The 57,671-nt window shown below is 38.5% G+C and carries 54 protein-coding genes and 1 pseudogene (2 of these 55 cut by a window edge); 12 read left to right on the top strand and 43 right to left on the bottom strand.

Translation table 11 applies throughout. The features are described 5' to 3' along the window. From Q5760_RS11910 to Q5760_RS11890, 5 genes are all read right to left on the bottom strand, one after another. Window positions 1-467: the beginning of an ABC transporter substrate-binding protein gene (locus Q5760_RS11910; RefSeq protein ID WP_428912559.1), read on the bottom strand. Its footprint begins 574 nt before the window's first position; 467 of the gene's 1,041 nt are visible here — the first part of the coding sequence; the start codon lies at window positions 465-467; its stop codon lies off the left edge, out of view. Between the two features lie 704 nt (window positions 468-1,171). Further along, window positions 1,172-1,462: a hypothetical protein gene (locus Q5760_RS11905; RefSeq protein ID WP_428912370.1), complete on the bottom strand. Its 291-nt coding sequence runs from the start codon at window positions 1,460-1,462 to the stop codon at window positions 1,172-1,174. 295 nt (window positions 1,463-1,757) lie between these two features. Then, window positions 1,758-2,849: a ribosome small subunit-dependent GTPase A gene (rsgA, locus tag Q5760_RS11900; RefSeq protein WP_428912369.1), complete on the bottom strand. Its 1,092-nt coding sequence runs from the start codon at window positions 2,847-2,849 to the stop codon at window positions 1,758-1,760. Between the two features lie 201 nt (window positions 2,850-3,050). Beyond that, complete coding sequence (locus Q5760_RS11895; RefSeq protein WP_428912368.1) at window positions 3,051-3,725, bottom strand: metal-dependent hydrolase; 675 nt, start codon at window positions 3,723-3,725, stop codon at window positions 3,051-3,053. A gap of 190 nt (window positions 3,726-3,915) precedes the next feature. Continuing rightward, window positions 3,916-4,428: an acyl-CoA thioesterase gene (locus Q5760_RS11890; RefSeq protein ID WP_428912367.1), complete on the bottom strand. Its 513-nt coding sequence runs from the start codon at window positions 4,426-4,428 to the stop codon at window positions 3,916-3,918. A gap of 660 nt (window positions 4,429-5,088) precedes the next feature. On the opposite strand from Q5760_RS11890, the gene Q5760_RS11885 reads away from it, so the two are divergent. After that, window positions 5,089-6,804, top strand: coding sequence for a multicopper oxidase family protein (locus Q5760_RS11885; RefSeq protein ID WP_428912366.1), 1,716 nt, complete (start codon window positions 5,089-5,091; stop codon window positions 6,802-6,804). Between the two features lie 266 nt (window positions 6,805-7,070). Here the strand turns inward: Q5760_RS11885 and Q5760_RS11880 are convergent, their stop codons facing one another. The 7 genes and pseudogenes from Q5760_RS11880 to Q5760_RS11850 form a co-directional block, all read right to left on the bottom strand. Beyond that, on the bottom strand, window positions 7,071-8,048 hold the full coding sequence (locus Q5760_RS11880; protein WP_428912365.1) for an endonuclease I family protein: 978 nt from the start codon (window positions 8,046-8,048) through the stop codon (window positions 7,071-7,073). A gap of 403 nt (window positions 8,049-8,451) precedes the next feature. After that, window positions 8,452-9,525 carry an LLM class flavin-dependent oxidoreductase gene (locus tag Q5760_RS11875; RefSeq protein WP_428912364.1) on the bottom strand — a complete coding sequence of 358 codons (1,074 nt, stop codon included), beginning with the start codon at window positions 9,523-9,525 and terminating at the stop codon, window positions 8,452-8,454. 175 nt (window positions 9,526-9,700) lie between these two features. Then, a pseudogene (locus tag Q5760_RS11870) lies at window positions 9,701-9,886 on the bottom strand (energy-coupled thiamine transporter ThiT); the annotation flags it as partial. 344 nt (window positions 9,887-10,230) lie between these two features. Beyond that, complete coding sequence (locus Q5760_RS11865) at window positions 10,231-11,307, bottom strand: toxic anion resistance protein (RefSeq protein ID WP_428912363.1); 1,077 nt, start codon at window positions 11,305-11,307, stop codon at window positions 10,231-10,233. A gap of 21 nt (window positions 11,308-11,328) precedes the next feature. Next, on the bottom strand, window positions 11,329-12,402 hold the full coding sequence (locus Q5760_RS11860; RefSeq protein WP_428912362.1) for a hypothetical protein: 1,074 nt from the start codon (window positions 12,400-12,402) through the stop codon (window positions 11,329-11,331). Beyond that, window positions 12,399-13,007, bottom strand: coding sequence for a 5-bromo-4-chloroindolyl phosphate hydrolysis family protein (locus tag Q5760_RS11855; protein ID WP_428912361.1), 609 nt, complete (start codon window positions 13,005-13,007; stop codon window positions 12,399-12,401). The genes Q5760_RS11860 and Q5760_RS11855 overlap by 4 nt, the downstream gene beginning before the upstream one ends. A gap of 12 nt (window positions 13,008-13,019) precedes the next feature. Next, entirely contained in the window at window positions 13,020-14,573 is a 1,554-nt protein-coding gene (locus tag Q5760_RS11850) for a VWA domain-containing protein (RefSeq protein WP_428912360.1), read from the bottom strand. Between the two features lie 251 nt (window positions 14,574-14,824). Here Q5760_RS11850 and Q5760_RS11845 point away from each other — a divergent pair, with 251 nt between their 5' ends. Beyond that, window positions 14,825-15,502: a lysozyme inhibitor LprI family protein gene (locus Q5760_RS11845; RefSeq protein ID WP_428912359.1), complete on the top strand. Its 678-nt coding sequence runs from the start codon at window positions 14,825-14,827 to the stop codon at window positions 15,500-15,502. A 67-nt stretch (window positions 15,503-15,569) separates the two neighbouring features. On the opposite strand, the gene Q5760_RS11840 is transcribed toward Q5760_RS11845, so the two are convergent. The 4 genes from Q5760_RS11840 to Q5760_RS11825 form a co-directional block, all read right to left on the bottom strand. After that, window positions 15,570-16,049 (bottom strand): hypothetical protein, encoded by a 480-nt coding sequence (locus Q5760_RS11840; RefSeq protein WP_428912358.1) that lies wholly within the window; start codon window positions 16,047-16,049, stop codon window positions 15,570-15,572. Between the two features lie 125 nt (window positions 16,050-16,174). Then, entirely contained in the window at window positions 16,175-16,540 is a 366-nt protein-coding gene (locus Q5760_RS11835; RefSeq protein WP_428912357.1) for a DUF2294 domain-containing protein, read from the bottom strand. 55 nt (window positions 16,541-16,595) lie between these two features. After that, window positions 16,596-19,229 carry a DUF2309 domain-containing protein gene (locus Q5760_RS11830; protein ID WP_428912356.1) on the bottom strand — a complete coding sequence of 878 codons (2,634 nt, stop codon included), beginning with the start codon at window positions 19,227-19,229 and terminating at the stop codon, window positions 16,596-16,598. Beyond that, window positions 19,226-20,746 (bottom strand): NADH dehydrogenase subunit 5, encoded by a 1,521-nt coding sequence (locus Q5760_RS11825; protein ID WP_428912355.1) that lies wholly within the window; start codon window positions 20,744-20,746, stop codon window positions 19,226-19,228. Before Q5760_RS11825 ends, Q5760_RS11830 begins: the two co-directional genes overlap by 4 nt. A gap of 682 nt (window positions 20,747-21,428) precedes the next feature. Here Q5760_RS11825 and Q5760_RS11820 point away from each other — a divergent pair. Beyond that, entirely contained in the window at window positions 21,429-22,079 is a 651-nt protein-coding gene (locus Q5760_RS11820; RefSeq protein WP_428912354.1) for a hypothetical protein, read from the top strand. A gap of 112 nt (window positions 22,080-22,191) precedes the next feature. Here Q5760_RS11820 and Q5760_RS11815 read toward each other — a convergent pair whose 3' ends face one another. The 3 genes from Q5760_RS11815 to Q5760_RS11805 all read right to left on the bottom strand — a co-directional run bounded on the left by Q5760_RS11815 (window position 22,192) and on the right by Q5760_RS11805 (window position 25,789). Next, complete coding sequence (locus tag Q5760_RS11815) at window positions 22,192-22,680, bottom strand: hypothetical protein (RefSeq protein WP_428912353.1); 489 nt, start codon at window positions 22,678-22,680, stop codon at window positions 22,192-22,194. A gap of 133 nt (window positions 22,681-22,813) precedes the next feature. Next, window positions 22,814-24,010, bottom strand: coding sequence for an MFS transporter (locus Q5760_RS11810; RefSeq protein WP_428912352.1), 1,197 nt, complete (start codon window positions 24,008-24,010; stop codon window positions 22,814-22,816). Between the two features lie 786 nt (window positions 24,011-24,796). Beyond that, window positions 24,797-25,789, bottom strand: a complete 993-nt coding sequence (locus tag Q5760_RS11805) for a hypothetical protein (protein WP_428912351.1) — start codon at window positions 25,787-25,789, stop codon at window positions 24,797-24,799. Between the two features lie 421 nt (window positions 25,790-26,210). Here Q5760_RS11805 and Q5760_RS11800 point away from each other — a divergent pair, with 421 nt between their 5' ends. Both Q5760_RS11800 and Q5760_RS11795 read left to right on the top strand, forming a co-directional pair. Further along, window positions 26,211-26,786, top strand: coding sequence for a hypothetical protein (locus Q5760_RS11800; RefSeq protein ID WP_428912350.1), 576 nt, complete (start codon window positions 26,211-26,213; stop codon window positions 26,784-26,786). 224 nt (window positions 26,787-27,010) lie between these two features. Continuing rightward, complete coding sequence (locus tag Q5760_RS11795) at window positions 27,011-27,421, top strand: four-helix bundle copper-binding protein (RefSeq protein ID WP_428912349.1); 411 nt, start codon at window positions 27,011-27,013, stop codon at window positions 27,419-27,421. Window positions 27,422-27,723: 302 nt separating this feature from the next. Here the strand turns inward: Q5760_RS11795 and Q5760_RS11790 are convergent, their stop codons facing one another. Continuing rightward, a complete protein-coding gene (locus Q5760_RS11790) occupies window positions 27,724-28,965 on the bottom strand; it encodes an MFS transporter (protein WP_428912348.1) in 1,242 nt (413 codons plus the stop codon). A 295-nt stretch (window positions 28,966-29,260) separates the two neighbouring features. On the opposite strand from Q5760_RS11790, the gene Q5760_RS11785 reads away from it, so the two are divergent. The 3 genes from Q5760_RS11785 to Q5760_RS11775 all read left to right on the top strand — a co-directional run bounded on the left by Q5760_RS11785 (window position 29,261) and on the right by Q5760_RS11775 (window position 31,080). After that, a complete protein-coding gene (locus Q5760_RS11785; RefSeq protein ID WP_428912347.1) occupies window positions 29,261-29,701 on the top strand; it encodes a YtoQ family protein in 441 nt (146 codons plus the stop codon). Between the two features lie 162 nt (window positions 29,702-29,863). Continuing rightward, the gene (locus Q5760_RS11780) at window positions 29,864-30,151 is read left to right on the top strand and encodes a spore germination protein (RefSeq protein WP_428912346.1); all 288 of its coding nucleotides are present in this window, start codon (window positions 29,864-29,866) and stop codon (window positions 30,149-30,151) included. Window positions 30,152-30,396: 245 nt separating this feature from the next. Continuing rightward, window positions 30,397-31,080 (top strand): SurA N-terminal domain-containing protein, encoded by a 684-nt coding sequence (locus Q5760_RS11775; RefSeq protein ID WP_428912345.1) that lies wholly within the window; start codon window positions 30,397-30,399, stop codon window positions 31,078-31,080. A gap of 118 nt (window positions 31,081-31,198) precedes the next feature. Here the strand turns inward: Q5760_RS11775 and purF are convergent, their stop codons facing one another. Then, window positions 31,199-32,590: an amidophosphoribosyltransferase gene (purF, locus tag Q5760_RS11770; protein ID WP_428912558.1), complete on the bottom strand. Its 1,392-nt coding sequence runs from the start codon at window positions 32,588-32,590 to the stop codon at window positions 31,199-31,201. A 786-nt stretch (window positions 32,591-33,376) separates the two neighbouring features. On the opposite strand from purF, the gene Q5760_RS11765 reads away from it, so the two are divergent. After that, window positions 33,377-33,658 (top strand): hypothetical protein, encoded by a 282-nt coding sequence (locus tag Q5760_RS11765; RefSeq protein WP_428912344.1) that lies wholly within the window; start codon window positions 33,377-33,379, stop codon window positions 33,656-33,658. A 334-nt stretch (window positions 33,659-33,992) separates the two neighbouring features. After that, window positions 33,993-34,328 (top strand): L,D-transpeptidase, encoded by a 336-nt coding sequence (locus Q5760_RS11760; protein ID WP_428912343.1) that lies wholly within the window; start codon window positions 33,993-33,995, stop codon window positions 34,326-34,328. A gap of 161 nt (window positions 34,329-34,489) precedes the next feature. On the opposite strand, the gene Q5760_RS11755 is transcribed toward Q5760_RS11760, so the two are convergent. The 13 genes from Q5760_RS11755 to nikR form a co-directional block, all read right to left on the bottom strand. Further along, window positions 34,490-36,073 carry a SagB family peptide dehydrogenase gene (locus Q5760_RS11755; protein ID WP_428912342.1) on the bottom strand — a complete coding sequence of 528 codons (1,584 nt, stop codon included), beginning with the start codon at window positions 36,071-36,073 and terminating at the stop codon, window positions 34,490-34,492. 24 nt (window positions 36,074-36,097) lie between these two features. Then, on the bottom strand, window positions 36,098-38,038 hold the full coding sequence (locus Q5760_RS11750; RefSeq protein ID WP_428912341.1) for a TOMM precursor leader peptide-binding protein: 1,941 nt from the start codon (window positions 38,036-38,038) through the stop codon (window positions 36,098-36,100). Further along, entirely contained in the window at window positions 38,038-39,996 is a 1,959-nt protein-coding gene (locus tag Q5760_RS11745) for a putative thiazole-containing bacteriocin maturation protein (protein ID WP_428912340.1), read from the bottom strand. The genes Q5760_RS11750 and Q5760_RS11745 overlap by 1 nt, the downstream gene beginning before the upstream one ends. A gap of 154 nt (window positions 39,997-40,150) precedes the next feature. Further along, complete coding sequence (locus Q5760_RS11740) at window positions 40,151-40,411, bottom strand: hypothetical protein (RefSeq protein ID WP_428912557.1); 261 nt, start codon at window positions 40,409-40,411, stop codon at window positions 40,151-40,153. Between the two features lie 437 nt (window positions 40,412-40,848). Then, entirely contained in the window at window positions 40,849-42,063 is a 1,215-nt protein-coding gene (locus tag Q5760_RS11735; protein ID WP_428912339.1) for an MFS transporter, read from the bottom strand. A gap of 4 nt (window positions 42,064-42,067) precedes the next feature. Beyond that, on the bottom strand, window positions 42,068-42,487 hold the full coding sequence (locus tag Q5760_RS11730) for a MarR family winged helix-turn-helix transcriptional regulator (RefSeq protein WP_428912338.1): 420 nt from the start codon (window positions 42,485-42,487) through the stop codon (window positions 42,068-42,070). 235 nt (window positions 42,488-42,722) lie between these two features. Further along, window positions 42,723-43,991, bottom strand: a complete 1,269-nt coding sequence (locus Q5760_RS11725) for a mechanosensitive ion channel family protein (protein WP_428912337.1) — start codon at window positions 43,989-43,991, stop codon at window positions 42,723-42,725. 132 nt (window positions 43,992-44,123) lie between these two features. Further along, window positions 44,124-44,720, bottom strand: a complete 597-nt coding sequence (locus tag Q5760_RS11720; RefSeq protein WP_428912336.1) for an ABC transporter ATP-binding protein — start codon at window positions 44,718-44,720, stop codon at window positions 44,124-44,126. Next, on the bottom strand, window positions 44,710-45,633 hold the full coding sequence (locus Q5760_RS11715) for an ABC transporter ATP-binding protein (RefSeq protein WP_428912335.1): 924 nt from the start codon (window positions 45,631-45,633) through the stop codon (window positions 44,710-44,712). Before Q5760_RS11715 ends, Q5760_RS11720 begins: the two co-directional genes overlap by 11 nt. 47 nt (window positions 45,634-45,680) lie before the next feature. Further along, the gene (locus tag Q5760_RS11710; RefSeq protein WP_428912334.1) at window positions 45,681-46,523 is read right to left on the bottom strand and encodes an ABC transporter permease; all 843 of its coding nucleotides are present in this window, start codon (window positions 46,521-46,523) and stop codon (window positions 45,681-45,683) included. 1 nt (window position 46,524) lies between these two features. Next, window positions 46,525-47,520: an ABC transporter permease gene (locus Q5760_RS11705; protein ID WP_428912333.1), complete on the bottom strand. Its 996-nt coding sequence runs from the start codon at window positions 47,518-47,520 to the stop codon at window positions 46,525-46,527. A gap of 1 nt (window position 47,521) precedes the next feature. Further along, entirely contained in the window at window positions 47,522-49,105 is a 1,584-nt protein-coding gene (locus Q5760_RS11700) for an ABC transporter substrate-binding protein (protein ID WP_428912556.1), read from the bottom strand. A 176-nt stretch (window positions 49,106-49,281) separates the two neighbouring features. Beyond that, on the bottom strand, window positions 49,282-49,701 hold the full coding sequence (nikR, locus tag Q5760_RS11695; protein WP_428912332.1) for a nickel-responsive transcriptional regulator NikR: 420 nt from the start codon (window positions 49,699-49,701) through the stop codon (window positions 49,282-49,284). A gap of 299 nt (window positions 49,702-50,000) precedes the next feature. On the opposite strand from nikR, the gene Q5760_RS11690 reads away from it, so the two are divergent. Continuing rightward, window positions 50,001-50,222: a DUF5342 family protein gene (locus tag Q5760_RS11690; protein ID WP_428912331.1), complete on the top strand. Its 222-nt coding sequence runs from the start codon at window positions 50,001-50,003 to the stop codon at window positions 50,220-50,222. A 327-nt stretch (window positions 50,223-50,549) separates the two neighbouring features. Here Q5760_RS11690 and Q5760_RS11685 read toward each other — a convergent pair whose 3' ends face one another. Genes Q5760_RS11685 through Q5760_RS11655 form a run of 7 tightly spaced genes read right to left on the bottom strand, consistent with a single transcriptional unit; the run spans window position 50,550 to window position 55,506 of the window. Next, on the bottom strand, window positions 50,550-51,374 hold the full coding sequence (locus tag Q5760_RS11685; RefSeq protein WP_428912330.1) for an urease accessory protein UreD: 825 nt from the start codon (window positions 51,372-51,374) through the stop codon (window positions 50,550-50,552). 1 nt (window position 51,375) lies between these two features. Beyond that, on the bottom strand, window positions 51,376-51,987 hold the full coding sequence (gene ureG / locus Q5760_RS11680) for an urease accessory protein UreG (RefSeq protein WP_428912329.1): 612 nt from the start codon (window positions 51,985-51,987) through the stop codon (window positions 51,376-51,378). A gap of 17 nt (window positions 51,988-52,004) precedes the next feature. After that, on the bottom strand, window positions 52,005-52,691 hold the full coding sequence (locus tag Q5760_RS11675) for an urease accessory protein UreF (protein ID WP_428912328.1): 687 nt from the start codon (window positions 52,689-52,691) through the stop codon (window positions 52,005-52,007). After that, window positions 52,684-53,139 carry an urease accessory protein UreE gene (gene ureE, locus Q5760_RS11670; protein WP_428912555.1) on the bottom strand — a complete coding sequence of 152 codons (456 nt, stop codon included), beginning with the start codon at window positions 53,137-53,139 and terminating at the stop codon, window positions 52,684-52,686. Before ureE ends, Q5760_RS11675 begins: the two co-directional genes overlap by 8 nt. Window positions 53,140-53,149: 10 nt before the next feature. After that, window positions 53,150-54,862, bottom strand: a complete 1,713-nt coding sequence (ureC, locus tag Q5760_RS11665; protein ID WP_428912327.1) for an urease subunit alpha — start codon at window positions 54,860-54,862, stop codon at window positions 53,150-53,152. Then, window positions 54,859-55,182, bottom strand: coding sequence for an urease subunit beta (locus Q5760_RS11660; RefSeq protein WP_428912326.1), 324 nt, complete (start codon window positions 55,180-55,182; stop codon window positions 54,859-54,861). Before Q5760_RS11660 ends, ureC begins: the two co-directional genes overlap by 4 nt. A gap of 21 nt (window positions 55,183-55,203) precedes the next feature. Beyond that, window positions 55,204-55,506, bottom strand: coding sequence for an urease subunit gamma (locus Q5760_RS11655; protein ID WP_428912325.1), 303 nt, complete (start codon window positions 55,504-55,506; stop codon window positions 55,204-55,206). Window positions 55,507-55,784: 278 nt separating this feature from the next. On the opposite strand from Q5760_RS11655, the gene Q5760_RS11650 reads away from it, so the two are divergent. Next, window positions 55,785-56,729, top strand: coding sequence for an urea transporter (locus Q5760_RS11650; protein WP_428912324.1), 945 nt, complete (start codon window positions 55,785-55,787; stop codon window positions 56,727-56,729). 105 nt (window positions 56,730-56,834) lie between these two features. On the opposite strand, the gene Q5760_RS11645 is transcribed toward Q5760_RS11650, so the two are convergent. Both Q5760_RS11645 and Q5760_RS11640 read right to left on the bottom strand, forming a co-directional pair. After that, the gene (locus Q5760_RS11645) at window positions 56,835-57,053 is read right to left on the bottom strand and encodes a hypothetical protein (protein WP_428912323.1); all 219 of its coding nucleotides are present in this window, start codon (window positions 57,051-57,053) and stop codon (window positions 56,835-56,837) included. A 194-nt stretch (window positions 57,054-57,247) separates the two neighbouring features. Continuing rightward, window positions 57,248-57,671: the 3' portion of a hypothetical protein gene (locus Q5760_RS11640; RefSeq protein ID WP_428912322.1), read on the bottom strand. The gene runs 272 nt beyond the window's last position; the window shows 424 of its 696 coding nt (coding positions 273-696); the start codon falls outside the window, past its right edge; it ends in the stop codon at window positions 57,248-57,250.

Raw genomic sequence — 57,671 nt, 5'->3', positions numbered from 1 at the left:
TTTTCTGTATTTACAGCAATTCCAGTCGTCATGACTTTTGTTCCATAATACATGCCGTCTGGATCCACGAATTCATCAGGAATGCCCTCAGCCTCCTTGGATTCATAGGCTGCAAGCATGTCCTCTTCTTTCAGGCTTTCAAATGTAACGGCATCAGCAACAAGTAGCACATCAGCTTGGACATCCCCCGCTAATTTTTCAGCTTGAATCTTCGAAATCACTTCTTCAGTACCAGAACGGAAGATTTCAACTTCTACATCTGGATATTTCTCATTAAATCCTTCTACTAATTTAGCTGCATCCGCGTCAGGCTGTGATGTATAGAAATTCAAGGTTCCTTCTACCTTGGCATCGGTATTTTCCGATTCTCCTTGGTTCGTAGATTCTGTGGAACCCTCTTCTGTAGACGTTGCGGTATTCCCACACGCAGCCATAAACATCATGAATAAACTAATGAATAAGACCATTGTCCATTTTTGTTTCACGTTACTTCCCCCTCTGTTGCAAATAGATTTCTCGTTAACTGATGTATTCTAGAACAAAAAATACAATACTATTTAAATATATAAAACCTATGTAAATGCAGTTTAATCATTAAGTAAATATTTGCAAATTTTAAGTTAAGAAGAAACAAGGGGACGGTTCTCATTGTTTCAGAAAGAGTTATGAAATACTAGAATTAGTCCCTGCCTATAAAATGAATTAATCTACAATCACTTTAATCCATTGTTGGAATGCTTGACGTACTTATCATTTGCTTTTAATTTTTGGAAGACAGCATGTTTATTTTCATATCACTATTTCAAAAAGATTAATGGAATGAATGTGGAAAAAATTTTGGAGAATAATGAAAACGTAGTGGTTTCCGTTGTATGAATTTACAAGTATTGAAGGGATTTCCTTAAGCTTTATTATAGGGTGTGAGAATATAAAATCTCGATTAAAAATGAAAAAGATAGCTCTGATCGGAAAATTGCTTGGACCACACAAAAATTGATGTATGCCCAATGGGGATAGCTCTTGTTTCTAAGACGATGAAGATGCCTGCCAACTTGTTATAGGCGACTTCTATTTTTCAGAACATCGAACCATCCCTGAGCGTTTTTTTGTATTAACATGCAGAATCGCAATCAGAAAAATTGTGGAAACCGGTTTTGACCCGACCCATGTTTCAACCTAGTGGTATGACTTTTTTTCCTGTATCGTCTCCATCTTCTACTGGTTCCATTCGTTGTTGTTCTAAGTTATAATTATCATCTTTCAACAAGTTTTCTTGTTCATTAACATTTGGTTCCTGATTATTATTTTGATCGGTTTGACCATTGTTCTCATTTATACCTTCGTTTTCGTTTACACCATTGTTATTTTCCGGTGGCGGATCCTGATCATTTTGGTTACAACCTGCAATAAACAGAACAGATAAAACCATACTGGCAACCATAAGTAATCCTTTTTTGTTCATATTGTATCTCCTTTCGTGATTTTCGCTGATGGAGAACCTTCTACATCAGCAAATTTAGACTTATTTCTTTACGATGATGCCGTACTTAAAAATTCTCTGAACTAGCAAATACAAAGTTATTTTTTACTTCCTGTTGAAAATTATGTATGTATTTAGAAACAAGGGGACGGTTCTCATTGTTTCAAATGAAAAATGAAACGCGCAGAACCGTCCCCATGTTTCATCTTCTATCCAAAATAAGGGTAACAGCTCAATATTGAGCCGTTACCCTAATCTAACAAGCAACTTTGCGTTACTATCTGCCTTTTTTTCTGTTTTGTTGTTTGATGTATTTCCTAGCGTTTTTCATGCCGCCCATACCATTAAACATTTCGCTAATTTTTTCTTTTTCGATCATTTTGGAATTCAAGCCATCATACTTCGCTTCTTTTTTTAGTTTCCAATAGCTTTCTAGCCTATCCACTGTCAAAATGCCCTCTTTAATGGCTTTTTGCACTGCACAGTTTGGCTCTTTCCTATGAGAACAATCGTTAAATCTACATTGGAATGCCAGTTTATCAATATCAGCAAAAGATTTCGTTAAATCCGCACGAATAATTCCAAGCTCTCTCATTCCTGGAGTGTCTATTACAACGCCTAAATTCGGCAACAACATTAGTTCACGTTTTGTCGTCGTATGTCTGCCTTTATCGTCATTTCTTATCCCATTTGTATCTAAAAGGTCTTGACCAAGCAAACAATTGATTAAGGTCGATTTTCCAACTCCAGATGAGCCGATAAACGCAACGGTCTGACCACTATAGAGATACTTCTTTAAGGATTGATACCCTTCATCGGAAGTACTTGATGTAACGAGTATCTCTACACCTATAGCAACAGAAGATATTTCGTTAATCTTCGCCTCTATTTCCTTACATAAATCTGATTTTGTAAGGACTATAACTGGTGTCGCCCCACTGTCCCAGGCAATGGATAGATAACGCTCTAGTCTACGAAGATTAAAATCATTGTTCATTGACATACAAATAAAAATTGTATCAATATTTGTGGCGACAATCTGAATATCTTCTGTTGAACCTGCTACTTTACGAGCAAAAACACTTTTCCGTGTTAGTACGTGGTGAATAATGCCGTTACCCTGTGAATCATCGATACTGTCGACCATAACAAAATCTCCAACAGCAGGATATTCAGAAAGTCCTTTTACTTCGTAGTGAAATTTTCCTGAGATTTCAGCAGCAATCTCACCATTTCCGGTAATTACCTTATATACATTTTTATATTGCGTTGCCACTCGACCAATAAAAAGATCTTTATATATTTTAGACTCCTGTATAATATCCTTAGTAAGTCCTAGATTTTTCAAATTAATAGTATTCAACTTCATTTCCTCCTAAAGTTTAGATCGTAACCTTTGGGAGGTTCTATGCATGAATTATTTTGCACATACCTCCCCGATTGTTACAATCTCCAAGCTTTGGTTGCTATTCATAAATACAACATCTCCTTTCCATTATTAAATGCAACAGGGGGACGGTTCTCATTGTTTCAAATGTAAAAATGAAACGCGCAGAACCGTCCCCATGTTTCAAATGCGGATTCGGAATACTTTATTGGTGAGTGGGGATAGAAATTTGACTCCTTTTTTTGTTAGCATATCTCCTACAAGATGCGATAGATAGGCAATGGTGGAAATCAGAGCGATGCCGTCCACTGCGGTGCTCACTTCTAACAAATGGGACATATACCACCAGTAAATTAATGCCCAAATGGTATGTGTTGGACCTCGATGAGCAAACCAACCGACTCCCCCTATGTATACTGCAAACATTACCAACCACCATAACTCATTTGTGGCGGCATAGCATACAAGGAATAAGCCAATGATGACCATCAGAATATTTTTCAACGTTTCCTGGCTTCTTAGGGAAAAGCCTAAGATAACGGCTCCCAATCCTAAAAGAAGAAGCTTATTTTGTTGCTCCAACAACCTGTCATCTAAGAAAGAAAGATAATGTGCATCTAAAAAGATGGTCACTAATGCCAGTGCGATCAGTGCCCCACCTGCAAATGCCCCACGTTTTTTGATTAGTTTCGCTGTTTTCGTTACCCGTTTATTTAATAGATTATTACCATCCAAATCAGGAGCAAGGGAAGCCACGCCTGATGCTGCTAAAATAATCGGCATCATTTCAAGTGGTTGGGTAAAAGCCCCTACTGCCCCGATCCCTAACCCGATTGTTAAATGAGTTCGTCCTTTCATGTTGCCACCTCTTTGTTGCTGTATCTATTATTCTATCAGAGTATATCACAAACGATGCTTGTAAAACATGGGTCAACATGGGAAGCTATCTCGTGTGCACATACTTGAAAACAGGGGCTGCCCCCAATCGAACATACGATGTACTCTCTAGGATAGGCTAAGAGAATGAAATTCCAGAACCATATCTTTTTTAATTCCAAGGATGATTGGTCGTGATAAACTCAGCTAACTCTTCACTTCTATGTTTTCTATTTTTTCGAATTTTTGCTCTTTCAGGTGCTGTTTCATGTAACTTTTTTTCTTCCACTGTTTGCGGGATGACTTTAGGAACTCTTACTGGCTTTTTATTGTCGTCAAGAGCAACAAATGTTAATAAGGCTGTAGCAGCGATTTTGCGCTCTCCGCTTTTTAAATCTTCGGCAATAATTTTCACAAAAACCTCCATGGACGATGTGCCCGTCCAGGTTACATATGATTCAAAACAAACCGAATCGGTTGTACGAACTGGATGCAAAAAGTCCACTGAATCGGTTGAGGCCGTGACACACTCCCTGCGACTATGACGCGCTGCAGAAATAGAGGCCACTTGGTCCAAATCACTCATTAATCTCCCACCAAATAACGTATTGTGATTATTTACATCATTTGGGAATACACGACTCGTTCTCACAACTCGTGATTCCTTACAATATTTTGTTTCCATTTAAATATCCTCCTAATTCATTAAAAACAAGAGTACGATTCTGATAAAATTTAATTTTTCTAAAATCTTCCATTTCAACTGTACACCTAACATAAACAGTGGCGAATCCTCGCATTCATATGTAGGGACTAAAAAAATCTATGAAACTTCAGAACCGTCCTATTGTATTGTTTTGAACTTATTATATATGACCTTTAGACAAATTACTTCAAGTTTACCTATAAATATAAAAAATAAGGACGATTTTCGCGTTTATATATAAGTTTTCTCAATGGTAGGTCGGGACGAACCTTTATATATAGGAAAGTTTATTAAAATATATTTTTATAAAAGACTTTACTTTTTTAATTCGGTCATATGAGGTTGTAAACATAAACTTTTACAGGTCATCCAATGAAAAACAATTTAATGATATAAAAAGAGCTCATCCCAGTGACTTTTTGGAGACCCTCGTTTTTTAAGGCACAATCACCGAAAAATCTTTGGCTCCCCCCTCATTTCAAAAGTTAGAATGCAGTGAAACGCCAGAACCGTCCCAATGTTGCACTAGCTTGTCTACGGTACAAAGGTACATTTTTTTATATTTCCGCACTTGTCATATCTACCCCTTAATAGATTGAATATGATGAGGTAGATCACCTATAGGAGGACTAAAATACTATGGATAAATCTACAATGATGAGTAAGGAAAGAACGGTCAACCCAGCTAATCCAGAAACCATTCCTAAATTTGTCGATCGTTTGAGGAAGCCGAAAGTGGCCCAACCCAAACAAAATCCCGATTATCCAGACCATTCCTATTTTGAGCTAGAAATGAAAGAAGCCAAACACCGTTTCCACAGAGATTTCCCCTACACAAGGATTTGGGGATATAACGGTCTGATTCCAGGACCTACGATTGAGGCACGAAAAGATAAGAGTACTTTTATCAAATATATGAACAAACTGCCCAAAAAACACTTTCTCCCAGTTGACCGCACTCTTCACACTGCCAATGATTCACCGGAGGTTCGGACGGTCACCCATGTACATGGCGCAAATGTCTTCTGGGAAAGTGACGGTCACCCAGAATCCTGGTATACACAGGATTATAAATATGTGGGACCTAAATTCAGAAGAAAAGTACATGAATATACCAATCACCAACCCGCAGCAACGCTATGGTACCACGACCATGCGATGGCACTTACACGTTTGAATGTTTATGCAGGACTTGTCGGTTTCTATCTACTTCGGGATAATTTAGAAAAAAGATTGCAATTACCAGCAGGTAAATATGAAATGCCGATGATCATCCAGGATAAATCATTTAATGAAGACGGCTCTCTTTTCTATCCACTTGGACCTGAGCCTCCGTTCCCTCCTGCTCCTGTAACGCCTTCTATTACCGTTGGCCATCTTGGAAATACGATTACGGTAAATGGAAAAGTATGGCCGTATATGCAAGTAGAGCCAAGAAAATACCGTTTCCGCATTCTCAATGGTTCCAACCGTAGAGGCTATATTTTACGACTTTCGAATAACCAGACATTCATTCAGATTGGAACAGACGGCGGATTTTTGACCAACCCGAATCCCGTTCAAACGATTGAATTATTCCCTGCTGAACGAACAGACTTGATTATCGATTTTGCCGACATAAAAGGGCAAACGATTACGCTTATGAATGACGATACCGAAACCGCTGACCCGAATGAGCATACAAGCGTGATCATGCAATTCCAAGTAAGCCTCCCATTGGATGGAAAAGATAATAGCGTCATTCCTGAAGAATTGGCACCGCGTGGAATGGAACTTCATGAACATCATGCCCATGTTAAGCGGGACTTACCATTAACCGCTACAAACGATGAATACGGAAGACTCATGCTGATGCAAAATAACCGAATGTATCATGATCCATGTACAGAAAAACCAGCCTTGGACAGCATCGAAATTTGGAATTTTATCAATACGACCCCCGTCTCGCACCCCATGCATATTCACTTGATTCAGGGGAAAATTTTGGGACGAAGACCGTTTGACGTTGATAAATATCTAAATGAAGGCATACTCGAAATGGGGCCTATGGAATTACCTCGTGATTATGAAACAGGGTTTAAAGACGTTTTTAAAGCAGATATCGGCTATGTCACATCCGTCATCATGCACTGGAAAGACTTTACCGGTCATTATATTTGGCACTGTCACTTACTCGAACATGAAGACCACGACATGATGAGACCCATTACCGTCATTAAAGACTCCCACCCGATTCAGCTCCCACATTCAGACGAGACTATTGATGAGGTCATTGATGAAGAGGAATCTCACAAAACAGAACCGGCAACGGGAGAAATTAAATACTTCGGTAATTTCTGGCGCCCCATGGATTGAAACATGGGGTTCTCTTGTTTCTAAGATTTCATTTCTAGTAGTGTTGATCCGACTAAATGAAATTTCTTCATATGATGTTCGGCTGCGTACAGATTTCTCCTTTTTCTAAAGGTTTAACATTGTCATTTATCAAGATGCTGTCGTAAATCTTAATGTTGAGGATCCGACTGTGCTCTGCGGTATATTTCCCATTTTCTCGGAGTAAAACATAATTAATACAAGCGATGATATCGGCTTTTTGATAAAATGAGAAAAAAATTAGTTCATCATCCAGCACCTAGTTCTGTCATCTTTTTAGATGTACCTAATTGAAAATTCACTTTTTGGGCTAATTCAGGAAAATCAATAAAAGGATTGCGATTTCCTTGTATTTGATAAATGGCTTGATTTCGATGTTTCTCGTATATCGTAACATTAAATTGTTCATGCCAATGCAGTAGTAGATGTACATTAATCTGTTTCACAAAGGATTTTTTGATGGTATGTGGGTAACGGATGAGAAAATACAACATATCTCTGGCGATGGTCCCTTTTCCGTATTCCGGTTCAAATTTTCCATCCAACGACACTCCGCAGTGATTTTTAATTTTTTCTTCTAATGATTCTGGGTGATAAAAACTGAAATCTCCATAAGGGGAATTCGATCGTTTTATATTACATTCCGGATCACAAGCAAACAAATGATGTAAATCACCCTTCATGGGTTCTGCTGTCCCATACCAAGACTGAGGAACCATATGCTCCGTATTAAATTTAAAATCATGATCTATTTTTCTGATCTGTATATCCTTTATATTTTTAGATTGATTCTGTTTTTCAATAGCCATTTGAAATTCTGCATACTTCTTTTTAATCGTTACTAAATCCTCTTTCATCAGTGTTTTTGGATCTCGTTTAATTCCTGAATAGATACTCTTAATCGTTCCATCCGGTTGCAAATCTACCCATGAATATAAATATTGATCCTTACTTAAAAAATAGGGAATCGGTTGGTGAGTTTTCTTAAGTAATGAATGATATTCATAAAATAAATGTTGGCCATCATCAACAGAACGAACAGAATGATAGTAATCTTGTACATCTTGATCATCTTTACTTTTAGAATAATAGAATTGAAGATTAGAGAGAATTTGTTTCCTAATTGTATCGAGTTCTACTAAGGATAGAGAAAAATCATGACCTAACGAAGCCTCTATTTCACCTATCCTATCAAGTAATAATGTATTTATACTCTCGCTATTCATAACATCCACCTACTATCATTAATCGGGTAGGACACTTTTGATCCTCCAAACTGATACTATTTATATTATTATATTCTATCAACACTCATACATCGAAAGGTTTTTTATAGCACTGTTAAAAGTGGTTGTTGATTTCCGTTCTAAGCACTTCGCTTTTCATAGCTACGCCTGAGCCATTATGATGACATTATGGAGTCTTTTCTGCTTGCTTCTCTGGCAGAAGTATGCACGTCTTCCACTTCAATCAGAAAATAACATTGGCCTTAAACACAGCCTTATTATAAAGGAAAGCCTCCTACATAATACGATTAAAATAAAAGGTTCAGTTAAAGCAGAATGTTGAAATTTGAAACATTTACAGATATTCTTTCTTCAACTAACCCCTAGTAAAGGTAATCGTTTGCTATAAAAAATAAGGCCGATGATTCCTAAACCTAGGAACAATCGACCTTTTTCTATTACGTATGTTTTCAGCAGATAATCCAAATGCTTCTGCTAATAATTTTATTCCTTTCATTCGATTGTTCGCATCATAAAATTGAGGAATAATGGTTATTTCGTCAGCTTGATACAGATCAACGACTCTTTCTATCTCTGTTTTAACTAGTTTCGGATCACCTATAATGACACGTGTTCGATTTTGAGTGATTTTTTCCTCATCAACAATAGTTAATTTACGATCCTTGGCTGTTCTAATAGAAGGATAGTATGGAGGCTGGTTGGTAGATTCAATAGAAAGCAACCATAAATCAAATGCAGTGGCAATGTCCGCTGCTTCCTCCCTCGTTTCGGCGATTATCACGAAAACGGCGACCATGACTCTTGGATTTTCGAGTAAAGAACTGGGTTTAAATTCACTGCGGTAATTCATGACGATTTCCTGACCGTTCAATTTGGAGGGAGGCGCAAAATGAGCAAATGCATAGGCGGATCCATTTGCTGCAGCAATGCTTACCCCTTCTGTTCCTCTTCCAAGCAGCCATATTTGCGGAATCGTATCGATAACAGGTGTTGCAATTAGCTTTTTAAAGCGATGCTCTTCATCCGTGTTATCTGTTAAGTATTTATAAAGATCTTTCACCTGCTGATCGTATGAAACCCGTATATCTTTTGCTTCATTCAACGCTCGATTAACCATTGGATAGCCCGGAGATCTGCCTATCCCTAAATCAATTCGGTTTGGATAAAAAGCCTCCAGCATCCGGAAATTTTCGGCAACTTTATAAGGACTATAATGTCGCAGCATGATCCCGCCTGAACCGATTCGTATTCGATTTGTAGAAGCAGCCAATTGCATCATCAGCAGTTCCGGGGTACTTCCTGCAACAGAAAACACGTGATGATGTTCAGCCACCCAGTACCGATGATATCCAAGGCTGTCTGCAAGCTGTGCTAAATCCCTTGTGTGCAGTAAGGCTTCCCGAGCATTCCATCCTTCAAAAATTGGTGAGTAATCAAGTATATTGAATAAAACCAACCCTCATCCCTCCTTTACAGGGATAAATGCTATTTTCTCAAAACCTTAAGCGTTGATTTTTAAAAAAATGTAACTTTTAGCGTTTCTGTTGAAATCAGCGCAAGACATATCTTTTCTTTTCATAAGTGAGAATTTTTTTTCGTTATATCAAAGGTTATTGGTATGTTATGTTAAACCACAAAAATCCAGAAAACAAACTTACTTTAAAGCCCCATCGGAAAGCAATGATAAAAATAGGCACCATGGCAATTGAGATAGAGATCCATGGTGATAGGTTAATAGACGGTAAAAGATCAAGGGTAAAGGCAAATGCTGCAAAAAAAGCTGCCTCAATCATAGCGACTAATGATAATTTTTTCATAATAAAATCTCCCCTTTTTAGTAAAACCTAAAGGGAAGAACCTTTTGCACATAGATACAGAAAAAAATCATTCTTGTATTTCACATCCCTGCGCTAGCATTATCTAACAGGTTCAAAGGGTCTGAACAAACGAGTTTGTTCACTCTCAGCAAAAAGCTCCCCAGTGGGTTTCGTTATTTATTTACTATTATTATAGCAGTCTCACATTAAATTTAAAGATTTTTTCTACTTTTGCGACATTTCCTCTGTTAGCTTTGCTCAAAATAATCACTGAATTGAAACAGAGGGACGGTTCTGTCTGTTTCAAAAGTTTGTTTTGAAACGCGCAGAACCGTCCCCATGTTTCACTTTACCATCTCTTCCATTTTCGCCTTCAATTCGTTTTCCATTTTTTGTAGTGCGACTAGGGCTTCTTCTCTTTTGTGTTTTCCTTCGGTTTGGATGGTTATCGTTTCTTCTAAGATCGCAATTAGATTGGACTGTGTGGTTTTTAAGGTTTCGATTTCGACGATGCCTTTTTCATTTTCACGAGCGATGTCGATCGACCCTTGTTTAACTAGTTCTGAGTTTTTTAGCAACAATTCATTCGTTGTTTCAGTCACTTCTTTTTGTAGTTTCAAGGCGTTTTGTTGACGTGCAAGTGTAAGGGCAATGACCAATTGCTGTTTCCACAAGGGAATCGTCTGTAAAATCGAGCTTTGAATTTTGTCAGCTAGCACATGATTGTTGTTTTGAATCATGCGAATTTGAGGGGCTGTTTGGATTGTAATTGCCCGGCTTAATTGTAGATTATGGATCTTCTTTTCAAATCGATCTACAAATTGCGTTAGTTCGTTTAATTCTTGCAGAACTTTAGCATCATTCGTTCCTTTCGCTTTTTCCTGTAAGGAAGGAATGATGACGTCTCTAATTTCTTCAACTTTGATCTGGCCTGCCTCAATATAGAGGTTTAACTCTTGGAAGTACTTTTTATTTCTCTCATACAATCCGTCTAGCATCGTAATATCTTTGATTAATTGGATCTGTGCCTTATCTAATTGACCCGTGATTTTTTCAATTTGAATGCTTATCTTCTCGTATTGGGAAATGAATTTTTTCGCTTTGTTAAACAAGGCACCAATCACAGGAATGGAGGCAAGACCCCCTTTTTGAACTAAATAATCCCCATCAACTTCTTTGATTTTGAGCATGAGTTCAGTAACGATCGAGCCTACTTCCCCACTATCTTTGGCGGTAACATGACTTAATATTTTATCCGAAAACTGCGATATCTCCTTTAAAATATGGGTTCCATAGCCAATGACAAAGGTGGAATCTTTAATATTCATTTCCTTCAGCAATTGAACTACTCTTTGTTGTTGCTCTGTCCCGATACCCATTTCTATTTCAAAAATATCTAATAGTTGAACTTCATTTTCCATCATAATCCCCCAAGAGATCTATTATTTTAAGGCATTAACAATTCTGTCCATCACTTCTGGAGTCGGCATCGGAATAATCGACCGAATTGTTTTTGGCAATCCTTCCATTTCTAAATCGTCCGGATTATTCTCCACGCCACTTAATCCCGTGCGAAAGCCATGTTCTTTCCAAGCCAACTCTTGAACTTCAGGATCGGATAAAATTTGGATCAGTCTTTCGCCATTTTCATTTAAAGCAATCACTGGATGCTCACTCCATACCGTTGGAGTTGGATACACAATGCGAATCTCATCTTTGACCTGATCCCACTCGTCCGCATGCATTTGGGCAAACTCGACTAATTGATTTTCATAGCCAACGATAATCGGTTTTGCACCCATCCCTGTTTTTAAAAATTGTTCAAATAAGTCGCCTGATGAACTTTCTAAGTAACCGAGTTTCGAGTAGAATTCTGTTACGTTTGGCAGGACAGTTTGCAAGGTTTGGTTATCCACCACTTTTCCATCGTTCACCATATTGGCTAAAAGACCTGCAAACATATTTCCAGAATTGGATTTAGAAGGATGAGTCGAAACGATCGAAATATTTCCATATAAATCTGGGAGTCCCACACTAGACCAGTCTTTTCCTTCTAAAATTAAACTGATAAAGGTGGGGGTATCGACTGTATACGTATTGTCATCTTTTTGAAAGATGCCTTCTTTTTCAAGGGCATCGACCACTTCTCCCCATGAAATAAAAACGATGGGCGAATTCAAGACTGTCTCGCTTTTTGTAATGAACTCTCCCTTTTTCTTCTTGATTAACTCTTCTGCCATTTGACTGGAAGGAAATAAATAATCCAGATCGCTGACATCGCGATCCGCCATTTCGATGCTACCTGATTTTGAATAAGTAATCGTCGTATGATATTTTTCTTCCGCGATTTTCTTGAAAGTTTCATTCTCAAATAATTCCACTTTTTCACCACCAACAAGTCCATTAATTACAACTTCCGGCGTTTTCTGTTGATTGATATAAATCAAAATCCCTGCAACGATGACGGCTATTAAGATGAAGGCTCCTAGAGAAGCGCCAAGTAGTTTTTGGTTCATGATCGAATCCCCTCCATTTCCATCATCTTATTTAAGGTTTGAATTTCGGTATCCAAGTCCATAAAATGATCCTCTAGCAATTTCTTAAGTTGGGAGTGAAACAGCTCTTTTACCCTAACTAAGTTTTGAGTCATTCTTTCATCTATTTCGACTCTTTTGTCACCCTTCAAACTACTATTAGCAATTTTGTTGTATTTTTGAAAAATCGTCAGTAAGGCGTCTAAATAGTACGTAAAAAACTGCCGAATGACTTTCACATCTTTCGGATCTTCTTCTAAATTTGTAAAAATACTTTTGCAAATCTCTAAGATTTCATTTCCATCTTTCTGGATGTTCGGATTTTTGATGTTCTTGACTTGGGATTGGATCAACTTTATTTTTTCATATCCTTCATTTAAAATATTTTGATAATATTCTTCATGAACGGATTCGACTTCTATTTCAATCCTTTTAGAAAAGAGAGAATGAAAGATTAATAATGTGGCCGCAAATGAAATAATTCCAGCCATAACCGAAACCAGTAACCCAATATCGAGCAGAAATAAAAAGATGAGAAAGATAATGGCACCTATTCCGCCTGAAACCATACCTTTGATAAAACTCATCCTGTTGCCCCCTTAGTTATATCCCTTTGCATTTTTAAACGCCTCTACTAAATTTTCTTTTCCATCAAATGTTCGCGCTCTTGTTAAGTCACTAATTTCATTCAACTGTTCGTCAGACGCTTCGCCAAACATAATACTAAAAACAGGGATATCTTTGTTTATATTTTGATAATACCTTTCCAACTGGGAGATATCTCCGGATGAATTTCCATCTGTCATTAAAATGACTGCAGGGTTATATTCGTTGATATCGATTGAACTTAATAACTCTAGCCCTTCGATGACTGGTTTATAAATATCGGTTCCACCGTCTGATTGATAGTTTTCTACTTTTTCTAGTAAACGGCTGTATTCGGAAACCTGGTTCGCTTCCCATTTGGCCAACACCGTGTGATTAAAAGGAATGACGACCACTTGATCTTCGTCTGAAGATTGTAAAAGGTATTCTTTGGCTTTATTTTGATCTAACAGTGTACTTATGGCTTCTTTCAATTCTTCCTCCCCTTCTCCTGCCATACTACCTGAAAAGTCAAGAGCGAAGACGGTGAAAGAAGGTTTCTTGAAGCTTGTTTGATACAAAGTCAAGGCTTCTTGTATGACATCCTCTGACGGGAACTTAATTGGAACAAGCGGATTTTCAGTTTGTATTCCCCATTCCGGATTAAATACGTTCCCATCCGGATTTTTGACGACTCCGCCAAATCCGGTTCTTCTTCCTAATTGGGCGATTTCATTCTGCGTGTCTTCTGATAATAAAAAGTCCTGCATGGTAGTGAAGAATTCTTCCTTTTCAGCGTTTCCGTTATCAATATAGCCGAATGTATTATCAGAAATGGTGAGTCCATTTTTAGGATAGACGACATATAATGGCTCTTTACCCTGTTGGATCAATTCTTGATTTGTTTCAATGATGACCGCTTCATAATTGACCATGGCATCATAATCCCCTTTCAGATACAAATCCTTTAACCATCCAGAACTGCCTGATGATCGGTTAATGCCGGAGAATAACTTTTTGATATCTTCTTTTAATTGGGAATTTTGTAAGTCTTCTTTTGTCATCGATTCGGGGTTGCCAAGCAATGCATACAAAAACCCGATGTAGGCACTGGCACCTGAATTGGATTGCGTGGCACTGGTCATCATGAAGGTTAGCTTTTGTTGTTGGACAGCTTGCAAAATATCATCTACCATGACATCATTCTTTGTAAATCCCAATTCCTCGGCTTTGGATTGTTCTATACCAAAAACAACCGGAGAGGTAAAAATAGATTTGTCATGCTTTACCACATTATGGGTATCTCCCATATGAATCCACATGCTGTTTGGCAGCCAGATCCCATCGTAGTTTTCCGGATTGTTCTGCAACTCTAGCATGCTATCAACCGAACCTTTATAGACCATTTCGATTTGGTAGCCCTGTTTTTTGCCATACTCGACGAGGATCGGCTCAATGGATTCATTTTCTGAACCAGATAATATCGTGAACGTTTTTCCTTCTGAACAGCCTGTTAAAAATAAGGCGAAAAATAAAGCCACGATGGACAAATAATGAGTTTTTTTCATATTCTTCTCCTTTGACGTTTACTACTATTAGTATACCGTAAAAATATTCATACTTTTGTAAACGTTTAGTAAACTCATTCTTAACACTGTTACTTAAGAAAGTTGATCAGATTGCTGTGACATCAACATGGATAACCTACTTTTTTGATAAAAACAGCAACATGGAAAAATAAAGACAATCCGATAGACGACATTTTAACTTGGAGGAACCTTGAAAGATTGGTATGATTTTCAAAAAGGGAGGTTGTAAAGTGGGACAGAATCGTTCATACATAATGGTCATATTTGCGTTCTTCTTAATTATTTTGGCGGGTTGTGGAAACCCATCTGATGAAACGAGTACACAGTCGGAAAATATATCATCCAATAACAACGCAACACAGATTGAAGAGGAAGAATTGAAAAACGACGTAAATGATCGCGAAAAAGATTCAACAGGTAACCCGTCAGAAGATGCTATCAAAAATCCGGATGACACCATCGAAACAAACAAGCAACATGAAAATCAAAAAGAGTATCAAGCAACTAAAGTACCTGAAAAAGAAAAAGAACCAGCTTCTACACATACTGAAGAAAGTCTAAAGGAAGATTATCTCACAAAATTAAACAACGCGAAAAAAGAAGTGGAAGACTTGGAAGCAACCGATTCATCTACATTCGCTTTGAAAAAAGTGGAAAACGATCGATGGGAGATTTGGGATGGATGGTTGAACGACATTTATGGAGTGTTACAGAAGCAATTGCCGCCAGATGAGATGGAAGCATTACGAAATGAACAACGAAATTGGATAAAAAATAGAGATGACCGTGCATTGGAAGCATCGTTGAAATTTAAAGGTGGTACACAGGAACATCTAGAATATGTATCTGTACTAGCAAACCTAACAGAAGAAAGATGCTATGAATTAGTTGAGAAGTATATGAAGTAATGAAACGCGGGGACGGTTCTCCTGTTTCAAACGAGGATTATGAAACGCGCAGAACCGTCCCCCTGTTTCACATTAATACACACGATTCATCACCGCAGTTAACGTTAATTGAAGCCGGTATTAATGGATGTGATCGGAGGATTTCAATTGGATTTGGTTTTTCTTCGATTGACTCCTCCGTTCCTAACAGCCATTCTTGTAGGGTTCTGTTTGGAAATTCCGGTTGACAATGATCAAACAGATAATTAACTGTGGTTATGTTATTTCTCTGATCGATGGTTTGCTCCATTCCCGAGGAAATCGTAATATTTCGACTATTTTCCTCTTGATTTTTAACAATAAAAATTTCATCAATATTTTTGTCATATACCTGGATCAGAATATCCCTCATCAAGTCACCAAAAGGTTGGATTCTTTCGACTTCATCACTTTCGATGACGATAATCTCCTCTGGTTGTAAGTCATATCTTTGCAAAATATAATCATAATTTAATTCCTGTTCCATTCCCACGATGAATAATCCCTTTTTATTTTCTTCTAAAGACATAAATCTTCCCCCTTTGCTTGGAATTGAAACAGAGGGACGGTTCTCCCGTTTCCCCATAAATTCACAATCTATGAATAGTCCTCAAAGCGAAGCGATTTTGAAACAAAGAGAACCGTCCCCCTGTTTCAAGCTAATTCTTGCTGCAGATTTCCTGAGAGCTTGAAGACCATCATGCGTTCTCCGGTTTGCGTGCTTAGGTCGGTGTAAAAGCTTAGGACCTCAAAACCTGTTTGGGTGTGAATAATTTCTTTTAATTCATCTACACCGGATTCGACTAGACTGTTCCGATTTTCTTTAACGGATAAAAGCCCCTCTTTATCTTTACAGAGTGAGTATTCAGCGGGCGTTAAAATTCCACGCAAGCTGACAATGATCATATCTCGTAAAATGTCCGATTTAACAGACACCGAACCTCTTCCTAGATAATTTTTCTCCCAATGTGTTAAAGCCTGACTAATTTCCGCTTCTGTTGCTCCTTTTGTTTTTACCATACACATTCCCATTCCTTATTCTTTATATTATATTTTGAAAATACTGAGTCATTGGTTAGGACCAATGAACCCAGTTTCCCCACTCATCAATCGATGAGAGTCGGATCCAACCGTTTCGAACTTTTTGTTGAAAGGCAGGATCTTGTTTTAAAAGTTTTTCGATGAATCGTTTAGGTGCCTGAATGACCACGAGCAATCGTAATGGACGGTGATAAAAATCATGATCCGAGCTCATGACCGATTGCCATGGAAGACCAGATAATAAATCACTAGAGTTCCCTTGCATTACGCCAACCCCCGAAGTTACGGTTTGTGTGGTTTTATTTCCACTTCCATAATAATGCGGGGCAACCGTCGAAGCATAGTATTGCAAGTTAATCCATTGAGTAACCGTGGCTGGACCTTTAATAATGTCGGCTAGGATACGACCACCTTCATCTTTTTCCCAGTCGTAATTATGAAGAAACGCTCTTCCTTCTAAATGACAACTCTTAGTAAGCTCGCGTTTTCCTATAATAAAGGAAGCATTACGAGCAAGCCCCCATTCCGGTCGAATCTCGCTCCAATCTTCAGAAAATCTTACAGTCTCCTTCGTTGCATGTTGACCATTATAACCAATCGTTGGCAGTTGTTCTATGCGCTCTGTACTCACTTCCTCTCGTACTTTAGGCAATATGTTGCGAACTTGATTATACGCTTTCTTTGCCTTGACTGAAAGTTCTGGTACATAAATGGGACGTAATTCATCTGTACTTGTTATATGTTCAGCCGCTACAAAAATCGTGTCTTCTGGAATATGGATCCCTTCTAACTTAAGGGCTTGCCTCACTTCCTGAAGATTACACAAAGAAGCCAAAACTCGAGCATTAAATTCACTCGATGCCCCTCCACAAGCACCACAATCAAGAGAGGAAGAATAGGGATTATTCGTTGAGTGACTACCATGTCCGCAAATCACCACTAATGGAGAAAATCTTTCGGTTAATCCCATCATTCTTAAAGCTTGACTTACATATGATACTTTCTCCTGATCAGAAAAACCAAGTGGTAATTCGGTATCATCATGCCCAGTGCTGCTTAATGTGAGCTCTGTCGATGGTTTATCCAACCAATTTTCACGGGCTTTTCGAATAAGTGAGCCTGTTTTTCGTGGGACAAAGCTTCGCGCCAAGGTTTGTAATGCCAGCAACGGACCGCTGACCTCCGGAAGCATCAAGCTCGCAAGCGCATGATGCTTCATCCCTTTAAACGTCTTGCTTGTTGCTGATAGCGCTCCTTTCCGCTGCTGAAAAGATACAGATTCGGAATCTCTTGTCATTTCTTTTATAGCTATTTGTGGTTGAAACATGACTGGCAATGACGGATGACGGTGCTCACTTCCTAGCTTGCATGTTTCAATCGGCAATCCGAAAAATCCCGCCGTACCAAACGTTTCAAAAGGACCTGAATCTTCAAGCTTGCGGCGAAAAGGCTCTGACCGAACATCAATACAAAAGACAAACTGAGCGTTTGGTACAGAATCCTCCATCTGCCTTTTTTCTTCATGATGAAAATGAGCAGTTATCATTTTTTTCAAATGGTCTTCGTATGTTTTTTCCCACGCTTCCAGCCAAAGTCGTTGGCGAACGATCTCATCAAAGCGAAATGACAGTATTAATCTAGCTTCTATTTCAATTGATGATAGTTCAAACCATGTATCAAAAGTCATATTTCCCCAATGAAACCAGTTTGTCACTAGTTGATCAAGCGTGTGTTTATTTTCCGCTTTGGGTTGTGTGACGGGCAAATAGGGTTGAACCAAAGCCCATTCCAGTGAAAGACGAACCGCCAAATAATCGGTTAACAAGTTTTTATCTTCACTAAAGTTCTGGGAACGCCATAACATCATCCCAGCCCAGCCTGGTAGCGCAAGTAAATGGGATTCTAGATATTGAATCATGTTAGTATAAGGCATTTCTAATGAAAGTAAACCTTCTTTCAGCGCTTGTTCCGCCTCATCAGGCATATCTTTTAATCTCTTGCGGATCGCAGGCTTAAGAGCAGGGTCATGTTGAACGAGGTTTTTCCATGATTGATAGAAACCACCTTTGCGTTTTGGCATCGACCAAACGGCCTGAGATTGATCTAAATATAATTTGCACCACTTGATCATTTGTGAATTAAGAACTGTTGCTGATTTGGTTTTCCCTTCATTTTCTAAAAGCTGACTGTATGTACGGACAACCGCTTTTTCAGTCATTTTAGGAGTATATCGAGTTAATTTTTTCTTCAAGTGTATCCATTCTGGTTTTGAGCTCCAGTCCTGTGAAGGCTCATCTACCTGGAGTGCCGCCATGCAGTATTGCCCTGCAACATCTTTTGGTAATGGAAGATTCTGTTCTTCAAGCCAGTGTTGAAGCTCTATTTCTAAAAATTCCATATTGATTTCATGACAATCAACGGCTTTTTTTATCATAGATTCGTTTGGTAAAAGGTCTACATCGCCCATTGTCTTAAAAAAGCGTGCGACTTTTTCAAACGATTGATGCTCCATATGGACCCATGGATGTCTGGCTGCAAATGCAGTAATTGGTCCTAGTGGTACAATGACTCTGCTTGCTGTCCCTACCATCTTTTTCACATGAAAATCAAGATGTTTTTCTTGTTTTTCCTGTTGGAATGGCTGGGTTGGTGATAATACTGAATTCATCCTTTTTTACCTCCTTGGAACAATACATGCCTTAAATAGTTTGGATGGCTTTCCACTACATTCGTATGGGGTTCTCCTACCTGTAAAAGCCATAGATAAACCATTGAAGCAGCTTTTGAAGATGGATTTCGCAATAGCCAGAAACCCACCCCACTACCGAACACGAGAATAAACAACACAACCATGACTGAAAGCAACGACGGCTGTATGTTGTTTGAAATATATTCATGTAACAGACTGTGAAAACCTGAGTGAACGAGGCCATAAAGGACCGATCCTCCTATAAAAATGGTAAATCCAGTGAGACGACCAATACGTCCGTACCCTGAAGCCACTAGTTGTTTCCAAGCATAGGTGACAGAGCAACCTAAAATGATGGCACTGATCCAGCGATACCCCTCATCAGGAGAAGTGAGTCCATAGCCGATTCCCGCCATAATTCCTAAACCAACAGCGGACCATGTCCCCGCAAAAGAAATGGTTGAATCGGAATGTTTGATAGTATCATCCCGGTGAATCGCAGAGCCTGCTTGCAAAAATAAAGTTGATTTAAATAGACCATGTAAGACTGCATGAATAATAGCCGCTACATAAGCCCCTAACGCACACTGAATCAGCATAAATCCCATCTGCGCAATGGTTGAACCGACGAGCTGGCGTTTATAGTCAACTTGAACCAGCATAATACCTGTTCCCATTAAGACGGAAATCCCTGACAAGATCAGTAGAATAATCTGTGCTACACCTCCGTTAAATAAGGGAGCAAAAAAGGTTAACAGGATACCACCCGCATTCACAATTCCTGCATGCATAATCGCTGAAATGGGGGTTGGAGCCACAACTGAATCTAATAGCCAACGCTGAAATGGCCATTGTGCTGCCGGAATTACGACAGATAAGATGATTAGAAGATTAATAGATGTCATTTCCCACGACTCCAAACCCGCTAAACCATTTGTTGTCATCATCTGTGACAACTGCCAATGCCCTGTCGCCTCAGACATCCAAAGAATCGCGACTAATAATAGAAGCCAACTCAACATAAACAAACGGCCCATGTAAGAAGCAGCACGTCTTGCTACTGCCCATTCTTTTTTTAATAACATTAACAAGGTCAAACCGAGAAGCGTGATTCCCCAACAAATGATTAGCAAGCGAAGATCGTCACTGAGCCAGGCTAGAGAGCCAGCAATTGTAGTGAATGACAAGAGAAAGAAATATTTTCGATAAGAGCGGTCGCCCAGCAAATAATGCACTGAGAACCGCTGGACAATGAGCCCCATGGTTAGGACAAACACGGCTAACAGTAAGGTTAATGATGAAAAACGCCAAGGTCCCAACATTAGCTGGCTAGGCTGAAAAATAAGTACGAGCAGTGCAAGAATCGGAGGAATCGAAACGATTCCTATGTGAATTCGAATATATTCTAGGGAAACCTTGGGATGTAATAATATAAAAGAGCTAATCAATGAAACCATGATAGCGATCAAAAATAAGATCGGCAGGGAAAAACTCATCTGACTTCCCCCCATTTCGTTATCCGCTGGTTGTATCGGTAATGATTTATGATGTTCATGTTTCAACTTCCTTTCTCGTATAAAACAAAAAAACCGACAACTTCAATGATCAAATTGACCTCATCAGTCAATTCAATCTTGAACATTGTCGGTTTACTTATCTACTAGCCCCTTAAGGCTTTTATCAGTCTACCTAACTATTTAATTAAAAAAACAAAACATTTCCATTTCGTACCCTTTTAGCGGATAAGCGGCTCTATTCGATCCAATTACTTTTTCAACCAGCCAACGACACCCATTAACTACTTGCTAAAATAACCGTAAATCAATAGAAAACCTCTATCTCTTTATTTGTTAAAAAATTTTACTACTAATTTAAAATTCTGTCAAGGAAAAATTTTGAAACATGGGGACGGTTCTTTTTGTTTCATTTTGAAACACCGGGACGGTTCTTCTGTTTCAACGTTCGTGATCCGATTTTCACTAACCATTGTCATTATTGACTTTTGGTCCTCCCTCTTCTTTCTTTAAGTTTCAAACTCTATCCTAAGATTCGTCATTGCAATCTAATACTACTGATAACCTATTTTGATATAAGGAAAAACAATTAGATATATGGTTGGTAAATAGTATAATTGCATTATATCGATAAAGACTAAATAAAATTTAGTGGAGGTCTATTATGAGAAAAAAGTTTACATTTATTTTATTTGTACTATTAATTGCCTTTCTTACTGCTTGTTCAACGAATGAATCCCAAAATCAGGCGAACAAAAACGAAAGCGATACCAAAGAGGAACAATCAATACAAGAAACAGAAGAACAATCACTTAATGTCGATAAAGGACTTCTAAATGTAGAAGTAACACTACCAGCTTCTTTTTTTGAGGGACAGGACATAGACACCGTTATTGCTGAAATGGAAAAAGAAGACATCAAAATCACTAAGAATGACGATGGTTCTCTTACTTATAAAATGTCTAAACGGAAACACAAAGAGATGATGAAGGATATAGGAACATCGATTGATGAAGGAATCGAAGAAATGAAAAGCAGCGAAGAATATCCTTCGATCAAGGATATTACCCATAATAAAGACTTTACGGAATTTACTTTAGTCGTTGATAAAGCTGCATTTGAGAACAGCTTTGATGGATTTGCTGTATTAGGCTTAGGATTACAAGGTTCTATGTATCAGCTTTTTAATGGAGCGGATCCTGAAAATTATAGAGTAACCATATCCACAAAAGATGAAGCAACCCAAGAAGTATTTAGTGAAGTCATTTATCCAGATGCTTTGGAAGATTTAGAAGAAGAACAACCAACTGAATAATAACACCTTTTTTAAAGTAAAAAACAGCGGAGGGGCGTATTCCGCTGTTTTTTTGATCTATTTTTTAAAAAATAAGCTTATTCTTTCGTATAGTGTTCACATTTGCATATTATTATACGAGATTATAGTATCTTTGATTGCCTGAAAATATCATTTCTACATATTTTGGTGTAGAATACTGACCTGTAGAGCCATTCGCAATGGGTCTAGATCCATACTTTTGTAAGTGTAAAGTTGATAAAATATGTTCCATATCTTCTCGTTTTTCACCTGTATCTAATTCATAAATTTTCAAATTTAGTTTATAACCTAAGTTATAGTATTGGGTAATCGTATAATTCCCAACATAGTTGTTGGATGTAGAATCATCCGGAAAAATATGTTGAAATCTTTTCCCTGTAGCCTCTTTATTCCTCAACGCTTCCCCAATATAAATAATTTTACCTTTTTGCTTAGGATAATTGATTTCATCCTCCATCAACGAATAAATATAAACGATTTCTTTCCCTATTCCTAAATTAGGTTCCCTTTGCAAATTTAGTAGAATTTGTCTATTGTTTGGTGCTTTATTTTGAATGACCATATCCTTAATTAATTTCATGTGTAAACTCCTTTAAATTTATATTCTTACTTGCTATAAATTTCCAAAATAGACTACTACAACTACTGATTATCTACTTGTCTATGATAGTCTGCTTCCTAACTCTAAACCCTGATAAAAATAGGGCAAATTCTCACATTCGAATAGATGAATTGATATCTTCTATGAAACGCGAGAACCGTCCCCCTGTTTCATTTTTTTGTTTAAAGAATAGAAGTGGGATAAAAACCAACAAAAGAACAAGACTGATTGTATAGAAGAGTCCGCCTTTTAAATACTCCAATACTAGACCTCCAACAAAAGGTCCACCAATACTACCAATGCTATATAAAATACTACACATGATATTTCCGGCAGGAAGAAGTTCTCTTGGAATTAAATCAGCCATATAAGAGATTCCTAAAGAGTACGTAGAACCGACAAGCATCCCTGCTACAAAGAAGCAAATAAATAAACCCACTACAGATTCACGAAGAATACCTGCCGTAATAAACGAGCCAATTCCTATCAATAAAGCAAACAATAAAATCTTTCTCCGACCATAGTGATCACTTAAAATACCTAAAGGTAATTGAAAAACAATGCTTCCTAATGCAAATGCTGGAAGGATGATGGATACAGCATGTATCTCGATGCCGATTCTTAACGCATATACCGGAAAATTTCCGTTTAGTGATGCTTCTAAAAAGCCATAAGTAAAAGGAAATAAAAAGGCAATCCAACCATATTTCCATACTTGTTTGAATCGACGAAACGTACCAAAAAATGAATTTTTCTCCATTGTCTTCACTGGTAATTCATTTTTCAGAAAAAAGACTATTAGCCATATTAATAAACTAATTGCGGAAGAAATCATAAATGGAAGAAATTCATGATACACGACAAGACGTGTCATTAAAGGTCCCACTGCAAAACCAAGGCCAAAAAATAAACCGTAAATGGAGATATTCCGTCCTCTTTTGTGAATAGGAGAAAAATCCGTAATCCATGTTTGAGTACCAAAATGCAACATATTATCGCCGATTCCAATCAATAATCGTAATACAAACCAAAACACAATCGATTTCCATAATGGAAATAAAGCTAATGACAAGACGACCACTAATCCCCCTATTAAAATAAGAGGTTTATAGCCATACTTCCGCAATGGAGCCTCTATAAAAGGCGAAGCGATTAACATTCCTATATAAATCCCCGTTGCATGAAGCCCATTAATGGATGATGATATCCCATCTTGTTCAAAAATAATGGCAATGAGTGGGAGCAACATACCTTGTGAGAATCCTGATACCGCTACCATGATGACTAATATCCAAAAGCGGACCCCCATTTCCCTTTTCGCCTCTCTTTCAGATCATTTGATAGGCAAGCTCATTTTTTCAAAAATATGTAAAAAACCTAACTTAGCCGTAATTTCCATATTCTATTCTACATCACTCTACTTCTTTCGTCACCTATGTGGGACAGCGATTCCTTGTCCCTATAGTATGTGATATAGTGTATTTCCATTAACTTGGGTCGTATATAAGACAACCTTCCATTCAAACCTATTAATAGAAGTCGTCCTTTTAATGAACCAGTTCATTATTATTAACCATGACCCACTATTTAGTAGATCTGCTGCCATCCACTTCTCATGATCCCTAGTTCAATAGATCCAATCATTACCAAACCTTTTTTATTTTGATATAAATCCAAATTAAATTACTCTTCCATCATAAAAATTCATTGAATAAAAGCAAGAAAAGGGTATAATCTCTATCTAAGTTAAAACCTAAATCCACCCTGTTTCCATGTCCACTCTTTTATACCGTATAAATACAAAAAGACCCTGTTTCAAAGGGTCCTTATGAATACAAATCTTATAAATACACATCTCCATCCACTTTATTAGTTACTAGCATTTTTAAAATCAGTGTTCAAATTCTCGCCCGTTTTGAAGATTGTACTTCACCCAATCTTTTTTAAATCCTGGTGTAACGCTATTTTCTTTTTTTCGCTTGAAGTGAATATACGTGCCAATCCATTAACATGCCAAACGTAGTCGTGGAATCCGTGTTTACAGCTTTTTGATATTTATTTGTTTTGCCATTCGTATTTCCTCGTGATGCCTATTTTATAGTGGTAGATTCAACTGTACTTGCTTGACGATTTTCTCGTTAATTGGCAAAGTTTTCATTTTATTTATTGAGTAATGAGGGGGCTGTCTGAGGTTTTCTAGTATTACATGGTGTTCTTTACGATTAAATTCTAATCCCTCATTCTTCTGTTTCTCCTTTAATTGATCCAACATTTTATTCCTTTTCAGATTTAATTTGAATACTTTAATTTGATCTTGGTGTTTTTTAAGCAACGGCAAACCTAATTGGATATGTGTTTTGATACTTTCATCTAAATCCGCTAGATCCTCATCTGGAATTAATTCCCCTATATATCCATTTTCCATAGATAGAAGCAATTCTCGCCGTTCTTTTGATTTCATCCTTGAAACATATGCTTTTTGAGGACCATTTAGCCGATCAAATAAGTGAGATAATCTTTTTTCTTCTTTATACCTTTCATTTATTTTTTCTATCAAATGAATTTGATTATCCGTTAAGGGTAAACCGATTTCGTATTGATCTACGATGTCTGATGGAAGATCTAAATGTAAGTAATTTGATAGAGGAAAAAATAAATTTCTATGGAATTTGGCTAGGATTTTATCTCTTTCCAAATTGATGTCGTACATGCCACTCTTAACATCTTTGATGACCGATGCTGGGATTAAGAGATATTTTTCAAAGCAATTCTCCCCTAATCTTCGCACTTCGCCCTCTTTTTTGTTTTGGATGATATATTGGAATCTTAGTGATTGTCCACAATCACATTTATATGGTCTTTTATTATAGCCTCCATCAAGAAAATCGACTAAAATCCAATCTTCTATTTTTTCCTCAATTTCCTCGATGCTCATTTGATCGGTAATATCAACGCCTTTATATGTAGCAAGGATTTGAAGCCACTTACTTTTCCGTTTAATCTTTAATTTATTTTTCAGAAATTCGCGTTGCTCGTTTGATAAAACATACATGGTTGCTTCTAACTGGTTTCGAGACAATATTTGCAATCGAGAACACCTCCATGAGATTCTAAATCTATTTTTTTAACAATATATGAAAGGTCTTTTTCTTTAAAACCATTCATTGTAAAGATTTTAAGTATTAAAAGAGATTTCAAACAAAACTGTAACAGGGACGGTTCTCCTGTTTCAAAAGAAAATAAATACCTTAAAACACGAGAACCGTCCCTGTGTATAAGTTTTTCTACTAAATTGCCACTCCAAAAGTATTCACATATCGATTCTTTTAAGACAGACCGCCCTTGCAATTTATAAATAAGCTTCTTTTAACATTTTCAACATCAAATACAATTTAATCATTTCCGGGCGCTTGCCTTCACTAATTACTTCAAGGTAAATAAAATGCAATAAGGGTTGGTTTAACACTAATGAATTCTTTACTAAACGATTGGAGCAAGGAGGGAGTGTTGTGCAGGTTGTTATTTACCGTAATATAAAAGGGAATTTCCAATTCAAAGCTTTTGATTGGTGGAAAACTTATGCAAATCTATTGGGATTTAGGATTAATGAGCATTACACAAAACATACAAAAACCGTTACTGTTTATAAGGGTGAGGCAACAGCCACTTTTAACATTTTCTACTATGAGTATGGTTCCCGTCTTTGTCTGGATTATCTTCGTCTTGAACCAGCAAACCCTCAGTTAGTTAAACTAATTGATCACCTTATTGAGGATATGAAATTATCTGGGGAAAAGCATACCATAAATGAATCTAATCGTACCTATACTTATTTAAAAGAAGGCAAAGCCGTAAATCACGATCAGAATCAAGATCAGAATCAGGATCAAAATCATGAACAATCCAAATTTGAACTTCTGTTAAAAAGAGAAACCATTTTCGGTTTTGTCCATTTGGCATTGGACCGTATGATTGAGTACAAACGTTTAGGTAAGTTAAATAAGGTAGCTGAAATTAAAGAAAACCTTGAGTATTATAAAAAATACCTGAACCAATTAACGCAACAGATCATTAACTCCGACTAAATCATTAATTCCTACTAATTTTATAGAAATTTAATTATTATTAAATGTTTACTTATTTAAATATTGGGAATATAAATCATCTTGCCATCGTATATTTAATCCGTAGTAAAAAAGGAGACCTATACAATAAAGAGGCGATACTTGGTCCAATTTTTGGTAAACGTTCGCTCTTTTTATTGTATGCTTTTTTTCCTACCCCTAAATACATTTTTTGGAGGTTGACAATGGAAATTTCAACAAAAAGCAATTTAAAATCTTCGGAAACTGAGGTAAGCCTAGGAAATACTTTTACAATCGGTCATCAACTGAACACTTATCTGCAAGAGTGTTTGGAAGCTTGCAATCGGTGTGTGCAGGCATGTAATGAGTGTTTTGATGTATGTTGTCAATCCTCACAACAAGAAGAATTTGCTAAATGTCAAAAAATTCTCCGTGACTGTGCAGACATCTGTGCTCTAGTAAGCCAACTGATTGCTCGTAACAGTGTAAACGCGAAACTATTAGCAAGTTTTTGTGCCAATATTTGTGATGCTTGTGCAAAAGCATGCGAAAAATGCGACGATGCTTGTTGTCAAAAATGTGCTGAAATTTGCAGACAATGTGCTGATGCTTGTCGTGAAGCATGCTGTAGTTAATAAAGTGAAATTTCCAGTAGTGGGGGCTTACGTTATCCCCCACTTTATTAACTTAACTTTAATGGGTACTCGACTGTACGGTCTTTTCAAGTGCTATCGTATGCTCCATCATTCGCCAAAATTATATTTATAAACGACATTTCACGATTCAGAAAAATATCCCTAAATGGAACAAAGCGTCTTGTTGAATTTCTCTAATATTGGAAATTTGAGGGTGCTTTCATTTATGAAAAAGCACGAATTTCATGCTTGTTAAGATGTATTGATTTTATCTATGAAACACTGAGAACCGTCCCCCTGTTTCATGGTTTGTCCCGTCCGATTGCTAGGATCATTCGTTTAGGTTTAGGTTGTGTTTTCCGTTCGGGTTCTGCTGTTGCTGTTTTTTTGCTTCCCATTAGATACAATACCAAAATAATGATCATAACAGATGCAGAATAACTAAATGTCATGCCATACCCAACATATTTAGCTAAGAATCCGAGTCCAACCGAACCGATTGCTAGTCCAAAATCGATAAAAATGAGTAGCATCGAATTGGCTGTTGCTTTTTTCTCGGGTGGAACAAGCGTTAAAGCCCAAGCTTGGATAATGGGATGAATGATGGCAAAAGCGATTCCAAATAATGCCCCTGAAACCAAAACCATCAACATGCTTCTAGAAAACCCTAATAATGTCAAACCTACAGCCCCTGAAATAGCAGCTGGAATAATCAGGATTCTATGTCCAAATCGATCGAAAATTTTGCCAGAGAATGCCCGAACGATTACCATGGCGATTCCTTGAGCGATGAAAAACTGTGAAATCCTTCCGCCAAGGTTAATCTCTTTTCCAAACGCCCCCATAAAGTTTACGGTTCCTGCAATGGCTATATAGTTTAACGATACTAAAATACAAGGTAGAAGGACACGCTTATCAAACATGTACTTATAGAAAGGTTCATTTTTAGTCTCTTGCGGACTTTCCTTTTCCTTTTTAACCGTATTTTTTGTAAAGAAACTACACACGAACGAAAAAAGAATAAGTCCAAAAGTAATCATCAGCATGGACCGGAATGAATAGTTGGCAAGATAGGAAATGGCGATTAATGGTCCAATCGTCGTTCCAACACTTGTAGACAATGCGAAATAAACAATGCCCTCCCCTAGCCTAGATTTAGGAACAATATTACTGGATATGGTAAAGACTAAACTTGTAAGCATACAAAATCCAATCCCTTGTAACGCTCGGATGAATATCAAAAAACCAATAGAAGTGTTTACAAAAGTAAGAGCAATTGTGCCCAAAAAATAAAGAAGAGAAATAACGAGGAGCCATTTCATATTCACTTTTTGGATGATGACACTGGCAAAGAACCGTGTAACGAGTGATGCTACCATTAAAGTCGTAGTCATGGTTCCTGCAATCGCTGGATTATCGCTAATCGTTGATACAAAAATAGGGAAACCCGCTGTAATCATATAAAAAGCACAAAACATTACTAAAGACAATAATACAATAATGACATACTGGTTCGTCCATAGTTTTACCTTTCTTTTACCCATAGTAGCTAAGACCGCCTTTCAAGGCTATTTCTAAAAGTAGTGCAGTTGATAAGTGAAGTGTCATTTAAAAAACATGACAAAGCTATTTTTTCCTTTTTTATTAAAAATATGTTTTCATTCAAAAGCTTTTTAACTGGCAATACATAAAGCTAGTGGGATTTCTATTTCTTTGGAACTAAAAGAAATTTTATTAATGATATAGGACTCGATAAGGTCAAATGCGGAGTAAATCGTTTGAAAATAATATGAAATTCGATACGATGATAATAAGTAAACTAGGAATGGAGGAAATGAAATGGAATTAACTGTTTATTTAGCAGGGCAAATTCACGATAATTGGAGAGAAGAAGTCGCGAGGAAAGCAAAGGAAAAAGAGCTTCCTCTAGTATTTGTAGCTCCTCAAACCAACCATGACCGCTCAGACAATATTGGCGAAGACATTCTAGGAAAACAGCCTGGTAACCTCTATAAAGATGATGCTGCTTCGGATATTAATAATTTCAGAACACAAGTCTTAATGCAAAAAGCTGATATCGTCATTGCCTTATTTGGAGAAAAATATAAGCAATGGAATACAGCGATGGACGCGAGCATGGCCATTGCCATGAATAAGCCAACCATCATCATTAGACCACAATCATTAATACATCCATTAAAAGAACTTTCCAACAAGGCCAATGTCACTGTCGAAACCGTTGATCAAGCAATAAAGGTTATTAGTTATATTTTTGAGTGAAACAGAGGGACGGTTCTTTTTGTTTCATTTCTGTAATGAAACGCGCAGAACCGTCCCCCTGTTTCACATTTATTACTTAAATTGATAATTGTCCATTCCAATTAGTGTGAGTTAACATAACCTGTACTAGAGGGATTTCACTTTAGAAAGGGAGTTGTTTACGTGGTATCTATTGGTTCGGTTTCAATTAAAAATGTAAGTGGTTCTGCTAATGTTCAATTCGGTAATATTGTTAATCAATCTCCAAATACTTCAACTCAAACGACTGCAGGCGCAGGTGCTGAGAATGAAGGTATGTTCGTCTTTACTTGTTCCGGCTTAAGTTTATCCATATCCATTCCACGTACATCTGGTACAGGCGTATCTGCTACTACACCACCCAGTATCACCATTCCTAGCACTACACCAGCAAATCCATTTGGTCCAGTAACATCTGGTACATCAGTCTAACACCATCAGCACCAAGCGCAATCCCAATTGAGTTAATCCAGGAACTAGAGTACTGCAAAGAGGGATAATCAATGGGTTGTTATATTTTATTAGATATCTTATCTCCTCCCCTTCCTCACCTATCATTTTCGAAAATAGATCTCTTTAATCACATTACAATCTCCTAACAGTTTAGTTGTAGAGCCTTTTTCTTCAATTAGATATGTTAAAATACAGGACAAGCTGTTTGAAAGGAGAGAAACGTGATGTTTAAAAGAGCTTCAATGGGTTTCATTCTGATCAGCGTTTTGGTCTTTATACTGGGGGCTTGTAGCAATGAAAGCTCTAAAGAATCCAAGACCGAAACGGTGGCAACCGTAAATGGTGAAGAAATATTAAAAAAAGATTATGATAAACAACTAGAGAACTCAAAAGCATACTTTCAACAACAAGGGATGAATGTCGATGATCTAGACAATCAAGCACAGGAGGAATTTGAACAATCCGTATTAGATCAATTAATTAATACGAAGTTACTCCTTCAGACTGCTCAAAAAGAAGGGGTTACGATTGAACAAAGTGAAATTAATGCTGAAGTAGATAAAATGAAATCGCAATTTGAAGATACGAAGAAGTATCAAGAGGCACTAAAAGAGAATCAATTAACAGAAAAAAACCTTAAAGAGGAAATTAAAGATCAATTAACCCTTACTAAATTTTTTGACAAAAGAATTGGTGACATCACAGTTTCTGACGATGAGGTAAAGTCTATGTATGAGCAATATAAGAAACAGGCTGAAAGTCAAGGACAAGAACGACTGGAAGATGACTTCGAATCCGTAAAACCACAATTGGAACAACAAGCGATCGCACAAAAGAAAAATGAAAAAATCACTGAACTTATCGAAGGTTTACGCAAGGACAGTGAAAAAAACATTAAAATTTTATAAGTAAAAACTCTTTAATCCTTTCCCCTTAACCAGATGTTAAGGGGATTTTGCAACAGGGGGACGGTTCTCTTGTTTCAAAAGGATTGTGCAATGAAACGCCGAGAACCGTCCCCCTGTTTCATTCGTAGTCGTACAATGGGGTTGGATATTCTCCTGTAAAGTATGCCATACATAGTCCATTGTAGGGTGAGTCGAATGTTAATCCAATTGAATCGATCATTCCGGTGACACTTAAAAATTCAAGGCTATCGGCTCCAATTATTTCTCTGATTTCCTCAACGGAATGGGCTGCTGCAATCAATTCTTTTCGATCTTCAACGTCAATTCCGTAAAAACTTGGATAACGAAAAGGAGGTGAAGCCACTCTCACATGTACTTCCACTGCCCCTGCCTCACGGAGCAACTGAATGATGTGTTTGCTTGTTGTACCTCGAACGATCGAATCATCGACGATCACCACTTTTTTCCCTTTTACAACTCCACTTACAGCTGAGAGTTTCATGCGCACTCCTAACTCACGTAATTCTTGAGTGGGCCTAATGAATGTTCTAGCTATGTATTGGTTCTTCACTAATCCCATTTCATAGGGAATACCACTTTTTTCAGCATAACCGCTCGCAGCGGATAATGAAGAATTGGGTACGCCGACAACCACATCGGCTGATGCTGGTGCTTCCGCTGCTAACGTTCGTCCCATATTTTTACGTGCCGTATGTACGTTCACACCCGCAATATCAGAGTCTGGGCGTGCAAAGTAGATGTATTCCATTGAATCTATCGATATCATGGTATCTTTTGTATAAGTTTCGATTTGGTAGCCATCTTTGTTTATGATGATGATTTCTCCGGGCTCAACAGAACGAATGAGCTTTGCACCAGTAACATCTAATGCACAAGTTTCACTTACTAACATATAAGCACCATTCGACAATTGTCCGAGCGAAAGTGGTCTAAAACTGTTTGGATCTAAAGCACCAATCATTTCGGTAGGTGTTAATATCAAATAGGAAAAAGCTCCTTTGACCTTATTCAAACTTTCTTTGATTCGTTCAATTAATGTTTCTTTTTCACTTCGTCGAATCAAATGCATTAAAATTTCAGCATCTGAATGGGATGAAAAAATAGCGCCCTCATCTTCTAATTCTTTTCTTAGAGTTGTTGCGTTTGTAAGGTTTCCATTATGAGCTAAGGCCATTTCTTCATCATGGAATTCAAATAAAAAAGGTTGGATATTTTTCATTTCATTACTTTCAGCAGTACCATAGCGAACATGCCCAATGGCCGCTTCCCCTTTTAATCCATTAATGTGACCCTCATCTTTAAATACATCAGTTAAAAGACCTAGACCATTGCGTCCTTTTAATTTCCCTTTATGACTCACAACAATTCCTGCTCCATCTTGACCCCTATGTTGTAAACTATGTAATCCGAAATAACATAAACGAGCAGCGTCTGAAATACCCCAAACACCAAACACGGAACAACCTCCTCCAAAACGTTTCACTTCAATATCTTAAGGTTGAGACTAGAAACCACAAGAATAAATGATTTGATTTTCATTTTCTGTTTTATTATGCGACATTTTTGACTTTTATAAACTACGATTAGCAGCCATCCACGTTAAACAACTGACTGTATTCTTTAAAACAGTCGGTTTTATTTCGATGGTAAAGTTTTAATAGTTCCTTTCGCCTTCAAGGCTTTATTGCTTGTTTTTTATCATGCTTCTTAAATCACCACAGTTGAATTCCGGAACACCCAAAGGTCAACGCTGAACAATCTACCCTCCTCCTTCATGAGAAGTTGGATTAATATCAAGATGAAAGAGGATTTTATTTTCCTATTAAGCTTAGTAGCTATAAAAGCCTATTCTGTTAACCTCTATTCTTACACAAAAATTGAAAACCATTACATATCTCTTTCCCTTCCAGCTAAAGCTTTTGAACGGTAAGATCCGACTAGAATTTGAATCAAACTGAATTTTCCTTTCTAATCATCCTGAAAGTTCATCGTCTTGGTTCACATCAAATCCCAGCAATGGATGCCCCAAATTCCTAATACACCCGGAACTAAGAGCTTCCGTTGCACCTTAATGCCCGTCTCCACGGTTGTATCCGAGAGAAACACAGGGACGGTTCTCCTGTTTCAAAAGGATTGTGTGCAATGAAACACGAGAACCGTCCCCCTGTTTTAATTTTCAAGATCACCTTATGATTCTGATGATTCTAGATATAATAAGTTAAAAAGGTTCTAGCGTGTATGAATCAATAAATTCACTCGAAATAAGGTGACTAATATGATCTGGTTATTGGTGCCCATTATAATTTGGACCGTTGCACTGTTATTCATGGGATTACCTCATTTTATTTACCAAATAATCCAAAAAGGTAAGGCAAAACTAAGAAAAGGAGCTAAATTAGCCAGACGTTCAAACCCTGATGAAAGTATGGTTAAAAGTATAGAAGAAGGCATGTTAGACATGATCCATATTCGGAATCTGTTTTTTATTGGCTCTATTATTGGTTTAGTACTAATGGCTCTAGGTACAGTGGCTTTATGTGCAGTCCTTGTACTTTGAACCCGTATTATAACTCAAGGATATCAAAGTTGAATTTCATTTTTACATAAAAAGATGTAAATAAAAGTAACCATTAGATCTTGATGGACTTCAACTCCCCTAAGAAAATGGTTTATTTGTACTGATTGGAATAACAGATTGCAATGACCGCTTACAAGATTATCTGCAATCGGTCTTTAACATACTTACCAGACATAAGATCTAAGTTGGCTTTTATTCATACAGCTGACTTTTACCGTTACCCTCTTCATTTAAACAACATGATGTAGAGATGTACTTGGTACCTAAAATTCATTCCCTTCATAAACTAGTCAAAAAACGGAGTTGATTCCTTATGGTGAAATGGATTAACGTATCTACATCTAAACATCAATTAAAACTTTTTGATGGAAACAGACTTTTGAAAACGTATCCCATTGCAGTTGGCAAAATATTGTCACCTTCCCCTTCTGGGACCTATACCATTGTGAATAAACAGCCTCATCCTGGAGGTCCTTTTGGAGTGCTTTGGATGGGTTTATCTAAACCTCATTACGGGATACATGGCACCAATAATCCTTCATCCATTGGCAAAAATGTTTCCCATGGATGTATTCGCATGTATAATCGGGATGTTCTCGATTTATCATCAAGAGTTCCCATCGGTACTAGTGTGGTGATTCATAGATAAAGCTAATCAAGCGTACCTCCTTCATGCATAGTTGTTTTAAAAACGGCATGAAGGAGGTTTCTTTCTATTGTTTTTAGTCTAGTTCATATTCAGTGCTTTTGAAAGCCGAACCTAGTACCATCTCTTCTTACATGAAAACCATCGTATGATTCTCATCTAACTTAGCTGTGCAAACTTCCTCTTAACCAAGCGCGTGGACGATAGGGTCCGACTGGAATTTGAATCAAACTGGTTTTTCCTTTGTAATCGACTCTGTAAAGTTCATCGCATTGGTTCGCATCAAATCCCAACAATGGGTGCCCTCCCATTCCTAATGCACCCGCCATTAATAGCAGCCGTTGCACGAGAATGCCTGCCTCCATCTGTTGAATCCGGTATCCTCTATACCCTAGGCTCTTTTTGAGGTGATCCTTGTCTCCCACTACGTGCATACAAAGTGGAACTTGATACAAATTTACATTGGGCATCGTTAATCCAGATTGTAAAAGCTCTCGGTGATCCCCTTCGGTAATTCTTTGAATAGCATGAGTGCCATGGTCATATGAATAAGCCCCATTCAAAATTCCCTCTACATTGTAGAAACTTCCATATAAGGCAACACGAGACTCAATCTGTCCCCTTGTTTCGTCAAGGTCATTTTGATACAAAAAAGAATAGGTCTCTTTTAAAAAAGTAGATAATTGTTTTTGACTCACGTTTCCTAACGTAAAATCAATATCAGGGGAATACCGTTCTCGGCAAACAGATGCGAGATCATACGAAAAATCCTCCGTAAATGGTAGCAAGATCATCTCTGAATGGAAAGGAAACTTCTTATCGTTCCTTCCCTTTATTTTCACAAATGACTGTGTGGTTTCAAACATCGATGCTTCATTTAGTTTTCTTAGCATATGATAATCAAGGACTCTCTTTGAGCGATTATAGGAAGTATTATTCAACACAGGGACTTCCCTGCACAACTGGGATGAGGATACTGTTTCCTCTCTTTTCTGCTGGTTGTCATTCAAAGGAATGGACGATCCCATCCTGATTGGGATCACCGCATACACACTTTCCTCTTGCCCTGATAACCCAAGCAAATGATTTATCGACTGATCAAGAAATTGATAACATACCCTTGTAGAGAACCCCATCCGATCAGCCACTTCTAACGATTGCCCAATCAGCACACCTGCATCTAACCCTTGAAGCCTGTATGAAAAATTATGGTATTTATAAAAATTTTTCCAAAATACGGTCGAGATAAAAAGGGTACAAAAACATTCAGAAATAGAATGGCCATCTGCCAGACTTCTAGCTAAGTAGGAATCGAAATTTCCTTCTCGTAACAAAATAAGCCGATGGTGCACCACATCATAATGGTAAATTCCATTCGGAATCTCATCAAGTTTGATATATACATATAATTCATTAGGATAAAGCGCCCCGCCGGAGGGAACAAATCTCCGTAACGCCCCCGTAAAACTCACATTTTTCCCGATTGATTCATCCTTTATTGCCGATTGAGCGTATTGGGTTAGCCCGTAAATATACCATAAAAAATGACCAAGATCTTCTAAGCGAGGGGGATTAGGATCTTCTTGCTTTTTAAGGGTTAACGGTACTTCTGTAGAAAGTGGGACTTCTGGCAAGTTTCGGTATAGTTTATAAGGAAGTGGTGCATCTTCCCAATCCACCTGCCAATCACGCGGATAGAGGTTATCACTGTCAAAATGCAGTTGATAGAGAAATGAATTGAGCTCCATATCATTGTCCTCCTATTCTTCTGGTTATGGGAACGGATGGGGATATGGATTTAGCCCTTCATACGTTAACGGTTCCTTTACAAACCCTAACCTCATCGGAACGGTTAGCACCCTTTCCAACCCTTTCACACGAGTAAGATGATGTCCAAATGTCATCGGTAACATGCCAGGAATTATCACCTTTACACAGAATAATCCATTCTGTATGGTTACGGTTGAGGACTGGTCTACTACAATGACCTCCAGATTTAAACGGCGGAACCGCTGGAGAATCTCTTGAAGATCATCTTTTAAATCTGAATAGGAAGGTGGTTCCTTGAACTCCTGTGCAAATGTACGTAATGGACCATGATCCTTTAAGATAAAATTCAGCCGTTCCTCTGCTTCTCGTAGACCGTATAACATGCCATGATCTTCCATGCTGCGGACTGCGAATGGATCTAGCAACATCTTTTCATATTCCTGTCTGTTTGCCTCTAATTTTTCATCATCCCTAAACATCATTCCCGCTAGCTCGAAAATCGTACTTTTTACTGCCTTGATTGGATTAGGGTTTGCACCAGCCGCACAAATGAGGTTAACGCCTTCTGGTCTTCTGCTTTTTGCCACTGCCCAAACACTTGGAATTCCATGTTCCATCGTCGAATTGTAAAAATAAAGGTCATATTCCGCTACATCTCGTATACGGTCCACCATTAGTTGTAATTCTTTATCGTTTGCAGAAGTAAGGTCAAGCCGTGGGAGCGGAAGTCTAGCATACCAGGTTAACAAAAACGAATCTCGTTCGACAACCTCCATAATGCCATGGAAAATAGCTTCCTCTAAACTTCCCCCTAAGGCGCATCCATTTGACGTTTCATAGACAAAGCCTTCTCCACAACTTACACTATAATAGGCAAGTTTTTCTGGAACGAGAATTGGACGTTCTTGTAAAAACGAGTAACCCCAGACCCAATCCATGGGTGTTTCGGGGTCAAACTTTTTAAACGGAAAATGCGGTATTTCATATTGATGATTTTCATGAACACCTACACTTGTAGGATTTAGGGCTATTTCTTGTAATTGACTATAACGCTCATGAACGACGGTCCTTTTTCCTCGTGGTTGGATTCCGCAATATCGCTCCACACCTTCCAAAATGGCCGTCAACTCACTGATTTCATAAGAATTCGTCCGTCCTGCTACCCCCTCATCACCTTCAAAGAGAGGCATGTTCACTAATGCATCAGCAAACGGCAGTCGCAAATCCTGCATTTTTCCATTCATAAGCCCCATACGAGAATCAAGAAACCCTTTAGCTAACACCGTTTTTAATTCTTCCGTTGAACGACTGCGATAACTGCCCTTTATTTTAGGACTTGATTGCAAGCAAATTTGTGCTAATTCCGCTGTATCAATAGGCACCGAACTGCACATTGGGCAAGTTGGATCAGGTAAGAAAAAGTGACTAGAGGTCGTTAGCGTTTTTAAATTCATCACGAACACCTTTTCTTCTAAGTTGTTCGCTCCACCTTGAAGAGCTCTTCGTACTTCATTCGTGATTAAAGTGGCCATTTGAAATAATCCCGAATGTGTGACCCAAGCATCTCGAACTCCACAACTCCCTTCTGCCATCCTTTCTTGAAACCTCCACATTTCTTGACGATCTGGTCCCGCTAGGATACGTCGCATATCCGCACAGCAAGAACACCCCTTGGTATCAGGTCGTACGAGCGGACCAATGATTCCCTCTCCAAATGAAACAAACCCTCGAAGCCACGGTAATCTTAAGGACCGCATTCTTTTTTCCGCTTTCTGATAAAATGATGGATGCCAAGCATCGTGAAGCACGAGTACAAGTTTGATATCTCCGGGAACCTCCTCCTCAAAAATACTTTGACGCGTTAGAGAATAGGTTTCTGATAATTGATGGTAGACCTTATCTGCTAATATGCCTTCTCCATCCAGTAGAATTTGAGCAGTCATTAAAACCCCTCCTCAACAATCTGTACACCAAACACCCCGGCAAGTTCTTCTTTAAAAAAAGGTTCGAACGCAAGATCATAAACGAATAATTGTTTGCCTTCTTGGTGCAAGACCCCAATAGAAGATCGTAATAGCTCTAGTTTCGTCATATCCTCACATGAAGGAATATCAAGTTTGAATTCCTTATTTTCACGGAAGGTCGTCGGCTCCATTTCATGCTCCACTTCCATATGTTGTAGTTGCTGATTTTGTTGCGTATATAAAAGGGCTTGTTGTAAGGCATTGCGCAAGGCAAGCGTTAGATTTAATCCTGCAGAAGTAAAAGTTTGCCCCTTCGATCTCACCCTTATAACAGGAAAGCCACATATATCCTCGATTAAATCGATGGTCGGTGTGCCGTTCAAGGTGGTTAGGGCATCTAAATAAACGCTGCAATGCTGATCTTCAATGGAGCCTAGCCCCACATCATAGATGCCATTTTGATCATCATCCATTCGGTGACACAATTTTTCATCTAAATAAGCTTGCATTCCCCGACATACCGCCTCTTCGATGGTTTCTCCGGCACCGATGCCGATAGGATCCTCCGTAATTAAAGAATCGATAGGATCTTCCTGATTCCGAACAATTGAATCATTCCATTTTGACACATACATTTCAATGCCCCTAAATCCGGCATTTCTTTTTGCTTCTTCATGTGTTAAACCAGCACAAATGACTTCCGGAAGAAGATCTGCTGGTCCCTCGGATACCGGGTTAACAGCTTGAACTAAACACTGTGCGAGAGGGAGTTGTGACAAATCCCCTTCCTCCCATGAATGAAAAATTCCGATCTCTTCAGAGCTTAATCCACTAAAATAGTCCAAAAGTTCATGAGACGGGTTGTTTCGTTTTCCTTCCTGGTTTAGCCTTACATCAAGGTCTTCAACTAGTCTAGGCGCTACACTTGTTGACGATACTAATGGGTGTGGAATGAAGGATAACCACTCCCCTTCTAAAGTTTCAAAATCAAGGCGGTAAATTTGATTATTTGTAGATCCTGCAATTCCTGTCATTTTTTTAAAAAACTCAAATACAATAACGTTTGCTAGAAGAGCTCCCGTTGTAGAAGACACCGTGTTCGGCTTCTGATCGGATTGAATAGCGGATTGATGGAGCCGGCGCCATGCAGATTCCCAACATCCATCTGATTCAGGAGAAATGACTGGACCTGATAACCCTACTTGCTCGAAGCATATGGCCGGTATAAACACCTTCCCTTCGTCTTTGCAAACGTTATTTAGTTCCCTTAGTTCATTGACACTGCCGTCCTGTGAGACATATAAAATGCAATCATATGGGTTTACGGCTTGTTTCCAAAAACCTTTTTGTTCTCCTTTTTCAAAGGTTACTTCCTTAACTTCCACTTCAGAGTCCATTTTGTGAGCAATCTCGATAAGTTCATAAATTCGTTGTCGATTTGTAGGGATGGATTCCGTAGCTAGATAATGGAAATTGGGATGTCCCGTTTCAATTAATGCACCAATCAATGAAACGAGAATGGGTCCTGAGCCAACTAATAGAACATTGGTCTGACGATATTGTTGAAAATGATAAGCTCCAGAATCAACGAAATTTTCAATAAACTCAATTTGTGAAGCGTATTTTTCAAGGATTCCATCATGTAATTGATGGGGGCGATCTTGGCTTACATCTCGTACAAAGCCGTTCTGTAACAATATTTCGCCTATCTCATATACCCGGTTCTGATAAGGGAGCGTCAACCCCTTTGTTAATTCCTCCATTGTTTGCTCCCCGTTGAACATGGGTATCAATTTTTCAATCCATTGATAGATGGTTCCTCCTTTCATCCGAAATGAGCTTTCATTATTTCTGATATACACACCACCCTCTGGATCTGGTAAGTAAACGGTATCCCTCTTTACCTTCAGACGCGTGAAATAGTCAAGTTTTGTCATTTCGTTCCTCCTATTTTCTCATCATCTCAATGATCCACTATTAGCGTATGTAGTTTTATTTGTCCTTTATGATTATCCAAAAAAGTAGTGCCCCTGCATCGATATGCAGGGACACTTTTTTATCATCAAATCACTAATTTTTGTAAAGAACAATTTAACCCCAACAACTATAACAGTTGGAACAACTGAAACAACTATAACAACTATAACAACTAAAACAACTATATCCTCCGCATCGGTGGAAACCTCCACAACGATGGAAACCACCACAACGTCCGAAACCTCCGCAACGTCCGAAACCTCCGCAACGTCCAAAGCCACCGCAACGTCCAAATCCTCCGATTCCAACACCAAACACGCGTGGATCGTCGCTATAAGAAATAGGTGTTAACTCACCAACTTGGTAAGGATCCATTTCTAAATTTTGTAACTCATATTGATAATTTTGCATTTTTATCCTCCTCTTGTATTCACCATCTAGTTTTTTGGGCTTGAGAGAATGAAAAAATGATGATAACAGGTTGCGAACTGAAATAATCAAATATTCGGTGTACTCTCAACAACAAAATATGATTACTGATAGGTGGTTGTTCCTATTGTCAGAGCCTATTCTTTATACATTTTATATAGTGCTATGTTTAGATGTTCAGATTTTCATTTACTCATTGACATCCTGTATTTTTGATGAGAAGAAATACTGTGAATGTTCAGGATAAAAAAAAGACCATAAAACACAAAAAATGCCTGCTCCCTATTGGGCCAGACACATTTTTAAATTGAAACGCGGGGACGGTTCTCGCGTTGCAAAAAGATTGTGTGCAATTCTGAAACGCTCAGAACCGTCCCCCAGTTTCATATTGAGGCAGTTTCAGTTACTGTTTTGGTCTCTAATAATTCTCTATCTTTTCTGCCATGTAGGATGTAATACAGTGGTATGCAGCATAAAATAACGGCGATCATCCATGAAAAGACTGAACGATACCCCATTGTTGGCACCAGGAATCCTAATAAGTATGGACCTACGCCTAATCCGATATCAAATAAAATAAAGTACGTAGAAGTAGCTAAGCCTACACGATGAGGAGGTGTAAGTTTTACGGCTACCGCCTGTGCAACGGAATTAAAGTTTCCATAGCCAAGTCCAATACATGCTGCCGCTACTAATAACATCCAACCCGCTGTCGCTTGACTAAATAAAAGCATCCCGATCGCAAAAATGACGAAGCACGGATACGTCACAATATTGGCCCCTTTTAGATCCAGTAATTTTCCCGTAAATGGGCGAGAAAAAAGAACCACGATGGCATAGATTAAAAAGAAATAACTGGAAGCAGAAACTAAATGTATTTCCTCTGCGTAAAACGAGAGAAAGGACATCACACCAGAGTAACTAAAGCCAATCACTAACGCAATCAGTGAAATCGGTACGGCTTTTGGTTCAATGAATCGCGATAATAGCGAACCTTTTGTTTCATGTTTAGCATAAGAGCCGCCAGTTGGTACATTGATTTTAACAACCGAATACATGATTAAACAGATAATCGCTAATGCTACGCCGAATGCGAACATCCACTGAAATCCATTTTCAAGCTTCAAGAGTAAAACCCCAATAAATGGACCGATTGCCGTTGCTAAAATGGCACTTAAACTAAAATAACCAATTCCTTCTCCTTTGCGGGAGACTGGTAAAATTTGAGCAATGATGGTACCAGTTGCTGTCGTTGCAATACCGGTAGCGATCCCATGCAGTAAACGAATCCATAATAACAGACCTAAGTTGAAGGTAAAGAAATATAGTGAAGAAATGACGAAAAAACAGATTAATCCAATCCAAAGGATTTTTTTCGAACCAATATCACCAATCACCCTACCCGCGCCTAATCGACCGATTAAGGAACCGATAATAAAAATACTAGATACTAATCCAGCTGTACTTGTAGAGGCACCATACTCTGATTGTGCATACGGTGCAATTGTTACGATTAATAAGAAAAACGTAAGGGTAAGCAAAAAGTTAATCGTTGATACCGTCACAAATTCCCTTGTCCAAAGACTCCCCTTTTTCACCAAATTAACATCCTCTTTTCGTTAAATTTATAAGCAATTTGTCGAGTACTTCCTCTGCGATCTCTCTTTCCTCTTGTGAAATGCCGACCACCAATTCCTCTTGAAATACATCAATCATATGCTTAATTTGCTTATATAGCTCTACCCCTTTTTCCGATAAGTGCATGACTTTTTGTCTTTTGTCTTTCCCGGGTGAAATAAAGACCATTTCTTTCTCCACTAACTTTTGAGCAATCGGAGTAACAGATGGTTTTTCTACTTTCCAGTAGGATGCCACTTCACTAAACGTAGCTGGACCTACTTCAAAGATATATCGAATCAACCCCCATTGACTTGCTGATAGATCATGGAGTGTAAGCTCATCGTGTAACTGAAGGTTATAAGATCGATTCGCTAATTGGGATTTTATAAAGTACGAATACATATAATGTCCTTTCTTATATTAATAGTTAGTTAACTTAACTAATCTTATGAATAATCTCCATGTATGTAAAGTGATATGCTTTGAAACGTGTGGACGGTTCTCGTGTTGCAAAGGCTTGTGTGCCATTCTGAAACGCGAAGAACCGTCCCTCTGTTTCAATAAAAAAGAGACGATTCTGACGATCATAGATTCATATAATCTATGAAACGCCGAGAACCGTCCCCCTGTTTCAAGTTTAATAGCTTCTGTCGCCTATTAAGGCTTTGTTGCTTGTTTCTTCTACCATGGTTCTTAAATCGGCTCCGGAAGGATTCTGGAACACTCGAAGTCCAAATTCTGGTGCAACAGCAAATAGATGGTCAAAGATATCGGATTGGACTGTTTCATACACGGCCCATTGTACAGAATTGGTGAAGGCATAAATTTCTAGAGGCAATCCGTGTTCACTATGTGCCAGCTGTCTAACCATTAAGGTCATATTCTGATTGATGCCCTCGTGATTTTTGAGGTAGTTGCTGATATACGCCCGAAACACTCCCACATTGGTAAGGGCCCGCCCATTCACAGGATTGTTTCGATCGATTTGATTTTTCTCATTGTACTCCGAAATTTCCCTTTCCTTTTGAATAATATAATCCGAAAGGTAATCAACTTTTACAAATTTCTCGATCATTTCCTGTGTGCAAAACGTGATACTACTAGTATCGACATACAAAGAGCGTTTGATTCGTCGACCGCCTGAGCTTTGCATCCCTCTCCAGTTGATAAAAGAATCGGAAATAAGAGCATAACTAGGGATCATCGTAATGGTTTTATCAAAGTTTTGAACCTTTACGGTATTTAAAGAAATATCAATAACATCCCCATCTGCTCCATATTTTGGCATTTCAATCCAATCCCCGACCCGAACCATATCATTGGACGTCAACTGAATTCCGGCCACTAATCCTAATAGCGAATCCTTAAAGACTAACATCAACACAGCGGAGAGAGCACCAATACCACTTAATAGAATAAGAGGACTCTTCCCGATTAGGTTCGAGATCACTAAAATGATCCCTACCGTCATGATCACAATGTTAATGACCTGAATATATCCTTTGATGGGCTTCACCTTGGATATCTCAAAGGTTTGATAAATATCATTACATGCATTTAGTAAGCTTTGAATAAACACTAACCCGACAATAATCATATAGGTAACGGCCAATTTCTCAATGGTCAATTGATAGGTTGGGAAAGTTGAAGCTAACGAATAAATAATAATCGCAGGAACCATATGGGATAACTTTCGAAAGACTTGTCTTTCCAAAAGAATATTCCCCCACGCGACTTTAGCGTTTTTAACAATTCGAGTGATGATCCTGATTACGATTCTTTTTGATATAAAATTGGCTACAATACAGATCAGCCCGATTAGCAGAATCTTGATGATAACCGCAAGATTTTCTACTAAACTTGGATCTAATTCCATATTTAGAAGTAGATTATTAATAAATTGCATCTTTTCTCCTCCGTTTTACATTGCATCATAGCAACTTTACGGGGAAATGATAGAAACTGTCAATTATTAAATGATCCTGAACAAAAAAATGGTGCCATGGTCCCTCTGAAACACGCAGAACCGTCCCTCTGTTTATTTTAATTCAACCACTCGATGACAAACTTTTTGAAGGAGGTTTTGTTCATGACTTACGATAAGGATTCCCATTTGTCTTTTTTGGGCGATCTCGAGAACGGTCTTCCAGATTTGGGCTTGGGTAATGGCGTCGAGCATGGTGGTCATTTCATCTGCAAGTAAAAAACGCGTATTCGGTCCTAAGGATCGGGCCACACAAAAGCGTTGTAGTTCCCCTCCAGACAACTCACTTGGCCAACGTGTTAGCCATTCCTCTTTAATTCCTAGCGATTCTAGCAATTCTGGATTAGGATTCCACCCTTCATTAAGGATTTTATCCATTTTCCATCTTGGATTCACCGCTTTTTCTGGATGTTGAAAAACTAATTGTACAGGGTGATATCCTTTCTTCGGCAAGACTGTCCCACCAACCGTAACGCTGCCCATGGTAGGTTTCTCGAGCCCTGCTAAGATCCTGCAAAAAGTGGTTTTCCCTCGACCACTCGGGCCCGTGAGACCAACGATTTCACCCGGGCTTAGCGTTAACTGGACCCCTTTCCATAACCATGGTCCATTCTCATATCGAAATCCAATATCAATCGCTTCAAGTGGCATGGGTACACCTCACTAGTCCATTCCGAAGGTTACGCATCTCAGGTTGAGTTTTCCCACAATGAGGACTTGCTTTTTCACATCGTGGCTCAAATAAACATCCAGGTGGTAAGGCACTAGGATGAGGTTGTGAACCAGGAATCGGAATAAATTCATTTTGCGGCAAGGCTCTCCATAAAGCCTTACTATAGGGGTGCCTTAATGCTTCACCTTTTCCAGCAAAATTATCTACGGGCGCTACTTCCACGGTGGTTCCCGCATAAAATACAGCTATTTTATCGGCAATCGTTAAGGCGGATTCTATATCATGGGTAATGAGCATGACCGCACAGCCGTTGTCGGCAAACTCCCTAAGGTTATTTAGCGCTTCATTCATAACAGCCTGATCAAGTCCTGGGGTTGGCTCATCCGCAATAATGACCTTTGCTCCACTTACCATGGCTGTTGCTAGAAGAGTACGTCTTGCCATGCCTCCAGATAGTTGAAATGGATACATTCTCTCAACTTCTTGTCTCAGATGATAACGTTCAAATACCTCTCTTTGTACCGCAACGGCATCGCCTTGTTTTACCGCGGTGCGGACTTGCTTCCCAACACGCATGAGTGGGTCTAAATAGTTTACCGATTGAGGGACAAGGGCAATTTCCTTCCCACGGAGTGCATGTTGTCGTTCGTGGGAAAGTTCTTCTCCTTCATATTTAATACTTCCACTGACGGTTGCATGGTTTGGAAGGATCCCAAGAATCGCATGAGCGAGTAAACTTTTTCCCGATCCACTCGCTCCCACAACCGCAAGGATTTCCCCCTCTTCAAGTGTTACATGTAGACTTGAAATCACATTAAGTTGTTTCTGTTTTAAGCCAACCTTATCTTGCTTAAAAGATATCGATAAATCTTCCACTTCAAGAATGGGCATAGGGTACACCTCACAATCCTAGTCTAGGGAAACATTTCTCATTAAAATTAATCATCATCTCTAACAGGTTCGATCATCTTTCTAAGATTTTCTCCCATGACATCAAAGGTCCGAACGATCATGAGTAAACATAGTCCCGGAAAAAAGGCAAGCCACCACATACCTGAAGACAAATATCTCATCGATTCAGAGAGAATGATTCCAATCGCTGGTTGATGTGGAGATAACCCTAAACCTAAAAAGGTTACAGCCGCTTCATGTAAAATCGTATGTGGGAATAGGAGCAAAAACCCTACTAATATTTGCGGAACGATATGTGGGAAAATGTGATGTAGTGCAATCCACAATCGAGATTTTCCCATTTTCTGAGAAATCTGTACAAACGGTGCTGAACGAATCTGCATGACTTCTGCTCGAATAACACGTGCAAGACTTGGCCAATGGGTGAAGGCAATTCCCATGACAATCCCTTTAAATCCTCCACCTAACGTAAAAGCAATCAGAATAAGGGTAACAAGATGTGGAACACTGAGAAAAAGATCAATGAGCCATGATATCAGACGGTCAACGACTTTTCCCATTGTTGCAGCAGTGATCCCGAGGAGCAGTGCGATGAACGTACTTCCAATAGCTCCAATCAATCCAACCCCCATACTTAAAGAAAGTCCCATCATCGTACGGGTAAACATATCTCTCCCTAACCAATCCGTACCAAATAAATGGTCTAAAGATGGAGGCGAATTTCTCTCGTGAAGATTCGTGGCTATTCTCCCTTCATCCAGAAACATACTACTAGATACCACACCCATTAAAAAAATAATAGCCAGTAGGAGGGTAAGAAAGATTCGAATCCTTCGATTCAAAATAAATTCTCTAAGACTCGTAATCATTTTACCCCTCCCTTCTCGTTCTTGGATCTACAAAGTGATAGATGATATCAGCAACTAGATTTCCTATAAAAACAAATAACGTACTAAAAATGACAATTCCTAATAGAAGCGGAACATCTCCCCGTAAACCGGCTTCTACTGTCGCCTGCCCAAGACCTGGATAAGAAAAAACTTGCTCAGCTAGCACCGCTCCACCAAATAATTCACTAAAAGAAGCAAATTGTAAGGTAATCGCTGGTAAAGCAATATTGCGTAAACCATGTCTCCAAAACAATATAAAACCACGTTCCCCCCTTGCCCTTGCAAACAACACATAATCACTAGAAAGAACGTCTAGCAACTTTTGGCGCGTATGTAAGGCCACATTCGCAACCCCTACAATACTAAGGGTAAGGGCTGGAAGAATCAGATGTGTGATTCGATCGATTAGGGTGACATCCTCTTCAAGAACTCCCGTTGGAACGCCTAAGCCGATTGGAAACCACCCTAGCCATACGGCAAAAATCATGAGCATCACAAGACCCATCCAAAAGGTTGGAGTCGAAGCCAGTGTGTAACAATACCATGTAATGATTCGGTCCACCAAAGTGTTTTTTTTCATCGCCGCAATTACACCCATTGTGAATCCAATGATTCCTGATAACCCCCATGCCGTTAGCATGAGAGCAAGAGAATGCAAGAACCGCTCACCGATAATTTCTGTAACTGGACGGCGCAAAATCATGGAGACCCCCATGTCCCCTGTTAACAACGCAGAACCCCAATTCAAAAATTGTGTCATAATCGGTTGATTTAGTCCCCAATACTGAGCAATTCTTTCCCTTTGCTCTGGTCCTACATTTAACATATCTGCACCGATATAGGCTTGAATAGGATCAATGGGTGAGTTCTTTATCAGTAAAAAAGAAATGAAACAAATGGCAACTAACAAAGTTGCCATTCTTATAGTTTTGAATAAAAGAAAGTTTGCTAGCTTTCTAACTCTACTTTTTTTCACCTTACTCAACCCATTTCCATTCTTCAATATTGTGTGTCACAGGCCAACCATGACCGTGTGGATGAATTCTTTGTTTTCCAATAGAGAGACCGTCTTTCACTAAGTACAAATGGTCCAAGTTTACCAGCCATGCCCACGGAGCGTCCCCTTTTGCACTTAAACCCGTTGTTCCATCCCATTGTGCTTTTTTCCAATATTCGATTGCTTCTTGTGAATCTGTCGCAGTTAAAGCTTTCTCCAAATATTCATCTACTTGTTTATTTTGATAAAACCCCGTATTGTAATAGTCGATTCCAGCCGTTTTGCTGCTATATACGGTATATATTTCATGGGGATCATGACTTCCCCATCCCATCATGACAGCATTTGAATGCATCTTCTGTTCAATGGTATCCCAACTTGCTCCTTCGACTTTTATGTGAATTCCTAAAGGTTTCATCATATCCGCAACAGATATCGCAAGCGATTGTCTAATATCATCTTCCGCTGGATAATATAATTGAAACTCCGCTTTCAAAGATCCTTTTTCTAAAATTCCGTCACCATCCTTATCCAACCATCCAGAATCTTTTAAGACTTGCTTTGCACCTTCTATATCTCCATCCTTAAAAACCGTTTCCGGATTCCACCAAGGTAAACCATCAACAGAAGTGTAGGCTTTCGAACCATACCCTTCTAGTACACCGTCAATCAGCAGTTGTCTGTCTACGGCTATATTAATCGCATGACGGATGGCCCGATCGGCAGTTACATCGTTTCCAATGGAGAAACCCTCTTCCGTCAAGTTTCCAGATTTCACGTATGGAAACACAATCCCACGGTTATCAACTGATTTTACTTTTTCTAACCTCATGCCAGGCACTTGTTGCATGCTAAAAGAAGCTGGAATGGCTGCAACATCCACTTCTCCTGCTCCAGCAGCAGCAAATGTAGCGTCCTCGTTTAAAAACAAAAAGGTTATTTTTTGAAAATATGGCTTTTTCCCATAGTATTCAGGATTCGCTTTGACCATAAGTTGTTGGCCCTTATCCCACTGAACAAGTTGATATGGACCTGAACCAATCGGATTTTCTCCATAATCTTTTCCGTAAGCATGTTTCGGGACAATTCCGGTTTCAATTAATGTGTTCATGAAGGTGGATTGTGCCTTTTTAAGTGTAAATTTGACTGTCGTGTCATTTACGGTTTCTACTTTCTCTAATATATTTAAATCAACCACGGATCCTTTGTGTAAGGCGGTTTCAAAGGTGAATTCAACATCATGTGCGGTTAATGGTTTTCCATCTGAGAAGGTTACATCATCACGTATAAAAACAGTCCAACTTTTACCATCTTCACTCATTTCGTAATGGGTGGCAAGGTCGTTGGTCACATTAAGATCATGATCCCTTTTGAATAATGTACTTTGGAACAATGGCGAACCGTAACGTCCCCATCCCGTCGTGGGATCAAACCCTGAATCCGGCTCTCCCCCAATGGAAAGGACAAGTTCATCCTTTTTTCCCCCTTCTCGTTGACTGGAATGGGATGGAGTACAGCCTGTTAGAATAATAGACAAGGAAAAAATAACTACGAAAGCGATCATTCCAATCCATTTTTTCAACTTCTATTCCCTCCCTTACTCGAATTTTTCCAAATCATTTAACCCTGTTTCGCTTCTAAATTGGTGACGTAAATTGACTATTCATATAACCCTTTCAGATCGAATTATACGTAATGTAAAGGTATTTTTTTTACAACGGGAGTAACCCTTTTTCTGCATTAAACTTGTTCTACAGGCGCTACTGTAAACTTTCCATATGCCACTCCTTTGAGGCTTATCAACTTATGGCTGAGTTGCTGGATATCCCTTGCTTTACCTTTAACGACAATCAGTTCTAGGCAACTCTCATGGTCTAAATGGAAGTGTGTAGTGGCTATAATTAAATCGTGCACATGATGCTGAAGGTTTGTCAGTTCTTCAAGTAGATTCCGTTGATGATGGTTATAGAATAAGAGAATACTACCTGCCACAGGTTGTTCACTTTCTTCCAATGTTTGTTGAACAAGTGCATCACGGACAAGATCACGAACCGCTTCAGAACGATTTTCATAGCCCCTTTGTTTGACTAAAAGGTCAAATTTTCGAAGCAAGTGACCTTCCATTGAAACACCAAATCGTTTTAATCTGGAGTCTTCCAACTTAGAACCTCCTTTCTTTCATGTTTTGGATTTTTATGTAAGTAACACGATTTCCAAGATTAGTATCACGTATATATACGCTAAATAGTATGTTGATATGTGGAAATTATTCTTATTAAATCTCCTCTTAAAAACATCCATCCACGTTTTGCTTGCATACCTCTAAGTTAAAATTCTCATTGAATTTTAATCTTTCTCTTTTCTTTTTCTAATCTCGGGTAGTTATTCTTTTAACTAGAGAACAGACATAACAAATAAAAATAACGATAAATCACACAAAAATGAGGAGGTTGTTTATTTTGTTTAATCATTTTGAACTAGAAAAGAAGATGTTTGAGGGTCAATTTCATGAAAGATATCAGTTTTCATTACATTATAAGGAAAAACAGTATAAAGGAATTTATCATCATGGGGATATTACTTGGTTTCATCCTCTTCCTCTAAACGACCTGAAGGAAGAACAGTTAACTACTATGGAGGAAGAAGTTCACAAAAGAATGCAGGATTCCTTATCTGTTTAAGATTTAGAGGAAGATAAAAACAGAAGTTACGTTTGTGGACAATTCGTGGTCGCTGATAAATCGTTAGACTTAAGAGCTCGTATCTTTTTTGTCTACATGCCGTAAAAAAAGGAAGTAGATACCTACTAGATGTAGAGGATCTACTTCCTTTTGATTTACTATTAACTTCTTCAGTAATTGGAGATGGATCTTATGGAATCCTAAATGTTTAGATGGGAGCATCGCCCTTCATCAATCAGATTAAATAGGAAGCAGGAGACTAGCCTGCCGTTTGATGAAATCGATCGATACCATCTATGAAACGCTCAGAACCGTCCCCCTGTTTCACTAATATTTTCGTAAGAAGCTTGGTTTTTTGTTAAACCATTCTTGGCTTAGCAGTTGGTGTATCTCAGTGATTATTCTTTCGATGTTTTGTGTGGTATTGGCTAGTACTCGTAGGGTAAATCCTGGGATTGGTAGTAAGGATACTCCTATTTTCCATTCTTTTGACTGTTTGGGAATCTCCTGATATAACCGATCTAGGAATTCAGCATTCATGTTTTCATGAATGACAATCATCGAACCAAGATGAGAATAGCCTTCCATATAACCTAGACCCTTCATATCTTGATAAGCTGGATTTAATTTAATATGATCAAATGCCACCAGCTCATTTTCCATATAAATTTCATTTATCAGTTGAAGTGTGTCGTAACTGAATTTTTCACCATTCGCTGACCATCCTGGGGTGATAATATCTGAGTATAAAAGGGTGCATCCTTTTTCCATATGGATCACTGTTTTTTGTTTATACCGAGCATCTTGATAGCCGATCAGTGGATCGGGAATATATTCGAGATAACTTCCATCCTTTAAATGAAATTCTACTTCTTGATACGCAAGTGAACGAGGCGTCTTATAGATTTTGGTTGCTGATTGCGTGGTTAAGGTCAGTTTCGCTTGTTTTTCTAACACTACTTTCATTTGATAGCGATCCCCGTCTAAATATCCTCCGCCCGGGTTTAAAAGATAGTAACAGGCTTGACCAGATTCATCATGATAAATGGGACGCATCACTTTAAAGGCCCCCTGGAAATACACATTCTTTGCCACGGTCTTTCCATTTCTTTCTTCTGCGCCTAAACGCAAAACTCCTGTCCAATCCTCCATCTTATTCAAGTCCTTTTAATAGTGCATGTTTCTTAATCCAATCAATGACTTGATCAAGACCGGTGTTATCTTTTAAATTGGTAAAAACAAATGGCTTATCTCCACGAAAAACCTTAGTATCCGATTCCATGACTTCCAAGCTTGCTCCAACAAAAGGCGCTAAATCAGTTTTATTAATGATAAACAAATCCGATTTGATCATACCTTGTCCGCCTTTACGTGGAATTTTTTCCCCTTGAGCCACGTCAATAATATAAATGGAAAAATCAACAAGTTCAGGGCTGAAGGTAGCTGCCAAGTTATCGCCGCCACTCTCTACAAAAATAAGCTCCACATCTGGGTGCTTTGCCTTTAATTCATCAATGGCTGCAAAATTCATCGAAGCATCCTCACGTATGGCTGTATGAGGACAACCTCCTGTTTCTACACCAATGATACGATCTGCGGGCAGCACTCCATGATTCATTAGAAATTTTGCATCTTCTTTTGTATAAATATCATTTGTCACAACAGCCATGCTGATTTCATCTTGTAAATGGCGCGTTAATTTCTCAACTAACATTGTTTTTCCTGCACCTACAGGTCCACCAACACCAATCTTAATGGGTTCCATCACTACACTTCCTTTTTTTAAGACATAAAAATACGGATATTCACACGTTCATGGATCATTTGAGATAATTCTAGACCTGGCGAAACCATTCCAAAATCCTCTTCATCTAAACGTTGAATTTTTTCAGTTGCTTCTATTAATGCATCTTGAAATTCCTGAATGATCCTCTGTCCGGCGGTTTGCCCTAACGGAATCGCCCGAACGGCATTTTGAACCAGACTTGAAATGGTAGAATACAAATAATACAAAATCGTTGTTGATTGTGGTACTTCAAGATGATGACCTACCATCGTAAACACAATCGCAGGAGACCCAAACGATTGCTTTTGATTGATTCGCTCCCGATAAACCTTAAGAATCGGAATATCATAAAGGGATTCAACAAGGTTGAGCATCCGTTCCCCTATTCTTTGAGTTCCCTCTCTCGTTTCACGCGGTAGGTTTTGAACCGTAAGCATCCTGTCTATTTTCCACACTTTTTGTAGATCTTCCGTTTCCAATGCTTCATAGACAAGGCGAGAGGCAAGCCCATCTGAATAGATGAGCTGCTCGTGCACATACGTATAAAGCCATTGAAAAAAGGTTTCTCCATCATGAATTTTATTTTCTTGAATATAGCTTTCAAGACCGTATGAATGACTAAACGCCCCTGTAGGGAAATTTGAATCACATAGTTGGAATAACGATAAACTATTTTTATTCATGGCTATGTCCTATATGGCGAAACGCCTGTTTAACCTTTCTGTCTTCACGTTTGAAAGGAATTTGTAAATCTTGAAGTAATTCTTCTACGAGATAATCATACTGAACCAGCATTACATCCTCTTCAAATTGGGCTGGCATGTGGCGATTCCCTAATTGATGGGCAATTGTCCCCATCTCCTTTAAACTACGAGGTTGGATGACCAATAAGTCATCCGATAGAACATCAATCATAATTAAATTTTTATCATCCATATAGAGAACATCACCAGCCATAAGGTCTCGTGGTTCTTTTAAACGGATCCCAATTTCTTTCCCGTGATCGGTCGTTACTCGCTGAATCCGTTTCACTAAATGGGCGCTTTCAAGATGAACTTTTTCAATATGACGATTGATAATTTCTTCTTTTTCCATATTTTCAATATTTGTTACGATTTGCTCGACTATCAATTTCTTCACCTCAGAATAGGAAATATCGCTGTCCCATTGGTACCCAATCAACAGGGTCACATGTAATTAATTCACCGTTTACCTTTACCTCATAGGTTTGTGGATCAACGGTGATTTCAGGAGTTTCGGAATTCAATTTCATATCCTTTTTCGTTAATTTCCGAATGCCTCGAACCGGAAGAATGATTTTTTGCAATCCCAGCTTTTCATGGACGTTGTCGTCATAAGCGGCTTGTGAGATAAACGTAATATTCGAACTAGAAAGACCTTTTCCAATTTGTGCATACATCGGACGAGAAATAACCGGCTGTGGTGTTGGAATCGATGCGTTCGAATCTCCCATCAACCCTTCTACGACAAAGCCATTTTTAAGAACCATTTCAGGCTTTACTCCGAAAAAGGCTGGGTTCCAAATAACAAGATCCGCAATTTTTCCTACTTCAATCGATCCAACATATTCTGCTATCCCATGAGTGATCGCAGGATTAATGGTATATTTGGCTACAAAACGTTTTGCTCGATTATTATCACAAAGTTCACGGTCTCCTTCTAGGATCCCTCTTTGCTTTTTCATTTTGTCCGCAACTTGCCATGCTCGTAGAATGACTTCACCAACTCGCCCCATTGCTTGTGCATCTGAACTCACCATACTGAATACACCCATATCTTGAAGAATATCCTCAGCAGCGATCGTTTCACGTCTAATTCGTGAATCAGCAAAAGCTAAGTCTTCAGGGATCGATGGATTTAAATGGTGACACACCATTAACATATCTAAATGCTCATCAATGGTATTAACCGTATAAGGTAAAGTCGGATTCGTCGAAGATGGTAGAACATTCAAAAACCCGGCTGATTTAATTAAATCCGGGGCATGACCACCGCCTGCGCCTTCCGTATGATACATATGTATCACGCGATCTTTAAGAGCTGCCATCGTGTTTTCCACAAATCCGCTTTCATTTAAGGTATCTGCATGAAGGGCGACCTGCACATCGTACTCGTCTGCCACACGTAATGCATGGTCAAGGGCTGATGGAGTGGCTCCCCAGTCTTCATGAACCTTCAATCCAATCGCACCTGCACGGACTTGTTCTGCAAGAGGTTCTTCTGTTGCCGCTTGTCCTTTTCCTGTAAATCCAACATTAATCGGCAATCCTTCGGCGGCTTGTAGCATTCGATGAATATTCCATTCACCTGGAGTGACCGTTGTCGCTTTTGATCCTGCAGCAGGACCTGTTCCTCCTCCAATTAAAGTGGTCAGTCCTGATGCTAATGCAGTTCGAACCTGTTCTGGATTAATAAAGTGAACATGGGTGTCGATTCCACCGGCGGTTACAATCATTCCTTCGCCCGCAATAATTTCTGTGCCTGCACCAATGACAATATCCACTTTATCCATGACAAGCGGATTTCCAGCCTTTCCAATCCCGGCAATTTTTCCATCACGAATCCCAATATCAGCCTTATAGATACCTGTGTAATCTAAAATAACAGCATTGGTGATGACGACATCAGCTATTCCGTCACCTCTTGTAGCTAATGGATGCTGCCCCATACCATCGCGAATAACCTTTCCGCCTCCAAATACAACCTCATCCCCATACGATGTGTAATCTTTCTCCACTTGAATGATGATGTCTGTATCAGCTAAGCGAATCGAATCTCCTGTCGTTGGACCATACATTTGAGCGTATTGCTTTCTTGACATCTTAAAACTCATTGGTTAGCCCCCTTTTCTAAGGATCCATCCACTTTATTATTAAAACCATACACACGGCGTTCACCAGCGTAAGGGATCAGTTCGATTTCTTTTTCATCGCCAGGCTCAAAACGAACAGCAGCTCCTGCTGGAATGTTGAGTCGTTTTCCAAATGCCTCTTCACGGTTGAATTGAAGGGATTCGTTCACCTCATAAAAATGATAATGTGAACCTACCTGAATAGGGCGATCCCCTGTATTGATGACCGTTACTGCATTTATAGGTCTACCCGCATTAATCACAATGTCTTCCTCTTTTAAAAATAATTGTCCCGGTTCCATTTTCATGCCTCCGATTTATTTTTATTTAACTGGACTATGTACGGTCACTAGTTTTGTTCCATCTGGAAAGGTAGCTTCTACTTGAATATCATCAAGCATTTCTGGAATCCCTTCCATTACATCATCTCGTGACAAAATGGTTGTTCCATATTCCATCAATTCCGCCACTGTTTTTCCATCCCGTGCGCCTTCTAATACTTCATAGGTAATCAAGGCAACCGCTTCAGGATAGTTTAATTTTAATCCTCTTTCTTTACGGCGTTTGGCAAGGTCTGCGGCAACCACAATCATGAGCTTGTCGATCTCACGTGGTAATAATTGCATGGGAAAACCTCCTATTATTTTGAATACTTGCAATGAAATGATCTCAACATATAAAGCATGACCAAAAACAGGAAATCTAATCCAAGATAAAAGGAATTTAATGGTTTTTAATAAGAAAAGTTTCTCAACTTAATTGAACAGTTTAGATAAATAATTTGATCCCTCATTTTGCAAACTAAGCTTAATAGATTCTTCTTGAATCATTCTGTTATGAAATGATCCAAACAACGATCTATAAAAAAGAAATCATCGTCATTTTGAAAAGGAGCTAATGATATATGAAAACAGATCAACGAACATCATTAAGGGATGGTGTCTTTTTTTCTTTTATAACAGCATCTCTTAAAGGAATCTCTCAAGTCATTTTAATTGATCATGCGATCTCTGGACTGCTCATCCTAATTGCCATCACGATTGGTTCCTACTATTTAGGAATCATTGCTCTGTTATCTGCCTTCATTGGTACTTTGGTGGGAATGTGGGGAGGTGCGGATAAACAGAGCATCGATCAAGGTTTGCTCGGATATAATTCCGTGTTAACCGGTATGGCACTGGTATTATTTTTAGATGGTTCCTCTAGGTGGATGATTGCATTGGTAGGGGCAGCTCTAGCTGCTGTTTTTACAGCAACGATGATTCATTTTATGAAGAGAAAAGAAATACCCATTCTTACATTCCCCTATATTATTTTGACATGGTTTATCTTGCTGTCTTCCTACAAATTGAAAGGGATTAAGTTGAGTGCTGAATTAGCACCTCAAAATTTGGCCCATTGGGAATTAGATATTGCCGGAGAAATCAATTTATTGGAAGGAATCTTTAATGGAATTGGACAAGTATTTTTTCTAGATAACGCCATTTCAGGAATCATCATTTACATAGCTGTATTTTTGGCGGGAAAAAAGCTGGGATTTTATGCAATCATAGGCAATATAGTGGCGATCCTCATTGCCTATTTTTTAGGTGGGGAACATTCTTTAATCGTTTTGGGACTTTATGGGTATAATGCGATTTTAACCATTATTGCTGTATCTGCCGTATTTTCAACTGAACGTAGTCGTTATACTCTCTTATCCGGGATCATCGCTGCGTGCTTAACCGTTCCGATTGCGGCAGGACTGAGTACATTTCTTTTACCGTATGGACTTCCTGTCTTAACCATGCCATTTGTCCTTTGCACCTGGCTGTTCCTAGGCGCAAGAAAAATAATGCCGAATCTTTAAATTTATTTCAAAAAAATAGAAGGGGTTTACCCCCTTCCCTTTACTGTATGACTATTACTATTCTTTGATTTCAAAAATAAATCTGTAGATTTTTTAACAGTCGTCTCAATCCTCTAGGTTATTCATCAAATGTTCATGTATGGAAGATTCAACATGATCAACATGCTCATCTTCCAGTTTCTTTCTCGGTTGTGGATTGAACCATTGAACCTCTCCATTATGAAGGATTCCATTATATTCATCCCCTTGAATGCTCACCTTAAACTTATGACGTTCATGCTTTTGATCTTCAAACATTTTCCCTACCTCAATATGTTCAAACATCCTAACACCTCCCACATGGTTTAAATTCATTACTTCCTAAGTATGTTCACTTTTTAGAAAAAAAAACGTGTGAAACATGGGACAGCTCTGTTGACTCATTATTATAAAATCAAACTGTAAAAACATTAAAGACCTCGTATTATACGAGGATTATCTCGCCATCATTTCGTAACTAGGACGAGTGAGCGTTTCAATTAAGCTCTCCTTGTCGCTTTTACGATTTTGGCTTGAGTCATTTCTATTTTTCCAGGAAGAATGAATAAATAGTCAATTAGGCTTTCTAATAAATCCATCACTAGTGTCGAGGTTTCGTAATCCATTTCAGTTTCTAGTTCGAGCATTCTGAGTAAGGTTTCATTGTCTGCTAAAAGTTGGCTCAGAGATAGAATCGGATTTGCTAAATTAATATGATTAGGCAATGCCTCAAGTTGTTGCGAGATGGACTGTTTTTTGTTTTGCTCCCCTAGAAAATGCTTGAGTATACTTTCAATCACTCGCTTCGACATAACGGCTGTGGCAGAGTTTTCCTTCGACTGATGGACATTAATGGCTGAACGATAGGCCCTGACCAGATCATTTGGGATATTTGGCAAATTCTCTAGTTGATTAATCGTATGT

Origin of the sequence: Niallia sp. Kr1 (assembly GCF_050389805.1) — a bacterium.
In the GTDB taxonomy this organism is placed as follows: domain Bacteria; phylum Bacillota; class Bacilli; order Bacillales; family Cytobacillaceae; genus Bacillus_BD.
Note: the sequence above shows the minus strand (reverse complement) of the source record. Positions and strands in the feature narration are given on the sequence as shown.

Excerpts from the sequence above, each read along its gene's own strand:
- Q5760_RS11905 (WP_428912370.1), bottom strand. The coding sequence starts at position 1,462 with ATGAACAAAAAAGGATTACTTATGGTTGCCAGTATGGTTTTATCTGTT.
- rsgA (WP_428912369.1), bottom strand. The coding sequence starts at position 2,849 with ATGAAGTTGAATACTATTAATTTGAAAAATCTAGGACTTACTAAGGAT.
- Q5760_RS11895 (WP_428912368.1), bottom strand. The coding sequence starts at position 3,725 with ATGAAAGGACGAACTCATTTAACAATCGGGTTAGGGATCGGGGCAGTA.
- Q5760_RS11890 (WP_428912367.1), bottom strand. The coding sequence starts at position 4,428 with ATGGAAACAAAATATTGTAAGGAATCACGAGTTGTGAGAACGAGTCGT.
- Q5760_RS11885 (WP_428912366.1), top strand. The coding sequence starts at position 5,089 with ATGGATAAATCTACAATGATGAGTAAGGAAAGAACGGTCAACCCAGCT.
- Q5760_RS11880 (WP_428912365.1), bottom strand. The coding sequence starts at position 8,048 with ATGAATAGCGAGAGTATAAATACATTATTACTTGATAGGATAGGTGAA.
- Q5760_RS11865 (WP_428912363.1), bottom strand. The coding sequence starts at position 11,307 with ATGGAAAATGAAGTTCAACTATTAGATATTTTTGAAATAGAAATGGGT.
- Q5760_RS11860 (WP_428912362.1), bottom strand. The coding sequence starts at position 12,402 with ATGAACCAAAAACTACTTGGCGCTTCTCTAGGAGCCTTCATCTTAATA.
- Q5760_RS11855 (WP_428912361.1), bottom strand. The coding sequence starts at position 13,007 with ATGAGTTTTATCAAAGGTATGGTTTCAGGCGGAATAGGTGCCATTATC.
- Q5760_RS11850 (WP_428912360.1), bottom strand. The coding sequence starts at position 14,573 with ATGAAAAAAACTCATTATTTGTCCATCGTGGCTTTATTTTTCGCCTTA.
- Q5760_RS11840 (WP_428912358.1), bottom strand. The coding sequence starts at position 16,049 with ATGTCTTTAGAAGAAAATAAAAAGGGATTATTCATCGTGGGAATGGAA.
- Q5760_RS11835 (WP_428912357.1), bottom strand. The coding sequence starts at position 16,540 with ATGGTAAAAACAAAAGGAGCAACAGAAGCGGAAATTAGTCAGGCTTTA.
- Q5760_RS11830 (WP_428912356.1), bottom strand. The coding sequence starts at position 19,229 with ATGAATTCAGTATTATCACCAACCCAGCCATTCCAACAGGAAAAACAA.
- Q5760_RS11825 (WP_428912355.1), bottom strand. The coding sequence starts at position 20,746 with ATGAGTTTTTCCCTGCCGATCTTATTTTTGATCGCTATCATGGTTTCA.
- Q5760_RS11820 (WP_428912354.1), top strand. The coding sequence starts at position 21,429 with ATGAGAAAAAAGTTTACATTTATTTTATTTGTACTATTAATTGCCTTT.
- Q5760_RS11815 (WP_428912353.1), bottom strand. The coding sequence starts at position 22,680 with ATGAAATTAATTAAGGATATGGTCATTCAAAATAAAGCACCAAACAAT.
- Q5760_RS11810 (WP_428912352.1), bottom strand. The coding sequence starts at position 24,010 with ATGGGGGTCCGCTTTTGGATATTAGTCATCATGGTAGCGGTATCAGGA.
- Q5760_RS11795 (WP_428912349.1), top strand. The coding sequence starts at position 27,011 with ATGGAAATTTCAACAAAAAGCAATTTAAAATCTTCGGAAACTGAGGTA.
- Q5760_RS11790 (WP_428912348.1), bottom strand. The coding sequence starts at position 28,965 with ATGGGTAAAAGAAAGGTAAAACTATGGACGAACCAGTATGTCATTATT.
- Q5760_RS11785 (WP_428912347.1), top strand. The coding sequence starts at position 29,261 with ATGGAATTAACTGTTTATTTAGCAGGGCAAATTCACGATAATTGGAGA.
- Q5760_RS11775 (WP_428912345.1), top strand. The coding sequence starts at position 30,397 with ATGTTTAAAAGAGCTTCAATGGGTTTCATTCTGATCAGCGTTTTGGTC.
- Q5760_RS11765 (WP_428912344.1), top strand. The coding sequence starts at position 33,377 with ATGATCTGGTTATTGGTGCCCATTATAATTTGGACCGTTGCACTGTTA.
- Q5760_RS11760 (WP_428912343.1), top strand. The coding sequence starts at position 33,993 with ATGGTGAAATGGATTAACGTATCTACATCTAAACATCAATTAAAACTT.
- Q5760_RS11755 (WP_428912342.1), bottom strand. The coding sequence starts at position 36,073 with ATGGAGCTCAATTCATTTCTCTATCAACTGCATTTTGACAGTGATAAC.
- Q5760_RS11750 (WP_428912341.1), bottom strand. The coding sequence starts at position 38,038 with ATGACTGCTCAAATTCTACTGGATGGAGAAGGCATATTAGCAGATAAG.
- Q5760_RS11745 (WP_428912340.1), bottom strand. The coding sequence starts at position 39,996 with ATGACAAAACTTGACTATTTCACGCGTCTGAAGGTAAAGAGGGATACC.
- Q5760_RS11740 (WP_428912557.1), bottom strand. The coding sequence starts at position 40,411 with ATGGATCCTTACCAAGTTGGTGAGTTAACACCTATTTCTTATAGCGAC.
- Q5760_RS11730 (WP_428912338.1), bottom strand. The coding sequence starts at position 42,487 with ATGTATTCGTACTTTATAAAATCCCAATTAGCGAATCGATCTTATAAC.
- Q5760_RS11725 (WP_428912337.1), bottom strand. The coding sequence starts at position 43,991 with ATGCAATTTATTAATAATCTACTTCTAAATATGGAATTAGATCCAAGT.
- Q5760_RS11720 (WP_428912336.1), bottom strand. The coding sequence starts at position 44,720 with ATGCCACTTGAAGCGATTGATATTGGATTTCGATATGAGAATGGACCA.
- Q5760_RS11715 (WP_428912335.1), bottom strand. The coding sequence starts at position 45,633 with ATGCCCATTCTTGAAGTGGAAGATTTATCGATATCTTTTAAGCAAGAT.
- Q5760_RS11710 (WP_428912334.1), bottom strand. The coding sequence starts at position 46,523 with ATGATTACGAGTCTTAGAGAATTTATTTTGAATCGAAGGATTCGAATC.
- Q5760_RS11700 (WP_428912556.1), bottom strand. The coding sequence starts at position 49,105 with ATGATCGCTTTCGTAGTTATTTTTTCCTTGTCTATTATTCTAACAGGC.
- Q5760_RS11685 (WP_428912330.1), bottom strand. The coding sequence starts at position 51,374 with ATGGAGGATTGGACAGGAGTTTTGCGTTTAGGCGCAGAAGAAAGAAAT.
- ureG (WP_428912329.1), bottom strand. The coding sequence starts at position 51,987 with ATGGAACCCATTAAGATTGGTGTTGGTGGACCTGTAGGTGCAGGAAAA.
- Q5760_RS11675 (WP_428912328.1), bottom strand. The coding sequence starts at position 52,691 with ATGAATAAAAATAGTTTATCGTTATTCCAACTATGTGATTCAAATTTC.
- ureC (WP_428912327.1), bottom strand. The coding sequence starts at position 54,862 with ATGAGTTTTAAGATGTCAAGAAAGCAATACGCTCAAATGTATGGTCCA.
- Q5760_RS11660 (WP_428912326.1), bottom strand. The coding sequence starts at position 55,182 with ATGGAACCGGGACAATTATTTTTAAAAGAGGAAGACATTGTGATTAAT.
- Q5760_RS11655 (WP_428912325.1), bottom strand. The coding sequence starts at position 55,506 with ATGCAATTATTACCACGTGAGATCGACAAGCTCATGATTGTGGTTGCC.
- Q5760_RS11650 (WP_428912324.1), top strand. The coding sequence starts at position 55,785 with ATGAAAACAGATCAACGAACATCATTAAGGGATGGTGTCTTTTTTTCT.
- Q5760_RS11645 (WP_428912323.1), bottom strand. The coding sequence starts at position 57,053 with ATGTTTGAACATATTGAGGTAGGGAAAATGTTTGAAGATCAAAAGCAT.